The organism is Bradyrhizobium jicamae (genome assembly GCF_018130215.1).
In the GTDB taxonomy this organism is placed as follows: domain Bacteria; phylum Pseudomonadota; class Alphaproteobacteria; order Rhizobiales; family Xanthobacteraceae; genus Bradyrhizobium; species Bradyrhizobium jicamae_A.
Window position 1 is genome coordinate 56,209 of sequence record NZ_JAFCKQ010000002.1, and the last position, 57,671, is coordinate 113,879.

52 protein-coding genes (2 of these 52 only partly in view) are annotated in these 57,671 nt (G+C 66.2%); 27 read left to right on the forward strand and 25 right to left on the reverse strand.

All coding sequences use genetic code 11. The features are described from left to right. The 26 genes from JQ586_RS03320 to JQ586_RS03445 all read left to right on the forward strand — a co-directional run. Nucleotides 1–785: the 3' portion of an extracellular solute-binding protein gene (locus JQ586_RS03320; RefSeq protein ID WP_212393070.1), read on the forward strand. 655 nt of this gene lie to the left of the window's left edge; the window shows 785 of its 1,440 coding nt (coding positions 656–1,440); its start codon lies off the left edge, out of view; it ends in the stop codon at nucleotides 783–785. A gap of 114 nt (nucleotides 786–899) precedes the next feature. After that, the gene (locus tag JQ586_RS03325; RefSeq protein WP_212393565.1) at nucleotides 900–1,829 is read left to right on the forward strand and encodes a carbohydrate ABC transporter permease; all 930 of its coding nucleotides are present in this window, start codon (nucleotides 900–902) and stop codon (nucleotides 1,827–1,829) included. A 16-nt stretch (nucleotides 1,830–1,845) separates the two neighbouring features. After that, nucleotides 1,846–2,703, forward strand: coding sequence for a carbohydrate ABC transporter permease (locus tag JQ586_RS03330; RefSeq protein WP_212393071.1), 858 nt, complete (start codon nucleotides 1,846–1,848; stop codon nucleotides 2,701–2,703). A gap of 4 nt (nucleotides 2,704–2,707) precedes the next feature. Then, nucleotides 2,708–3,808: an ABC transporter ATP-binding protein gene (locus JQ586_RS03335; protein ID WP_212393072.1), complete on the forward strand. Its 1,101-nt coding sequence runs from the start codon at nucleotides 2,708–2,710 to the stop codon at nucleotides 3,806–3,808. A gap of 13 nt (nucleotides 3,809–3,821) precedes the next feature. Further along, entirely contained in the window at nucleotides 3,822–4,925 is a 1,104-nt protein-coding gene (locus JQ586_RS03340; protein ID WP_409410953.1) for an ABC transporter ATP-binding protein, read from the forward strand. 2 nt (nucleotides 4,926–4,927) lie between these two features. After that, complete coding sequence (locus tag JQ586_RS03345; RefSeq protein ID WP_212393073.1) at nucleotides 4,928–6,508, forward strand: FGGY-family carbohydrate kinase; 1,581 nt, start codon at nucleotides 4,928–4,930, stop codon at nucleotides 6,506–6,508. Then, entirely contained in the window at nucleotides 6,501–7,541 is a 1,041-nt protein-coding gene (locus tag JQ586_RS03350) for a 2-hydroxyacid dehydrogenase (protein WP_212393074.1), read from the forward strand. Before JQ586_RS03345 ends, JQ586_RS03350 begins: the two co-directional genes overlap by 8 nt. An 18-nt stretch (nucleotides 7,542–7,559) precedes the next feature. Continuing rightward, complete coding sequence (locus JQ586_RS03355; RefSeq protein ID WP_212393075.1) at nucleotides 7,560–8,291, forward strand: class II aldolase/adducin family protein; 732 nt, start codon at nucleotides 7,560–7,562, stop codon at nucleotides 8,289–8,291. Continuing rightward, nucleotides 8,288–9,802 (forward strand): glycerol-3-phosphate dehydrogenase, encoded by a 1,515-nt coding sequence (locus JQ586_RS03360; RefSeq protein ID WP_212393076.1) that lies wholly within the window; start codon nucleotides 8,288–8,290, stop codon nucleotides 9,800–9,802. Before JQ586_RS03355 ends, JQ586_RS03360 begins: the two co-directional genes overlap by 4 nt. 82 nt (nucleotides 9,803–9,884) lie before the next feature. Next, nucleotides 9,885–10,550, forward strand: a complete 666-nt coding sequence (locus tag JQ586_RS03365; protein ID WP_212393077.1) for an HAD family hydrolase — start codon at nucleotides 9,885–9,887, stop codon at nucleotides 10,548–10,550. A gap of 9 nt (nucleotides 10,551–10,559) precedes the next feature. Beyond that, complete coding sequence (locus tag JQ586_RS03370; RefSeq protein ID WP_212393078.1) at nucleotides 10,560–11,513, forward strand: sugar-binding transcriptional regulator; 954 nt, start codon at nucleotides 10,560–10,562, stop codon at nucleotides 11,511–11,513. Between the two features lie 159 nt (nucleotides 11,514–11,672). Then, complete coding sequence (locus JQ586_RS03375) at nucleotides 11,673–12,986, forward strand: sugar ABC transporter substrate-binding protein (RefSeq protein WP_212393079.1); 1,314 nt, start codon at nucleotides 11,673–11,675, stop codon at nucleotides 12,984–12,986. A gap of 133 nt (nucleotides 12,987–13,119) precedes the next feature. Beyond that, a complete protein-coding gene (locus JQ586_RS03380) occupies nucleotides 13,120–13,992 on the forward strand; it encodes a carbohydrate ABC transporter permease (RefSeq protein ID WP_212393080.1) in 873 nt (290 codons plus the stop codon). A 4-nt stretch (nucleotides 13,993–13,996) separates the two neighbouring features. After that, nucleotides 13,997–14,827: a carbohydrate ABC transporter permease gene (locus JQ586_RS03385; RefSeq protein ID WP_212393081.1), complete on the forward strand. Its 831-nt coding sequence runs from the start codon at nucleotides 13,997–13,999 to the stop codon at nucleotides 14,825–14,827. A 15-nt stretch (nucleotides 14,828–14,842) separates the two neighbouring features. Continuing rightward, a complete protein-coding gene (locus tag JQ586_RS03390) occupies nucleotides 14,843–15,850 on the forward strand; it encodes an ABC transporter ATP-binding protein (RefSeq protein ID WP_212393082.1) in 1,008 nt (335 codons plus the stop codon). A gap of 84 nt (nucleotides 15,851–15,934) precedes the next feature. Then, entirely contained in the window at nucleotides 15,935–16,708 is a 774-nt protein-coding gene (locus JQ586_RS03395) for an SDR family NAD(P)-dependent oxidoreductase (RefSeq protein WP_212393083.1), read from the forward strand. Between the two features lie 87 nt (nucleotides 16,709–16,795). Beyond that, nucleotides 16,796–18,451, forward strand: coding sequence for an FGGY-family carbohydrate kinase (locus tag JQ586_RS03400; RefSeq protein WP_212393084.1), 1,656 nt, complete (start codon nucleotides 16,796–16,798; stop codon nucleotides 18,449–18,451). Between the two features lie 12 nt (nucleotides 18,452–18,463). Further along, nucleotides 18,464–19,402, forward strand: a complete 939-nt coding sequence (locus tag JQ586_RS03405) for a carbohydrate kinase (RefSeq protein WP_212393085.1) — start codon at nucleotides 18,464–18,466, stop codon at nucleotides 19,400–19,402. Nucleotides 19,403–19,520: 118 nt separating this feature from the next. Then, on the forward strand, nucleotides 19,521–20,942 hold the full coding sequence (locus tag JQ586_RS03410) for an amidase (protein WP_212393086.1): 1,422 nt from the start codon (nucleotides 19,521–19,523) through the stop codon (nucleotides 20,940–20,942). Between the two features lie 140 nt (nucleotides 20,943–21,082). Beyond that, nucleotides 21,083–22,033, forward strand: a complete 951-nt coding sequence (locus JQ586_RS03415) for an ABC transporter permease (protein WP_212393087.1) — start codon at nucleotides 21,083–21,085, stop codon at nucleotides 22,031–22,033. Continuing rightward, nucleotides 22,030–22,920, forward strand: coding sequence for an ABC transporter permease (locus JQ586_RS03420; protein WP_409410954.1), 891 nt, complete (start codon nucleotides 22,030–22,032; stop codon nucleotides 22,918–22,920). Before JQ586_RS03415 ends, JQ586_RS03420 begins: the two co-directional genes overlap by 4 nt. Nucleotides 22,921–22,922: 2 nt before the next feature. Further along, entirely contained in the window at nucleotides 22,923–23,933 is a 1,011-nt protein-coding gene (locus JQ586_RS03425) for an ABC transporter ATP-binding protein (RefSeq protein WP_212393088.1), read from the forward strand. Further along, nucleotides 23,930–24,964 carry an ABC transporter ATP-binding protein gene (locus tag JQ586_RS03430; RefSeq protein WP_212393089.1) on the forward strand — a complete coding sequence of 345 codons (1,035 nt, stop codon included), beginning with the start codon at nucleotides 23,930–23,932 and terminating at the stop codon, nucleotides 24,962–24,964. Before JQ586_RS03425 ends, JQ586_RS03430 begins: the two co-directional genes overlap by 4 nt. Before the next feature lie 56 nt (nucleotides 24,965–25,020). Then, nucleotides 25,021–26,517, forward strand: coding sequence for an ABC transporter substrate-binding protein (locus JQ586_RS03435; protein ID WP_212393090.1), 1,497 nt, complete (start codon nucleotides 25,021–25,023; stop codon nucleotides 26,515–26,517). Nucleotides 26,518–26,925: 408 nt separating this feature from the next. Continuing rightward, nucleotides 26,926–28,635 carry a PQQ-binding-like beta-propeller repeat protein gene (locus tag JQ586_RS03440; RefSeq protein ID WP_212393091.1) on the forward strand — a complete coding sequence of 570 codons (1,710 nt, stop codon included), beginning with the start codon at nucleotides 26,926–26,928 and terminating at the stop codon, nucleotides 28,633–28,635. A gap of 170 nt (nucleotides 28,636–28,805) precedes the next feature. After that, entirely contained in the window at nucleotides 28,806–29,372 is a 567-nt protein-coding gene (locus tag JQ586_RS03445) for a c-type cytochrome (RefSeq protein ID WP_212393092.1), read from the forward strand. A 6-nt stretch (nucleotides 29,373–29,378) separates the two neighbouring features. Here JQ586_RS03445 and JQ586_RS03450 read toward each other — a convergent pair whose 3' ends face one another. Together JQ586_RS03450 and bla are read right to left on the reverse strand one after the other, a co-directional pair. Continuing rightward, on the reverse strand, nucleotides 29,379–30,293 hold the full coding sequence (locus JQ586_RS03450; protein ID WP_212393093.1) for an ankyrin repeat domain-containing protein: 915 nt from the start codon (nucleotides 30,291–30,293) through the stop codon (nucleotides 29,379–29,381). 88 nt (nucleotides 30,294–30,381) lie between these two features. After that, nucleotides 30,382–31,281, reverse strand: a complete 900-nt coding sequence (gene bla, locus JQ586_RS03455) for a class A beta-lactamase (protein WP_212393094.1) — start codon at nucleotides 31,279–31,281, stop codon at nucleotides 30,382–30,384. 99 nt (nucleotides 31,282–31,380) lie between these two features. On the opposite strand from bla, the gene JQ586_RS03460 reads away from it, so the two are divergent. After that, nucleotides 31,381–32,361 (forward strand): LysR family transcriptional regulator, encoded by a 981-nt coding sequence (locus JQ586_RS03460; RefSeq protein ID WP_212393095.1) that lies wholly within the window; start codon nucleotides 31,381–31,383, stop codon nucleotides 32,359–32,361. A 57-nt stretch (nucleotides 32,362–32,418) separates the two neighbouring features. On the opposite strand, the gene JQ586_RS03465 is transcribed toward JQ586_RS03460, so the two are convergent. The 23 genes from JQ586_RS03465 to JQ586_RS03575 all read right to left on the reverse strand — a co-directional run. Continuing rightward, a complete protein-coding gene (locus JQ586_RS03465) occupies nucleotides 32,419–33,387 on the reverse strand; it encodes an ABC transporter ATP-binding protein (RefSeq protein ID WP_212393096.1) in 969 nt (322 codons plus the stop codon). Continuing rightward, nucleotides 33,384–34,364 (reverse strand): ABC transporter ATP-binding protein, encoded by a 981-nt coding sequence (locus JQ586_RS03470; RefSeq protein ID WP_212393568.1) that lies wholly within the window; start codon nucleotides 34,362–34,364, stop codon nucleotides 33,384–33,386. Before JQ586_RS03470 ends, JQ586_RS03465 begins: the two co-directional genes overlap by 4 nt. Further along, nucleotides 34,361–35,278 (reverse strand): ABC transporter permease, encoded by a 918-nt coding sequence (locus JQ586_RS03475; protein WP_212393097.1) that lies wholly within the window; start codon nucleotides 35,276–35,278, stop codon nucleotides 34,361–34,363. Before JQ586_RS03475 ends, JQ586_RS03470 begins: the two co-directional genes overlap by 4 nt. Continuing rightward, nucleotides 35,244–36,200, reverse strand: coding sequence for an ABC transporter permease (locus JQ586_RS03480; protein WP_212393098.1), 957 nt, complete (start codon nucleotides 36,198–36,200; stop codon nucleotides 35,244–35,246). Before JQ586_RS03480 ends, JQ586_RS03475 begins: the two co-directional genes overlap by 35 nt. A gap of 197 nt (nucleotides 36,201–36,397) precedes the next feature. Continuing rightward, the gene (locus tag JQ586_RS03485; protein WP_212393099.1) at nucleotides 36,398–38,188 is read right to left on the reverse strand and encodes a peptide ABC transporter substrate-binding protein; all 1,791 of its coding nucleotides are present in this window, start codon (nucleotides 38,186–38,188) and stop codon (nucleotides 36,398–36,400) included. Between the two features lie 315 nt (nucleotides 38,189–38,503). Continuing rightward, the gene (locus JQ586_RS03490; protein ID WP_212393100.1) at nucleotides 38,504–39,922 is read right to left on the reverse strand and encodes a M20 family metallopeptidase; all 1,419 of its coding nucleotides are present in this window, start codon (nucleotides 39,920–39,922) and stop codon (nucleotides 38,504–38,506) included. A 137-nt stretch (nucleotides 39,923–40,059) separates the two neighbouring features. Next, nucleotides 40,060–41,151: a mandelate racemase/muconate lactonizing enzyme family protein gene (locus JQ586_RS03495; RefSeq protein ID WP_212393101.1), complete on the reverse strand. Its 1,092-nt coding sequence runs from the start codon at nucleotides 41,149–41,151 to the stop codon at nucleotides 40,060–40,062. A gap of 156 nt (nucleotides 41,152–41,307) precedes the next feature. Beyond that, nucleotides 41,308–41,502, reverse strand: a complete 195-nt coding sequence (locus JQ586_RS03500) for a hypothetical protein (RefSeq protein ID WP_212393102.1) — start codon at nucleotides 41,500–41,502, stop codon at nucleotides 41,308–41,310. Nucleotides 41,503–42,324: 822 nt separating this feature from the next. Continuing rightward, nucleotides 42,325–42,951, reverse strand: a complete 627-nt coding sequence (locus JQ586_RS03505) for an NAD(P)H-dependent oxidoreductase (RefSeq protein ID WP_212393103.1) — start codon at nucleotides 42,949–42,951, stop codon at nucleotides 42,325–42,327. Nucleotides 42,952–42,964: 13 nt separating this feature from the next. Then, complete coding sequence (locus JQ586_RS03510; protein ID WP_212393104.1) at nucleotides 42,965–44,536, reverse strand: isochorismatase family protein; 1,572 nt, start codon at nucleotides 44,534–44,536, stop codon at nucleotides 42,965–42,967. 18 nt (nucleotides 44,537–44,554) lie between these two features. After that, on the reverse strand, nucleotides 44,555–45,403 hold the full coding sequence (locus JQ586_RS03515) for an MBL fold metallo-hydrolase (protein WP_212393105.1): 849 nt from the start codon (nucleotides 45,401–45,403) through the stop codon (nucleotides 44,555–44,557). Between the two features lie 51 nt (nucleotides 45,404–45,454). Next, nucleotides 45,455–46,345: an amidohydrolase gene (locus JQ586_RS03520; RefSeq protein ID WP_212393106.1), complete on the reverse strand. Its 891-nt coding sequence runs from the start codon at nucleotides 46,343–46,345 to the stop codon at nucleotides 45,455–45,457. After that, on the reverse strand, nucleotides 46,342–47,460 hold the full coding sequence (locus JQ586_RS03525) for a VWA domain-containing protein (protein ID WP_212393107.1): 1,119 nt from the start codon (nucleotides 47,458–47,460) through the stop codon (nucleotides 46,342–46,344). Before JQ586_RS03525 ends, JQ586_RS03520 begins: the two co-directional genes overlap by 4 nt. Continuing rightward, entirely contained in the window at nucleotides 47,457–48,338 is an 882-nt protein-coding gene (locus JQ586_RS03530; protein WP_212393108.1) for a MoxR family ATPase, read from the reverse strand. The genes JQ586_RS03525 and JQ586_RS03530 overlap by 4 nt, the downstream gene beginning before the upstream one ends. A gap of 9 nt (nucleotides 48,339–48,347) precedes the next feature. Next, the gene (locus tag JQ586_RS03535) at nucleotides 48,348–49,370 is read right to left on the reverse strand and encodes a xanthine dehydrogenase family protein molybdopterin-binding subunit (protein WP_212393109.1); all 1,023 of its coding nucleotides are present in this window, start codon (nucleotides 49,368–49,370) and stop codon (nucleotides 48,348–48,350) included. 2 nt (nucleotides 49,371–49,372) lie between these two features. Beyond that, nucleotides 49,373–50,959, reverse strand: a complete 1,587-nt coding sequence (locus tag JQ586_RS03540; RefSeq protein ID WP_212393110.1) for a xanthine dehydrogenase family protein molybdopterin-binding subunit — start codon at nucleotides 50,957–50,959, stop codon at nucleotides 49,373–49,375. 12 nt (nucleotides 50,960–50,971) lie between these two features. Beyond that, a complete protein-coding gene (locus tag JQ586_RS03545; RefSeq protein WP_212393111.1) occupies nucleotides 50,972–51,451 on the reverse strand; it encodes a (2Fe-2S)-binding protein in 480 nt (159 codons plus the stop codon). A gap of 6 nt (nucleotides 51,452–51,457) precedes the next feature. Next, nucleotides 51,458–52,276 (reverse strand): xanthine dehydrogenase family protein subunit M, encoded by an 819-nt coding sequence (locus tag JQ586_RS03550; protein WP_212393112.1) that lies wholly within the window; start codon nucleotides 52,274–52,276, stop codon nucleotides 51,458–51,460. A 15-nt stretch (nucleotides 52,277–52,291) separates the two neighbouring features. Further along, on the reverse strand, nucleotides 52,292–52,735 hold the full coding sequence (locus JQ586_RS03555) for an SRPBCC family protein (RefSeq protein ID WP_212393113.1): 444 nt from the start codon (nucleotides 52,733–52,735) through the stop codon (nucleotides 52,292–52,294). A gap of 3 nt (nucleotides 52,736–52,738) precedes the next feature. Further along, entirely contained in the window at nucleotides 52,739–53,176 is a 438-nt protein-coding gene (locus JQ586_RS03560) for an SRPBCC family protein (RefSeq protein ID WP_212393114.1), read from the reverse strand. 9 nt (nucleotides 53,177–53,185) lie between these two features. Beyond that, nucleotides 53,186–56,086: a flotillin domain-containing protein gene (locus tag JQ586_RS03565; protein ID WP_212393115.1), complete on the reverse strand. Its 2,901-nt coding sequence runs from the start codon at nucleotides 56,084–56,086 to the stop codon at nucleotides 53,186–53,188. 24 nt (nucleotides 56,087–56,110) lie between these two features. Beyond that, the gene (locus JQ586_RS03570) at nucleotides 56,111–56,944 is read right to left on the reverse strand and encodes a phosphoenolpyruvate hydrolase family protein (protein ID WP_212393116.1); all 834 of its coding nucleotides are present in this window, start codon (nucleotides 56,942–56,944) and stop codon (nucleotides 56,111–56,113) included. A gap of 3 nt (nucleotides 56,945–56,947) precedes the next feature. After that, nucleotides 56,948–57,671, reverse strand: partial view of an ABC transporter permease gene (locus tag JQ586_RS03575; RefSeq protein ID WP_212393117.1) — the 3' portion only. The gene runs 1,487 nt beyond the window's last position; only the last 724 of its 2,211 coding nucleotides appear in the window; the start codon falls outside the window, past its right edge; its stop codon occupies nucleotides 56,948–56,950.

The following is a 57,671-nucleotide window of genomic DNA, read 5'->3' on the forward strand; positions in this document are numbered from 1 at the left end:
CCAAGATCACCAAGGACGCCGGCGGTCCCTATGGCATCGGCGTGCGCGGCTCGCGCTCCTGGGCGACCATCCATCCCGGCTTCCTCTCGGCCTATTCGAACTTCGGCCAGAAGGATTTCGTGATGGAGGGCGGCAAGCTGAAGGCCGCGATGAACACCAAGGCCTCGAAGGACTTCCACGAGAAGTGGGTCAAGATGATCCAGACCTCCGGACCGAAGAACTGGTCGACCTACACCTGGTACCAGGTCGGCACCGATCTCGGCGCCGGCGCCTCCGGCATGATCTTCGATGCCGACATCCTCGGCTACTTCATGAATGGCGGCGACAACAAGGAGAAGGGGCATCTCGGCTACGCGCCGTTCGCCGCCAATCCGGCCGCCAAGGCGCCGACCCCGAACGTCTGGATCTGGTCGCTCGCGATGTCGAGCTTCTCCAAGCAGAAGGACGCGGCCTGGCTGTTCATGCAATGGGCGGCCTCGACCGAGCACGACCTGTTCGGCGCCCGCAAGATGGACTTCGTCAACCCGGTGCGCGCGTCGGTCTGGAAGGACAGCGAGTTCCGCGACCGGATCGCGAAATCCTATCCCGGCTATCTCGAGCAGCATGACGTCTCGGCGCCCGGCGCCAAGATCTACTTCACGGCGCAGCCTCTGTTCTTCGACCTGACGACCGAATGGGCCGCCTCGTTGCAGAAGATGGTGGCGAAGGAAGTCAGCGTCGACGAAGGGCTCGACAAGCTCGCCGACAGCATCAACCGCCAGCTTAAGCAGGCCGGTCTCGGCTAATCCGACGGCGTGGTGCTGATTCCTCCGCACCACGCCAAACCGCCGACTCGGGACCCCGGCCGGTTCCGGGTCGGCGGCGTTGCCAGCCGAAAGCGATCCCTTATCATCATGAGCATGGTCCAACTCCTCCAGACGAAAGCGCCGACGGCGCCGGCCAAGCCCAGGCCGCGTGTCCGCCTCCTGCCTTATCTGCTGAGCCTGCCCGCGCTGCTGATCTGCATCGCGATCCTGGTTCCGTTCGTGACCGCGGCAGTCTATTCGCTGCAACGCTACCGCCTGAACCTGCCGTATCTGCGCGGCTTCATCGGCGCCGGCAACTATATCGACTTCCTGTCCGATCCGGCGTTCTGGAATACGCTTCGCATCTCGATCACCTACACCGTGCTGACCGTGGTGCTCGAACTGCTGCTCGGGCTGGCGATCGCGCTGCTGCTGCGCCGTCCGACCCGCTTCCACAACGCGGTGTCGATCATGCTGCTGCTGCCGCTGATGACGGCCCCCGCAATCGCGGCGCTGATGTGGAAGCTGATGACCAATCCGAGCTTCGGCATCCTGTCCTATTTCGTCAGCCTGCTCGGCGTCAGCGATTTCAAATGGGCGTCCGACCCGTCGACCGCGCTGTTCACGGTCGTGCTGGTCGATGTCTGGGTCTACACGCCCTTCATCATGATCCTGCTGCTGGCGGGCCTGCGCTCGCTGCCGCGCCAGCCGTTCGAGGCGGCTGCGCTCGACGGCGTGCCGGCGAGCTTCGTGTTCTTCCGCATCACCCTGCCGATGCTGGCGCCCTACATCATCACCGCGTCGCTGTTCCGCCTGCTCGATTCGATCCAGCAGTTCGACATCATCTACGCGATGACGCAGGGCGGGCCGGGCGACCGGCTGATGGTGTTCCAGGTGCAGGCCTATCTGGAATTCTTCCAGTACACCAATGTCGGCCGGTCGGCCGCGCTGTTGATGATCCTCTGGCTCATCACCAACATCCTGTCGAACATCTTCATCAAGAACTGGCTCCGCTTGCGCGAACGTGCGCACGGCCACGCGTGACGCCGGGAGGATCGTGATGGAACATTCCAGCCTTGCCGGCCGCATCTTCAGGGGCGTGGCGCTCACGCTGATCCTGATCTTCTTCATGTTCCCGATCGTCTGGATCTTCCTGATGTCGTTCCAGACCAATGAGCAGATCCTGCGAATTCCGCCGCGCATCCTGTTCGAGCCGACGCTGGCGAATTACACGGCGCTGATCTCCGGCCAGTTGCACACCGCGGCCGGCAATCTCGAGATCTCCTTCATGCGCAACCTCTTCAACAGCGTCGTGCTGTCGAGTGCGGCGGTGATGCTGGCGCTGGTGCTCGGCGTGCCGGCGGCCTATGCCTTCGCCCGTTTCAAGTTCAGGCTCGGCGAAACCATCGCATTCACGCTGCTGTCGTTCCGCTTCGCGCCGCCGCTGCTGGTGCTGCTGCCGCTGTCGCTCTATTATCAGGAGCTCGGCCTCAACGACACCTACTTCGGCATCGTCTGGGTCTATCAGCTGATCGCATTGCCGTTGATCCTGTGGATCGTGCGCGGTTACTTCGAGGACATCAGCCCCGACATCGAGCATGCCTACCGGCTGGCCGGGCATTCCTGGCGCGAGGCATTCACCCGCATCGCAGTGCCGCTGGCAGGCCCGGGCATCGCCGCGGCAGGGCTGTTGTCCTTCATCTTCTGCTGGAACAATTTCGTCTTCGCCCTGATCCTGGCGTCGGCCGACAAGCAGCCGGTGACGGTCGGCGCGCTCGCCTTCGTCACCGCCTCGGGCATCCAGTATGGTCAGATCGCGGCCGCAATCGTGCTGTCGGTGACGCCGACGCTGTTGCTGGCGCTCTATGCCCAGCGCTACCTGGTCGAGGGTCTGTCGCTCGGTGCGGTGAAAGGCTGATCCGATGGCGCGTCTCGACATCAATTCGGTCAGCAAGTCGTTCGGCGCGGCGCGGCCGGCCGACGCCCTGTCGCTGACGGTCGAGCCCGGCGAGATCGTCGCCGTGTTCGGGCCTTCGGGCAGCGGCAAGACGGTGCTGCTGCGCATGATCGCCGGCATGTTCGAGCCCGATGACGGGGACATCCAGGTTGGCGGCCGCTCGATCGTCGGAGCCGCACCGGAGCGGCGCGGCATCGGCATGGCGTTCCAGAATTTTGCGCTGTTCCCGCACATGTCCGCCCGCGACAATATCGCAAGCGGCCTGCGGGCGAAGGCCGCCGGCGACGTCGCGACCCGGGTCGCGGCCATCAGCAAGCTGCTCAAGATCGAGCACGTGCTCGGCCACACGCCACGCGAACTCTCGAACGGACAGAAGCAGCGTACCGCGCTGGCGCGTGCACTGATCGGAAACCCCGAGGTGCTGTTGCTGGATGATCCCCTGCGCAATGTCGACGCCAAGCTGCGTTACGAGATGCGGCTCGAGCTGCCGAGCCTGCTGCGCCGCGGCACGGCCGCCGTGCTCTATGTGACGCAGGATTACCGCGAGGCGATGGCGATCGCCGACCGCATCGCCGTGCTGATCGGCGGCCGCCTCGTGCAGGTCGCAACGCCGGACGAGATCTATGCCCAGCCGGCCTCCGTCGCGGTGGCGCGGCTGTTCGGCGATCCCACGATCAACCTCGCCGAGGTCGTGCCCTTCGCGGAGCACGGCGCGCTGTGTGCCAGGGTGTCCGGCGCGATGGTCGGCCTCGGTTCGGCTGACGTCGATGCGCTGGAGCGGGAGTGCTGGCTCGGGGTGCGGCCGGAGGATCTGGTGGTGTCGTCGTCGCCGGGCGAGGGCGCCATCCCGGCGAAGATTCTCGCGATCACGCCGATGCACGAGAAGGCGGTGCTGCTGCTGCGCCTGGCGGACGGGACGGAATGGCTGGCGGCGTTGCCGCCGGAGGCGCCGCGCGGGGCCGCCGACGATGCCGTGTTCATTGGCTTCGCGGCCGATGCCGCGATGCTGTTCGATCGCGCGACCGGCCAGAAGATCGGCCTGTCGCATCGCCGGCAGGCGGCATAGGGAGCGGATGGCCATGGACATGCTCGAGCTCAAGGGCATCGACAAAGTCTACCGCAGCCGCGGCAAGGAGCCGGTCCAGGCCGTGCGTGCGCTCGACATGGTGGTCGAGAAAGGCGAAATTGTCGCGCTATTGGGATCGTCGGGCTGTGGCAAGACCTCGACGTTGCGCATGATCGCGGGTTTCGAGGATGTCTCGGCCGGATCGATCGCGCTGCGCGGGCGGCCGATCCACGAGCTGCCGCCGGCGCGCCGCAAGGTGGCAATGGCGTTCGAAGGCTATTCGCTCTATCCGCCGCTCACCGTGCGCGAGAACATCGCCTTCGCGCTGAAGTCCGCCCAATTGTCGCGGGCCGAGGTGGATCGGCGGGTCAATGAGATCGCCCGCCTGATCGAGATCGACGACATCCTCGACCGCTACCCGCGTGCGATTTCGGGCGGGCAGCAGCAGCGCGTCTCGCTGGCGCGGGCGCTGGTGCGCGATGCGGATCTCTATCTGCTCGACGAACCGATGGGGCAGCTCGAACCGCAGCTCCGCGCGGTGCTGCGCGGACGGATCAAGAGCCTGCTCGCCGAGCGCGGCATGACGGCGATCTTCGTCACCCACGACCAGACCGAGGCGAGCGCGCTTGCCGACCGGATCGCTGTCATGGAGGGCGGCGTGCTGCAGCAATTCGCCAGCGAGAAGGAGTTGAAGAGCCGGCCCGCCAATTTGTTCGTCGCGAGCTTCATCGGCGAGCCGCCGATGAATCTGCTCGACGCCGACGTGAGCCGTTCGGATGGCGGTTTGCGCCTGTCGGCCGGATCGGGCATGAGCTTCGATATCGCAGACAATGGACTCGAGGCTGCGCTCGACAAGGCTCGCCAGGTCAGGATCGGCATCCGGCCGCAGAAGATCGCGGTCGGAACCGGGACCGTCAGGGTCAAGGTCGTCTCCAACCAATGGCTCGGTGATCAGTCGCATGTCGCCGGCGATTGCGACGGCCGGATGCTGATCGCGGTGACGCAGGGCCGGGTCGCCGCGCGGCCCGGCGACATCGTCCCGTTCGCGCTGGAGCCGCGTCACTTTCATATCTTTGCGACCGACGGCTCCTGCATTCGCCACGCGGAGGCGTCCTGACCATGGCCGCGTCCTCCAGCCGCGACGTGATCATCGGCATCGACGCCGGCACCTCCGTGATCAAGGCCGTGGCGTTCACGCTGGCCGGACAACAGCTCGGCGATGTCGCGCTGCCGAATGCCTACAGCACCGCGGCGGGCGGCCATGTCGAGCAGGACATGGCGCGGACCTGGACCGACACGGTGGCAGCCCTGCGCGGGCTTGCCAATGCCGTTCCCGATCTGGCCGCGCGCGTCGCGGCGATCGCGGTCACCGGGCAGGGCGACGGCACCTGGCTGATCGACGACGACGGCCGACCGGTCGCGCCGGCACTGCTCTGGCTCGATTCCCGCTCCGGCCGCCTGGTCGAGGAGATCCGTGCCGGCGAGCGCAATGCGCCGCTCTACCGCCGCACCGGCTCCGGGCTCAGTGCCTGCCAGCAGGGGCCGCAGCTGGCATGGCTGCAGGCGCATGTGCCTGACACCATCGCCCGCGCCTCGACCGCGTTCCATTGCAAGGACTGGCTCTATTTCCTGCTCACCGGCGAGCGCGCGACCGATCCGTCGGAAGCGACATTCTCCTGCGGGGATTTCCGCAAGCGAGGCTTCGACGCGGAGAGCGCGCGGCTGATCGGCATCGCCGACCTGACGCGGCTGTTCCCGCAGGTCGTTGACGGGGCGGCCACAACCCATCCGCTCAGTGCAGCGGCGGCCATCGAGACCGGACTGACGGAAGGCGTTCCGGTCTGCCTCGGCTACGTGGACGTGATCTGCAACGCGCTCGGGGCCGGCCTCTATGATCCGGCCCCCGATGTCGGCTGCACCATCATCGGTTCGACCGGCATGCATATGCGCCTCGTCCCCGGCGCTGACGCGGTGACGCTGAACGGAGAGGCGACCGGCTACACCATGCCGTTCCCGGTGCCGGGTCATTACGCCCAGATGCAGTCCAACATGGCGGCGACGCTGAACATCGACTGGATGCTCGATCTGGCGCGCGACGTGCTCGCGGCGGAGGGCGTCACGCGCTCCCGTGCCGATCTGATCCGCCGGCTCGACGATCAGGTGCTGCAGGCCAGGCCCGGCGAGGTGTTGTTCCACCCGTTCATCTCGGATGCCGGCGAACGCGGTCCGTTCGTCTCGCATGAGGCCAGCGCACAATTCTTCGGCCTGCGCTCGCGCCATCGCTTTGGCGACTTGCTGCGCGGCGTGATGGAAGGGCTCGCCTTCGCCGCGCGCGACTGCTACGCCGCGATGGGTTCGCTGCCGCGCGATGTCAGGATCACGGGCGGCGCATCGCGCAGCCGCGCGCTTGGCACCATCCTCGGGGCTGCCCTGGATTGCAACGTCCGCATCTGCAGCCGCGGCGAGGCGGGCGCCGCGGGTGTCGCGATGATCGCGGCGGTGACGATCGATGCGTATCCCGACATGACCGCCTGCGCCGAGCATTGGGTTTCACCTCATCTCAGCGCGCCGCAGCCGCCCGACGCCGCGCTGGCGAAGCGCTACGCCGCAATGTTCCCCGCCTATCTCGATGCAAGGCTGGCGTCGCGGCCGGTCTGGACACAACTTGCCGCGCTGCGCGCCGGAGGCGATCATGTCTAGGTCCATCGCCATCGTCGGCGACCGTTTCATGCTGCCGTCGGTGTTCGCCGACCACATCACGGCCGCGTGCGGCAACGGCGTCGATATCCGCATCCTCGAGCAGCCCTGGCCGGACGAGCCGATGGAGCACGGCTATGCCGGCTCGAAGCTCGACGGCTTGAAGGAGTTCATGGGCCAGCCGGACGACATCGTCGCCTTCATCGGCGAGGCCGAGCTTCTGGTCACCCATCTGGCACCGATCTCGCGGTCGATGCTGGAGCGGCTGCCGAAACTGAAATTCGTCGCGGTGTCGCGCGGCGGGCCGGTCAATATCGACATGCAGGCGGCTCGGGATCACAACGTGCTGGTCGTCAATACACCGGGGCGCAATGCCAGCGCGGTAGCGGAATTCACCATCGGCGCGATCCTCGCCGAGACGCGCCTGATCCGCAGCGGCCACGAGGCGCTGCGCGGCGGCGAGTGGCGCGGCGATCTCTACCGGGCCGACCGCACCGGGCGGGAGCTCGGCGAGATGACCGTCGGCATCATAGGCTATGGCGCGATCGGCAGCCGCGTCGTGAAGCTGCTCAAGGCGTTCGGCTGCAAGATCCTGGTCGCCGATCCCTATGTCCAGCTCAGCGCGGCGGACCGCAATGACGGCGTCGAGCACGTTGCGCTCGGCGAGTTGCTGGCAAGGGCCGATATCGTCACGCTGCACGCGCGGGTCACGGCGGAGACCACCGGCTTCATCGGGCGTGAAGCACTGGCGCGGATCAGGCAGGGCGCGTTCCTGATCAACACCGCGCGCGGTCCGCTGGTCGACTATGCGGCGCTCCATGATGCGCTGGCCTCCGGGCATCTCGGCGGCGCCATGCTCGACACTTTCGCGGTCGAGCCGGTGCCGGCGGATTGGCCGCTGCTGCAACTCCCCAACGTCACGCTGACGCCGCACATTGCGGGCGCCTCGGTGCGTACCGTCACCGTCGCCGCCGAACAGGCGGCTGAAGAGGTTCGCCGCTTCCTGGCCGGCGAACCGCCACTCAATCCGTGCTGAAGAGGAAAGGCTGTCCGAATGACCCGTGAGGAACGACAATTGCGCGAGGCTGTCATCGCCAAGTGCCGATGGATGAACGCATCGGGTCTGAACCAGGGGACATCGGGCAATATCTCCGCCCGCTACAAGGACCGGATGCTGATCACGCCGTCGGCGACGCCCTATGATTCGATGAAGCCGGACATGATCGCCTCGATGCCGCTCGAAGGCGCCTATGGCGAATGGGATGGGCCGCTGCAGCCTTCTACCGAATGGCGCTTCCATCTCGATATCATGCGCGCCCGTCCCGACGTTGGCGGTATCGTGCACACCCATTCCACCTATGCGACCGTGCTCGCGATTGCGCGCAAGTCGATCCCGGCCTGCCACTACATGATGGCGGCATTCGGCGGCACCGACATCCGTTGTGCGGGCTATGCGCGCTACGGCACCAAGGAGCTGTCGGAGCATGCGATCAGCGCGCTCGAGGGGCGCAACGGCTGCCTGCTTGCCAATCACGGCATGATCGCGCTCGGAGCCAATCTCGACAAGGCGATGTGGCTCGCCGTCGAGCTCGAGACCATCGCGCGCCAGTATTACCTCTCGCTGGCGCTGGACACGCGGATCATCCTCTCCGATGAGGAGATCGCCGAGACCGCGCAGGGCTTCTCCACCTACGGCCTGCAGGCGCCGAAGCCGAAGCCGAAGGCGCGCGTGACGGCGAAGGCGGCGCCGCGCCGCGCCGAGAAACGGCGCAGCGGCAAGCGATGACGGGTACTGCGCCGGCTGCCGGCAGGGATCACGGACTGGTCGATCTCGCCGTCATCGGCGGCGGCATCAACGGCGCCGGCATCGCGCGCGATGCGGCGGGTCGCGGGCTGACAGTCCTGCTCTGCGAGAAGGACGATTTCGCCGAAGGTACCTCGTCGCGTTCGGGCAAACTGATCCATGGCGGCCTGCGCTATCTCGAATATTACGAATTCCGCCTGGTGCGCGAGGCGCTGATCGAGCGCGAGGTGCTGCTGGCCTCCGCGCCTCATATCATCTGGCCGATGCGCTTCGTGCTGCCGCATTCGCCGGAGCAGCGGCCGGCCTGGCTGGTCCGCACCGGGCTGTTCCTCTACGACCATCTCGGCGGCCGCAAGCGCCTGGCCGGCAGCCGCAGCCTTGATCTGTCGCGCGCGCCGGAAGGCGTGCCGCTGCTGGCAGAGTTTCGCCGCGCCTTCGAATATTCCGACTGCTGGGTCGATGATGCGCGGCTGGTCATCCTCAATCTGATCGATGCCGCGGACAAGGGCGCGGTGATTCTGCCGCGCACCCGCGCCGCCAGCGCGAGCCGCGAGGGCGACGTATGGCGGCTCGAGATGCTGCGCGCGGATGGCACGTCCGAAGTCGTGCGCTCGCGGGCGCTGGTCAATGCCGCCGGACCCTGGGTGCAGGACGTCGTACAGGGCGTCGCCGGACTGAACGCCGGCCACAATGTGAGGCTCGTCAAGGGCAGCCATCTGGTGGTCCCGAAATTCTGGGATGGGCCCCATGCCTACCTGCTGCAGAACGATGATCGCCGCGTCATCTTCGTCAATCCCTACGAGGATGATCTCGCCCTGATCGGCACGACCGACATTCCCTATGAAGGGCGCGCCGAAGAGGTCGCGATCGATGAAGCAGAGACTGCCTACCTGCTCCAGGTGCTGAAGCGCTATTTCAGGAACGCGCCGCAGCGGGCCGACATCGTGCACGCCTTCTCGGGCGTGCGGCCGCTCTACGACGACAACGCCGAAAATCCGTCCGCGGTGACGCGGGACTACGTGTTCGAGGTCGACGGCACAGCCGGCGTCGCGCCCGTGCTGTCGATCTTCGGCGGCAAGATCACCACCTATCGGCGGCTCGCCGAACATGCCTTGCAGCGCCTCGAGCCGTGGTTTCCCAAGATGTCGCCGGCATGGACATCGGGCGCAACGCTGCCGGGCGGCGACATGGCTGAGTTCGACGATTTCGCCGCTGGCCTGGCCGGCGCCTATCCCGGTCTGCCGCGCGAACTGGTGCAGCATCACGCCCGGCTATACGGTACGCGGGCGCGCGCCCTGCTGGGATCGGCCCGCAACTGTGCCGATCTCGGACGCCATTTCGGCGGCCATCTGTACGCAAGCGAGGTCGACTTCCTTCGCCAAACCGAATGGGCGACGACATCAGCCGACGTTCTGGACCGCCGCACCAAGCATGGCCTGCACCTCTCAGCCGTGCAGCGCGCCGCCGTCGAATGCTATCTTGCAGCCAAGTGAGCGCAGGTCGGGAGATGACGGGACGACTTGTCGCAAATTGTGATCTATTGCTCAGACCATGAGCATATGATCTCATGGCGGGATGGAATTCCGTCTTCCCGGGACCGATCTCATCATCTTCGACTGCGACGGCGTGCTCGTCGACAGCGAGGAGCTGAGCTGCCGCTGCCTGTCCGACGCGCTTGGGCGGGTCGGCGTTGCGATGAGCACGGAGCAGGTGCATGAGCGCTTCCTCGGGCGCAGCGTGGCGGCCGTGGTGGCGTACTGCCTCGACGAGGGCAGGCCGGTTCCGGACACCTTCCTGACCGATCTGGCAGTGCAGGTGCGCGAGACCTTTCGCGCGCAGCTCAAGCCGATTCCGGGCGTGGCAGCCGTGCTGACGGAATTGCACCTGCCGCACTGCGTCGCGTCTTCGAGCGACCTCGAGCGCGTGAAGTTTTCACTGCAATTTACAGGCCTTGCGTCCCATTTCGGGCCGCGGCTGTACAGCTCCCAGATGGTCGCGCGCGGCAAGCCGGCGCCGGATCTGTTCCTGCATGCGGCCGGCGCGATGGGATGCGAGCCGCAGCGCACGCTTGTGATCGAGGACAGCGTCAGCGGCGTGATGGCAGCGAAGGCGGCGGGCATGAAAGCCTGGGGATTCGTCGGCGGGGGCCACTACCGCGGGCGGCAGGCTGATGGTTTGCTCCGGGACGCCGGCGCGGATCGCATCTTCGCGTCGATGGCGGATTTCTGGACCGAAGGCTGACGGACGACAATGGCAGCGCCTGACAACGAAAAATCCCGTCTCGACGACGCGGCGCGCGCCGGCTGGCTCTATTTCATTGCGGGTCACACCCAGGACGAGATCGCGAAAATGTTGCAGGTGTCGCGCGCCTCGGCGCAGCGCCTGGTGTCGCTGTGCCTGGCGGAGCGGTTGATCACATTTCGCCTCGAACATCCCATTGCGGCCTGCATGGAATTGGCTTCCAGGCTGAAGAGCCGGTTCGGTCTGGTGCATTGCGACGTCGTCCCGACCGATCCGGCGGCGCCGCTGTCGACCGCCGGCATTGCCGAGCGCAGCGCGAACATCCTGGAGACCACACTGCGCTCGGAGACGCCGGTCATCGTGGCGCTGGGTACCGGCCGTGCGGTGCGCGCCGCGGTCGAGCGCGTTTCGCCGATCGAGCGGCCGGATCACCAGATCGTCTCGCTGGTCGGCAACATCTCCGCCGACGGCTCGGCCAGCTTCTACGACACTGTGGGGCGGCTCGCCGACCGCACCGGCGCGCGGCATTACCCCATGCCGCTGCCGTTTCTGATGTCGAGCGAGGACGAGCGCAACCGCATGATCCGGATCGAGCCGATCGCGCGGGTCAGGGCGGTCGCCGCCAAGGCCGATCTCCGGCTGATCGGCATCGGGCAGATGGACCAGAAGGCGCAGGTCCATGTCGACGGCTTCGTTACCCGCGAGGAGCTGCTGGAGATGATGCGGCTGGGTGCCATCGGCGAGGTGACGGGCTGGGCCTATGACGCCAAGGGAAAGCTGATCAAGGGCGGCACCAACAAGCGATTGACCAGCATTCCGCCGCAAATTCCGGTGCAATCCACCACCATCGGCGCCGCCGTCGGCGCCGCCAAGGTGCCGGCGATCAAGGCCGCGCTTGCGGGCCACGTGGTCAACGGCCTGATCACCGACGAGGCGACCGCGCGCGCGATCCTCGAGCGCTAGATCCCGTACCCTTCGCAACTGCGAAACTTCCTTCCAGGCTGTGACGATCGCAAAGATCGCGCGCGGCTGCGCATTCGCATGCTTGACAAAAATCGGAGACAGGGTGAACATACGCTCAACACGTGGGCATATGCTCAACGTGGCTTATGGGAGGTTGCCTTGAAAAACGTCCTTTGCGCCGTCACGGGCGCCGTTGCCCTTCTGATTTCCGCCCCCTCGCTCGCCGAGACCGCGTTGACGATCGCGACCGTCAACAACAGCGACATGATCCGCATGCAGGGGCTCACCAGCGAATTCACCGCCAAGAACCCCGACATTTCAGTGAAATGGGTGACGCTCGAGGAGAACGTGCTGCGCCAGCGCGTCACGACCGACATCGCCACCAAGGGCGGTCAGTTCGATATTCTGACCATCGGCACCTATGAAGTGCCGATCTGGGCGAAGAAGGGCTGGCTCGTGCCGCTCGACAAGCTCGGCGCCGACTACGACGTCAACGATCTGCTGCCGAAGATCCGCGATGCCGTCTCGGTCGACGGCAAGCTCTATGCCGCGCCGTTCTACGGCGAGAGCTCGATGGTGATGTATCGCACCGACCTGTTCGAAAAGGCCGGCCTGAAGATGCCGGAAAGCCCGACCTGGGACTTCGTGGTCGATGCCGCCAAGAAGCTGAACGACAAGGCGGGCGGCGTCTACGGCATCTGCCTGCGCGGCAAGGCCGGCTGGGGCGAGAACATGGCGTTCCTGACCGCCATGTCCAATTCGTTCGGCGCGCGCTGGTTCGACGAGAAGTGGGAGCCGCAGTTCAATTCGCCGGAATGGAAGAAGACGCTGACGACCTATGTCGACCTGATGAAGCAGGCCGGCCCTCCCGGCGCCTCTTCGAATGGCTTCAACGAGAACCTCGCTTTGTTCAGCGCCGGCAAGTGCGCGATGTGGATCGATGCCACGGTGGCGGCGTCCATGGTGACCAATCCGAAGGATTCCAAGGTCGCCGACAAGGTCGGCTTCGCGCTGGCCCCGAACACCGGGCTCGGCAAGAACGCCAACTGGCTGTGGGCGTGGAGCCTCGCGGTCCCCGCCGGCTCGAAGAAGGTCGATGCGGCCGAGAAGTTCATCGCCTGGGCGACCAGCAAGGAATACGCCAAGCTCGTCGCGTCCAAGGAAGGCTGGGCCGCCGCACCTCCCGGCACGCGCACCTCGCTGTACCAGAACCCCGACTATCTGAAGACGGCACCGTTCGCCAAGATGACGCTGGCCTCGATCGATGCGGCTGATCCGAACCATCCGACCGTGAAGCCGGTGCCTTATGTCGGCGTGCAGTATGCGGCGATCCCCGAATTCCAGGGCCTCGGCACCGCCGTGGGACAGCAATTCTCCGCTGCGCTCTCCGGCTCGACCACGGTCGACGCCGCCCTGGCGGCCGCCCAGTCCGCGACCGAGCGTGAAATGAAGCGTGCGGGCTACATCAAGTAGCGCAGTCGAGTAGCCAGGGCGCGATCATCGCGCCCCGGCCGTCGGCCAGCTCAATCCTCCCGAGCTGGACCACTGCGACCATCCTGTCCCGCGCCGGCCGGGATGGTCGCCCTTTCCCAAAAAGGAGGCGGCGATGGCGACCCAGCAGACCCAACTGCTCGCGCGAACACTGCTCACTCCCGCCGTGGCGCTGTTGTTCATCTGGATGATCGTGCCGCTCGCGCTCACGATCTATTTCGCGACGCTGCATTACAATCTGCTCGATCCCGGCTCGGAAACATTCGTCGGGCTGGAGAATTTCCGCTACTTCCTGACCGATCCGGCTTTCCTCGCCTCGCTGCAGAACACGCTGGTGCTGGTCGGTTCGGTGCTTGCGATCACGATCCTGCTCGGCGTGCCGCTGGCGCTGCTGCTCGACCAGCAGGTGGTCGGGCTCTCGATCGTCCGCCTGATGGTGATCGCGCCGTTCTTCGTGATGCCCACGGTCAGTGCGCTGGTCTGGAAGAACCTGCTGATGCATCCGGTGTCCGGCCTGTTCGCCTGGATCGCGCATCTGTTCGGGCTGCCGGCGATCGACTGGTTCAACGATGCGCCGCTGTTCTCGGTGATCCTGATCGTCGCCTGGCAATGGCTGCCGTTCGCCACCCTGATCCTCCTGACCGCGCTGCAATCGCTCGACGAAGAGCAGAAGGAGGCAGCCGAGATGGATGGGGCGAGCGCGGTCTCGACCTTCATCTACATCACGCTGCCGCATCTGGCGCGCCCGATCACGGTGGTGATCCTGATCGAGACCATCTTCCTGCTCACGGTATTCGCCGAGATCTTCGTCACCACCGGCGGCGGCCCTGGCCTGCAGACCACCAACATCGCCTTCCTGATCTATTCCCAGGCGCTGATCCAGTACGACGTCGGAAGCGCATCGGCAGGCGGCCTGGTCGCGGTGGTGCTCGCCAACATCGTCGCCTTCTTCCTCGTTCGTATCGTCGGCCGGAATCTGGAGGCGTAACGTCATGGCGCGGATGGTCACAACCCAACGCAAGGTGATCTCGACGGTTGCAGCCTGGCTGGTCGGCTTCCTGATCTTCTTCCCGATCCTCTGGATGGTATTGGCGAGCTTCAAGACCGAGCTGGAGGCCTTCGCGATTCCGCCGTCGTTCCTGTTCTTCCACTGGACCACCGAGAACTACGTCACGGTTCAGGAACGCAGCGACTATTTCCACCACGCGCTCAACTCGATCATCATCGCCGGCGGATCGACGCTGATCGCGATGCTGATCGCGATCCCCGCGGCATGGTCGATGGCGTTCTCGCCGACCAAGCGGACCAAGGACATCCTGCTCTGGATGCTGTCGACCAAGATGATGCCGCCGGTCGGCGTGATGGTGCCGATCTATCTGATCTACCGGAATTTCGGCCTGCTCGACACCCGCACCGGGCTGGTCTTGATCCTGTGCCTCGGCAATCTGCCGATCGTGGTATGGATGCTGTTCACCTATTTCAAGGAAATACCAAAGGACATCCTCGAGGCGGCGCGGATGGATGGTGCCACGATCGGGCGCGAGCTGGTTTATGTGCTGACGCCGATGGCGGTGCCGGGGCTCGCCTCGACCATGCTCCTCAACCTGATCCTGGCGTGGAACGAGGCGTTCTGGACGCTCAATCTGTCGACGCTCGAGGCCGCGCCGCTCACCGTGTTCATCGCGTCCTATTCCAGCCCGGAGGGATTGTTCTGGGCGAAATTGTCGGCGGCGTCGACGCTCGCGATCGCGCCCATTCTCGTGCTCGGCTGGTTCAGTCAGCGGCAGCTTGTCCGCGGCCTGACCTTCGGCGCGGTCAAGTAGCAGAAAGGCTTTTCCATGGGTCAGATTACGCTGCAGGGTGTGCAAAAATCGTTCGGGCCGGTCCACATCATCAAGGGCGCCGACCTCGACATCGCCGACGGCTCGTTCGTCGTGTTCGTCGGTCCCTCCGGCTGCGGCAAGACCACGCTGCTCCGGCTGATCGCGGGGCTCGAGGACGTGACCGGCGGCGCCATCCTGATCGACGGGCGCAACGTGGTCGACGTCCCGCCGGCCAAGCGCGGGCTGTCGATGGTGTTCCAGTCCTACGCGCTCTATCCGCATATGAGCGTGCGCGGCAACATCGCCTTCGGCCTGAAGATGGCCGGCATCGCCAAGGACGAGATCAACCGCAAGGTCGAGGCCGCCGCGGCGACCCTCAACCTCACGCCCTATCTCGACCGCAAGCCGCGCGAGCTCTCCGGCGGCCAACGGCAGCGCGTCGCGATCGGCCGCGCCATCGTGCGCGAGCCGAAGGCCTTCCTGTTCGACGAGCCGCTGTCGAACCTCGACGCCGCGCTGCGCGTGCAGATGCGGCTCGAGGTGACGCGGCTGCAGAAGCAGCTTGCCACCACGGCGATCTACGTCACCCACGACCAGGTCGAGGCCATGACCATGGCCGACAAGATCGTGGTGCTGAACGCCGGCAAGATCGAGCAGTACGGTTCGCCGCTCGAGCTCTACGAGAAGCCGGCCAATCTGTTCGTCGCCGGCTTCATCGGCTCGCCGAAGATGAACTTCGTCACCGGCGAGCCGGCCAAGCAGCAGGGCGCCGCGACCGTCGGCGTGCGGCCGGAGCATCTGAAGGTCGAGCGCAATGGGCAAGGGGGCTGGCCGGGGACGGTCTCGGTCGCCGAGCATCTCGGCAGCGACACCTTCCTCTATGTCGACGCCGGGCCGCTCGGGATGCTGACCGCGCGCTATGTCGGCGAACTCGGCCTGAGCCCGGGCGACAAGGTGTCGCTGATCCCGGATCCGGCACGCATCCACCGTTTCGACGACAGCGGAAAGTCGATCCACGCGTAAGACGCGGACGCCTTCAGGGGGTTCAAGCGCTCAGGCCGGGGCGAGACGCCCGCGCATCGCGGGCACAGGCAAAGGAAGAAGAAAATGTATCTCGAAAAATTCAAGCTCGGCGGCAAGACCGCCATCATCACCGGCGGCGGCCAGGGTATCGGGCTCGCCTGCGCCGAGGCGCTGGCGGAGGCCGGCGCCAGGGTCGTCATCGGCGACCGCGATGCCAAGGTCGCCAACGACGCCAAGGCGGAGCTGAAGGCCAAGGGCTTTGACGCCGACGTTGCGGTGATGGACGTCACGGATTCGAAGCGAGTGTCCGAGGTCGCCGACGAGCTGGTGGCGAAGTACGGCAAGGTCGACATCCTCGTCAACAATGCCGGCATCGCGCGCAGCGAAACGCCGGCCGAGACGGTTGCCGACGAGCACTGGCTCAACGTCATCGACGTCAATCTGAACGGAACCTTCTGGTGCTGCCGCGCCTTCGGGAACCACATGCTGAAGGCGAAGTCCGGCACCATCGTCAACGTCGGCTCGATGTCCGGTTTCATCGTCAACAAGCCGCAGGAACAGTGTTTCTACAACGCCTCCAAGGCCGCCGTGCATCATCTGACCAAGTCGCTGGCTGCCGAATGGGGAACGCGCGGCGTCCGCGTCAACGCGGTGGCGCCGACCTATATCGAGACGCCGCTGAATGCCTTCGTGAAGAACAGTCCGAAAATGTACGACGCCTGGATCGGTGGAACCCCGATGGCCCGGATGGGCCAGGTCGACGAGATCGCCTCCGTGGTCCTGTTCCTGGCCTCCGAGGCGGCCAGCCTGATGACCGGAAGCATCGTTTTGGTCGATGGCGGCTACACTTGCTGGTAAGCTCGCGCCAAGCCAGGGCATGATCCCTCGCGACAAGCGCGCAGCGTTTGCGCGGCGATCATGCCGAAACGAGAATAGAGCGCGACGATGCGGCAAGCCTATATCGGGGTGGACGTCGGGAGCACCAGCGCCCGGGCAGGTGTATTCGACGAAGCCGGAAAGCTGCTGGGTGCAGCCAAGCATCCGATCCGGGTCTGGCACGAGGCCGGCGATATCGTCGAGCAGTCCTCGGAGGACATCTGGGCAGCCTGCACGGCTTCAGTCCGCAACGCGATGCGCGAGGCCGCGGTCGCGGCCGAGCACGTCAAGGGCATCGGGTTCGATGCGACCTGCTCGCTGGTGGTGCTCGACAGGGCCGGACAGCCGCTGACCGTCAGCCCGTCGGGCGATCACGCGCGCAACGTCGTGGTCTGGATGGACCATCGCGCGATGGACGAAACCCGGTTCGTCAATGCGACCGGCGATCGCGTGCTGCGCTATGTCGGCGGCGTCATCTCGCCGGAAATGGAGATCCCGAAGATCCTCTGGCTGAAGCGGCATCTGCCCGCGACCTTCGAGGGCGCCGGACACTTCTTCGATCTTGCCGACTTTCTCTCGTTCCGTGCCACCGGATCGCTGGCGCGATCGACCTGCACGGTCACCTGCAAGTGGACCTATGTCGCAGGCGAGGGCGGCTGGAGCGAGGCTTTCTTCAAGCGGGTCGGGCTTGATTCGCTGGCCGCCGACCGCTTCGCTCGGATCGGCACCGAGATCGTCCCGCCCGGCTCGCCGCTCGGCCGCGGGCTGTCGGAGGCTGCCTCGCGCGATCTCGGTTTGATGCCGGGGACGGCGGTCGGCGCCTCGCTGATCGATGCCCATGCCGGTGGCGTCGGCGCGATCGGCGGCCGTGACGGAACCGGCGCCGAGGTCGATGTCTGCAAGCGCCTCGCCTACATCATGGGAACGTCGGCCTGCATCATGGCGACGACGGTCGAACCCTGCTTCGTGCCGGGTGTCTGGGGGCCGTATTTCGAGGGCATGGTGCCGGGCTTCTGGCTGAACGAGGGTGGCCAATCCGCAGCCGGGGCTGCGATCGATCATCTGCTGCGTTCACACCCGGCGCATGCCGAAGCCCAGGCCGCGGCGAAGGTCGACGGCGTCGATATCATCGAGTTCCTGGAGAAGCGCATTCTGGCGCGGGCGGGCAACGCAGGCGCCACGGCACTGCTCGGGCGCAATGTTCATGTCCTGCCCGAATTCCTCGGCAACCGCTCGCCCTATGCCGATCCCGGCTCGCACGCCGTGATTGCCGGGCTCGACCTCGACACCGACATATCGGCGCTGGAGCGGCTGTTCATCGCCGGCCTGTGCGGGCTCGCCTACGGACTTGCCGACGTCATCGACGCGTTGCAGGCCCATGGTGCCAGTGGCAAGACCATCGTGATCGGCGGCGGCGCGAGCCGGAGCCCGCTGGTGCGGCAGATCATGGCCGACACGACGGGCTATGTGGTGGCGCTGCCGCAGACACAGGAGCCTGTGCTGCTGGGCGCCGCGATGCTGGGCGCGGTCGCCAGCGGTGCGCACAATTCAATCAACGCGGCGATGGCCGGCATGTCGGCGCTTGGTCGCCTCAGCGAGCCGACCAGACCAGACTTGGCCGAGTTCCACCAACGCAAGCGCGTGGTGCACAAGATGCTCCGCGATCTCGACCGCGGGGCGCGCGAAGCCATGAAGCGGGCTCCCGGCGAATTGCCGTCGACATGAGGTGTTTGCGACATGCTGCTCAGTTGCGGAGATGCGCTGATCGATTTCCTGCCGTCGAGGACGGCGGATGGACGCGAGGCCCTGACGCCGGCAGTCGGCGGCTCCTGTCTCAACATCGCGATCGGAGCCGCGCGGCTCGATGTGCCCACCGGCTTCGTCGGCGGCATCGCCAACGACACGTTCGGCACAATGATCGCCGATCATGCCATGAACTCGGCAGTCGATCTCCGCTATGCGACGCGCAGCGATGACCAGGCGACACTGGCGTTCGCCCGCGTCACCGGAACCGAGACCCAATACGCGTTCTATGATGCCGACACGGCGTCGCGAAACTGGGTCTATCGGCGCAATGCGATTGCGTTCAGGGACATTTCCTGCCTGCACACCGGCTCGACCACGCTGGTCCATGACAAGGGCGCGGCGGAGACGCTGGCCTTCATCGAGGACGCGCGACGGGGCGTGACGATCTCGCTCGACCCGAACTGCCGGCCGAACCTCGTCAAGGACAAGGACCTCTATCGCGGGCGGATTTCGACGTTCTGCCGCACGGCCGACATCGTCAAGATGTCGGACGTCGACTTCGCCTATCTGTTCGGCGATGAGCCGTATGCCGAGCGGGCTGCAGCGCTGCTCGCGGACGGTACATCGCTCGTCGTCATCACCCGCGGCAACAACGGCGCCTGCGCCTGGCATCAGCAGGCAGGGATGATCGAGGCTGACGCCCCCGTGGTGAAGGTGGTCGATACGATCGGCGCCGGCGACAGTTTCCAGTCGGCCCTGCTGGCGGCGCTGCACCGGCTCGACCGGATCGCGCGACAGAAGCTGGCCGAGGTCTCCGCGGCCGAGCTCAGGCGCGTGCTGTCCTTTGCCTGCAAATGCGCCGCGTTCACCTGCACCCGCGCCGGCGCCGATCCGCCGCGCAGCCGCGAATTGCCGACCGACTATTGGTAGGCCATGCGGGATCGCTGCCGCGTGGCCTGTCGCCATGCGTCAGGTGCGATGGACTTGGCGCGAGCGGCGCGGCACCATGCCGCCGGCCGACCAAATCCGACGTGAGCGCCTTTCCGATATGAGCGACGATCCCTGTCTTCTGCCCGCCGTTGAGCTTCGCGCCCGCATTGGCCGCAAGGAGTTGTCGCCCGTCGAGATCGTGCGTGCCGTGCTGGCTCGTGCCGAGCGGTTGCAGCCCGAACTGAACTGCTTCATCACCCTGTGCGGTGACGAGGCGATGGCGCAGGCCAGGACCGCCGAGCGGAAAATCATGGCCGGCGAGCCGCTCGGCCTGCTGGATGGCATCCCCTTCACGGTCAAGGACATCGTCAACACCAGGGGCGTGCGGACCACGTTCGGCGCGGTGCCGTTCAAGGACAATGTGCCCGATACCGACGCCGTCGCGGTGGCGCGGCTTCGTGCGCAGGGCGGAATATTGATCGGCAAGACCACGACGCCCGAGTTCGGCAGCAAGTGCCTGACCGACTCGCCGCTGTTCGGCCGCACCCGCAATGCGTGGAGCGCCGAACGTTCCAGCGGCGGCTCCAGCGGCGGTGCGGCGGTCGCGGTTGCAAGCGGCATCGCGCCGCTGGCGGTTGCGACTGACGGTGGCGGCTCGACCCGGATTCCTGCCGCCTGCAACGGCGTGGTCGGGATCAAGCAGAGCAATGGCGTGATTCCGCACAGCCAGGTGCAGGACGCCTTCGGCAACCAGACCTACGTCACGCCGACCACGCGCACCGTGGCCGACACCGCGCTGATGATGCAGGCGATGGCCGGCGAGGATGCCTCCGACCCCTGGTCGATCGGCGTTCCGGTGCCCGACTATCTCGACACGGCCGCGCCGCGCGGAGATCTCCGCGGCAAGCGGGTGCTTTACTGCCTGTCGCCGCCGGGACGCCCGGTCACCGCCGACGTCGCTGCCACCTTCAAGGCAAGCCTCGACCGGCTCGCCGGTCTCGGTGCCGAGCTCGAGGAGTTCTCCGGCGATGGCTTCGATATCGAGCCGATCTGGCGTGCCATCAACCACACCGCCTGGCGCACGCGATTCGAGAAGCTCGCCGCCGATCATCCCGATGATCTCAGCCCGACCTTCCTCAAGCAGCTCGCGCTCGCCTCGAAGGTCTCGGGCGTCGATTTCCAGCAGGCGATGTTCGATCGCACCGCGCTGTTCCGGCGCATCCAGGCGCTGCTCGCGCGCGGCGACTTCCTGGCGATGCCGACCCTGACCCGCACGGCGCTGCCGATCGACCAGGACCTGTTCGGCACCATCGACATCGACGGGCAGAGCTTTGACAGCGTGCGGCCCCACTGGTTTCCCTGGACCATGCTGTTCAACATGACCGGGCACCCCGCGGTCAGCGTTCCCTCGGGCTTCGGCCGCGACGGCCTGCCGATCGGCCTGCACCTGGTCGGCCGTTTCCGCGCCGACGCCGAACTGCTGCGGATTGCGGCGCTGTTCGAGGCCTCGAGCGACCTGCTTGGCCGCTGGCCGGCCTGACGCACGCGGCCTGATCGAATAGGGGGCTTGCATTCGCGGGCGAACATGTTGAAACGTTCAATGGCGTTTTCAAGCGAAGCGGACCCCGGTTCGCGTGAAGAAGACGCGCCAAAGCGAAACGTCCCTGAATCCCGGCGCGCATGAGCGTTTTTGTCCTACGGCGGATCCTGACCCTGGTGGCGACACTGTTCGCCGCCTCGTTGATCATTTTCCTCGTGCTGGATGCGCTGCCCGGCAATGCCGCGCAGATGCTGATGGGCGCCGATGCCTCACCCGACGCGGTGCGCGCGCTCACCGTCAAGCTCGGGCTCGACCAGCCCCTGGCCTATCGCTATCTGCTGTGGATCAAGGGCATGGCGGTCGGCGACCTCGGCAACAGCTATGTCTATGGCACGCCGGTCGCGGGCCTGATCGCGGAGCGACTGGTACTGACCATTCCGCTTGCGATCATGTCGATGCTGATCACGGTGGTGCTGGCGCTCTCCGCCGGCATCTACACTGCCGCCAACCACAACAGGATCGGCGACGTCGGTGTGATGTCGTTGACCCAGATCGGCATCGCGCTGCCGAATTTCTGGTTCGCGATCCTGCTGATCCTGCTGTTCGCGGTGAAGCTGCAATGGCTGTCCGCCGGCGGTTTTGCCGGCTGGGACGACGGCATCTGGCCGGGAGTCAAGTCGCTGCTGCTGCCGGCGATCTCGCTCGCGGTGGTGCAGGCCGCGATCCTCGCCCGCGTCACCCGCTCGGCCGTGCTCGAGGTGCTGCGCGAGGATTTCGTGCGCACCGCGCGCGCGAAGGGGCTCGGCAAGCGCGAGGTGCTGTGGCGCCACGTGCTGCGCAACGCCATGATCCCGGTGATGACCGTCATGGGCCTGCAATTCGCCAATCTGCTGGCCGGCACCATCGTGATCGAGAACGTGTTCTATCTGCCGGGCCTCGGCCGCCTGATCTTCCAGTCGATCGCCAACCGCGACCTGATCGTGGTGCGCAACTGCGTGATGCTGCTGGCGGCGATGGTCGTCATCGTCAATTTCGTGGTCGACGTGCTCTACGCCTTCATCGATCCGCGCATCAAGGTCGCCAACCTGTGAGCGCGCCGCTGACCGCGACAGCATCCGCGATCCCGCCGGGCACGAGGCCGGCAACGGGCTTCTGGCGCCGCGCGCTGCGCCACCGCAGTTTCGTACTGGGCGCCGCGCTGAGCCTGCTGGTGCTCGGTGCCGCCCTGCTGTCGCTGATCTGGACGCCGTGGTCGGCCTACGACATCGACGTCGCCGCGAAACTGCATCCACCGTCGGCGGCGCATTGGCTCGGCACCGACGTGCTCGGCCGCGACATCGCCTCGCTGCTGCTGGTCGGCGCGCGCTCCACCATCATGGTCGGCGTCATCGCGGTAGGCATCGGGCTGACCTTCGGCGTCTGTCTCGGCCTGATCGCGGCCGCCCGCAAGGGCCGGACCGAGGAACTGATCATGCGGATGAGCGACTTCACCTTTGCCTTTCCCGCCGTGCTGTCGGCGATCATGCTCGCCGCCGTGGTCGGGCCCGGCATGGTGACCTCGATCACCGCGATTGGCATTTTCCAGATCCCGATCTTCGTCCGCGTCACCCGCGGATCGGCCAATGCGGTCTGGGCACGCGAATTCGTGCTTGCCGCGCGCGCCGCCGGCAAGGGCAAGCTCCGCATCACCATCGAGCATGTGCTGCCGAACATCCTGTCGATCCTGATCGTGCAGGCGACGATCCAGTTCGCGCTTGCGATCCTCGCCGAAGCCGCGCTGTCCTACCTCGGCCTCGGGACGCAGCCGCCGCAGCCGTCCTGGGGACGCATGCTCAATGATGCGCAGACGCTGCTGTTCCAGTCGCCGATGCTGGCGGTCTATCCGGGAGCTGCGATCGCCATCGCCGTGCTCGGCCTCAATCTGCTTGGCGACGGGCTGCGCGATTTGCTCGATCCGCGGCTGGCGCGAGAGCGTTGACCGTGAACAGTTCAACCGGCACACCCGTGATCGAGGTCAGGGATCTCGGCATCCGCCTCAACACCAGCCGCGGCCCGGCACAGGCCGTGCGCGGCGTCAGCTTTGCGCTGAAGCGCGGCGAGACGCTCGGGCTGGTCGGCGAATCCGGCTGCGGCAAGTCGATCACTGCGCTGGCGCTGATGGGCCTGCTGCCGGACAGCGCCGTCGTCAGCGGCAGCATCCGGCTCGACGGCTCGGAACTGATAGGCCTGTCCGATACGAGCTACTGCAAGCTGCGCGGCAACCGCATCAGCATGATCTTCCAGGAGCCGATGACCGCGCTCAACCCGATGCACACGATCGGGCGGCAGGTCGCCGAGCCGTTGCGGCGGCACACCGGCTGCTCGACGGCGGAGGCACGCAAGCAGGCGATCAGCCTGCTCGATCGGGTCGGCTTGCCCGATGCGGCGAAGCGCGTCGATGCCTATCCGCACCAGTTCTCCGGCGGCCAGCGCCAGCGCATCACCATTGCGATGGCGCTGGCGTGCCAGCCGGATGTGTTGATCGCCGACGAGCCGACCACTGCGCTCGACGTCACGATCCAGGGACAGATCCTCGACCTGATCGCCGACCTGGTCGAGGAGCGTGGCATGTCGATGATCCTGATCTCGCACGATCTCGGCGTCATCGCCGAGAACGTCCAGCGCATGATGGTGATGTATGGCGGCACCGTGGTCGAAAGCGGCGAGACCAACGCGGTGTTCACGCGGATGGGGCATCCCTATACGCAGGGCCTGTTCCGCGCCCGCCCGCGGCTCGGCGCGCCAAAGGGCACGCGGCTGACGACCATTGCCGGCACCGTGCCCGAGCTTGCCGATCTGCCCGCGGGCTGCACCTTCGCCGACCGCTGCGGCATCGTCGAGCCACGTTGCCGCGCGGCGCTGCCGGCCGTGGTGGAGGTGGGGCGCTCCCATGGCGTGCGCTGCCTCAGGACCGATGTCTCGATGACCGCTCCGATCGGTGCCGGCACATGACGATATCAGATCAGCCACCCGCCACCCCGGCGACACCGCTGCTCGAGGTCAGGGACCTCGTGCAGCGCTACACGCTGCCGCGCGAAAACCTGTTCAAGCCGGCTGCGCAGGTACATGCCCTCAATGGCGTAACCGCGCAGGTCAGCGCGGGCAAGAGCCTCGGCGTGGTCGGCGAGTCCGGCTCGGGCAAGTCGACCTTCGCGCGGCTGGTGATGGCGCTGGAGCGGCCGTCGTCCGGCTCGGTGTCCTTGATGGGCCGCGACCTCAATCAAATGCGCTCCGACGAGCTCCGCCGCGCCCGGCGCGACTTCCAGATGGTGTTCCAGGATCCCTACGGTTCACTCGACCCGCGGCAGACCATAGCGCGCATCGTCGCCGAGCCGCTGACCGCGCTGGGCCGGATCGACCGCGCCGCCTTGCGCGAGCGCGTTGCCGCGGTGCTGCGGCAGGTCGGGTTGCGCGACGCCGACATGGACAAGTTTCCGCACGAATTCTCCGGCGGCCAACGCCAGCGCATCGCGATCGCGCGGGCGCTGATCACCCAGCCGAAGCTGATCGTCGCCGACGAGCCGGTTTCCGCGCTCGACGTCTCGGTGCAGGCCCAGGTGCTCAATCTGATGCAGGACCTGCAGGACCAGTTCGGCCTGAGCTACATCCTGATCAGCCACGATCTCGCGGTCGTGGACCTGCTCTGTGACGAGATCGCGGTGATGTATCTCGGCCGGATCGTCGAGCAGGGGCGTCCGGAGGACCTTTTCGCGCGTGGCGCGCATCCCTACACGCGGGCGCTGCTCGACGCGGTGCCGCGCGCCCGGGCCGGTGGCGGCCGCCGGCGCCGTGGAGTTCAGGCGATCGCCTCGCAGTCGTCGGGTGCGACGGGGTGTCCCTATGCGTCGCGCTGCGCCATGGCCGACCAGCATTGTCGCGAGACCGCGCCTGCGCTACGGAGCGTCGGACCAGCGCATCTGGCCGCCTGCCACTTTGCCGAGGCGGTCATGGCGTTGCCGCCGGCCGCGGCGGAAGGCGGTTAGCCTTTTGTGCGGGACTGGCCTAGGCTGGAAACAAATATAAGTCCGGGGAGTCAAATATGCTGAAGAAGGTATTCATCGTCGCGGCGGCTGCCGCTCTGGCCGCGGTGCCGCTGCCGAGCCTGGCGCAGAGCAAGAAGGACAGCGTCGTCATGGGCATGACGCTGGAGCCGCCGGGGCTCGATCCCACCAATGCGGCTGCGGCGGCGATCGCCGAGGTCACGCTCTACAACATCTACGAGACGCTGACCAAGATCAACGAGGACGGCTCGGTGTCGCCGCTGCTGGCGGAAAGCTGGCAGGCCTCGCCGGATCTGAAGACCTACACGTTCAAGCTGCACAAGGGTGTCAAATTCCACAACGGCGAGCCGTTCGATTCCGCCGCGGTGAAATTCTCATTCGAGCGCGCAGCGGCGCCGACCTCGACCAACAAGGACAAGAGCCTGTTCCAGGCGTTCGAGTCCGTTGCGACCCCCGATCCCGACACCGTCGTGATCACGCTGAAATATTCCGAGCCGAACCTGCCGTTCCTGCTCGCCCAGGCGTCGGGCTCGATCGTCGAGCCGAAGAGCGCGCCGACCGACGTGACGCAGCCGGTCGGCACCGGGCCATATACGCTCGGCAGCTGGGCCAAGGGCTCGTCGATCACCCTGGTGAAATGGCCGCAGTATCGCAACGCGGCCGCGATCAAGCTGTCCAAGGTGACGATCCGCTTCATCGGCGATCCCGCGGCGCAGGTTGCGGCGCTGTTGTCGGGCGACGTCGACGCGTTCCCGCGGGTCGCGGCCGCGCGCAGCCTCGCGCAGTTCAAGGCCGATCCGCGCTTCAATGTGCTGGTCGGTGGCTCCAAGGCCAAGACCATCGTCGCCATCAATGAGAAGAAGAAGCCGCTCGACGACGTTCGGGTCCGTCGCGCCATCCTCGCCGCGATCGACCGCAAGGCGATGATCGACGGCGCCGTCGACGGCTTTGGCACGCCGATCGGCAGCTTCTACACGCCGGGCTCGCTCGGCTATGTCGATACCACCGGCATCAATCCGTACGATCCGGAGAAGGCCAAGAAGCTGCTCGCCGAGGCCGGCGTCACCACGCCGCTCGAGCTCTCGCTCAAGCTGCCGCCACCGCCCTATGCGCGGCAGGGCGGCGAGATCCTCGCGGCCCAGCTCGCCAAGGTCGGCATAACAGCCAAGATCGAGAACGTCGAATGGGCGCAGTGGCTGTCGCAGGTGTTTGCCCCCAACGGCCCGCACAATTACGATCTGACCATCGTCTCGCATGTCGAGCCGTTCGATCTCGTGAAGCTGACCGAACCCGATTACTATCTCGGCTACAACAACGCGGCGTTCAACGCGCTCTACAAGCAGATCGTGACAACGCCCGATGAAGCCGGCCGGGCCAAGCTGCTCGGCGACGCCCAGCGCATGCTGGCGACCGACGCGGTCGCCGGCTTCCTGTTCCAGCCGCAATGGATCACCGTGGCCAGCAAGAAGCTGAAGGGCGTGTGGAAGGAAGTCCCGCAGTTCGAGAACGACTTTTCGACCTGGTCCTGGGAATAGCGCAGCTACTGTCCGGCGGGAGGTGAAACTGCCTTCCGCCGGTGCGCGGCGCTTGCGATCGCCATGCCCCGCGTTTGACCCGCAGTCTCATTTTTCATGTTGCGCCGCGAAGGTGATCACGGCGTTGTTGCCGTGTGATCAGGCGGATATTGCCTGAAACTGCGGCGGCTTCTGCTGGTCGCGAGTGGCGAACCAGAGCCTCGCGCGGTCTACTCTCATCGCGCGCATGAGTTGTCTTTGCGAAAGGCGGGCGTAACATCGAAGTCGCTCGTCGAGTCCTGTCCGCCGATTTTCAATTATCTATTGCAGCGCAACCAATCGACCCGTTGGCGCCGGACGTTCAGGCCTCGAAGGGGCAGTAGCAAACACCATCCGTAAGATTGCAACCAAGACAAAGCGGGGGGAAACATGAGTGTTAAAGGGCTTGCGGCGCTCGCCGCAGCGGTTGGCGTTGGGCTCCTGTCCGGCGCCGCCATCGGACAGGAAGTCAAGCAGGATCAGAAATCCCAGGTCGGCAATGCCAATGTTCCGCCGGTCACCCAGGACCAGCTCAACGCGGCCGACAAGAGCACGCGGGATTTCCTGCTCACCAACGGCAATTACGCCCAGACGCGCTTTTATCCGGGCAAACAGATCAGCCGCAACAATGTGAAGAACCTGCACGTCGCCTGGATATTCCAGACCGACGTCAAGGAATCGATGGAGACATCCCCGATCGTGGTCGACGGCGTGATGTATGTCACGACGTCGTTCAGCCATGTCTACGCGCTCGATGCCAAGACCGGGCAGCAGCTCTGGCACTACGCGCACAAGATGGGACCGATCACAACCTATTGCTGCGGCCCCAACAATCGCGGCGTCCAGGTGCTCGGCGACCGGGTCTATCTGGCCACGCTGGATTCCAAGCTGATTGCGCTGAACGCCAAGACCGGCGAGGTGGTATGGACCACCAACATCGCCGATCCCGAACTCGGCTACAGCGAGACGATGGCGCCGACCGTGGTCAAGGACAAGGTCTTGATCGGCACCAACGGCGGCGAATATGGCATCCGCGGCTTCGTGCGTGCCTATGACGCCAAGACCGGCAAGCAGGTCTGGAATTTCAATACCATTCCGGACAGCACCGTCGGTGTCTGGGCGACCAAGGACGCGACAGGCCGCGACATGCATCGCAATATCCAGGCCGAGAAGGATGCGCTCGCCAAGGTCGGCGATCCCTTTGCCAAGCTCGGCGGTGGCGTCTGGCAGAACCCCGCGGTCGATCTCGCGACCAACAGGATCTATTTCGTGGTCGGCAATCCATCGCCCGACCTCGACGGATCGAACCGGCCGGGCGACAACCTCTACACGGACTCGCTGGTCGCGCTCGACCTCGACACCGGCAAGTATGTCTGCCACTTCCAGTACATCGCCCACGACGTGTGGGATCTCGATGCGGTCAGCCCGCCGGTGCTGGTCAACGTCAGGAACAAGGCGGGCAAGACGATCCCGGGCGTGATCCACGCCGGCAAGACCGGGCACATCTATGTGCACGATCGCAATGACTGCAGCCTGATTCGCTTCTCGGACGCGATGGTGCCGCAGGAGAACATGTGGGTGCTGCCGACCAAGGAAGGGGCGCGCATGCTGCCCGGCGCCAATGGCGGCGTCGAATGGTCGCCGATCGCGACCGACCCGGGACAGGAGCTGGCCTACGCCATCAACCTGCACCAGCCCATGCACTACCGTGTCGAGAGCTCACCCTATCCGAACGGGAAGTTGTGGCTTGGTGGCGCCTTCACCGCAATCGCCGGTGAAAAGCAATCGGGCAACATCACGGCCGTGAACTACAACACCGGCAAGATCAAATGGCAGGTCAAGACACCGGAGCCGATGATCGGCGGCATCCTCGCCACCGCCGGCGGTCTTGTTTTCACCGGTGAAGGCAACGGCAAGTTCGCGGCCTACAATTCCTCGGACGGCAAGGAATTGTGGAGCTTCCACGCCGGTGCCGGCGTCAACGCGCCGCCGTCGAGCTATATGGTCGGCGGCAAGCAGTACGTCGTGGTCGGCGCGGGTGGCAACACCCAGGTCGACTTCAAGCGCGGCAACAACATCATCGCCTTCACGCTCGACTAGAGCATGATCCGGAAAAGTGCGTAGCGGTTTTCCGAAAAGATCATGCTCAAGCAAGGAGCTAAAGCGCGATGACGATTCAGCCTTGTCTCATCGCGCTTTAGGCGAAGAGCCATCAATGACGACGAAGCGGGACCCGGTCGGTCCCGCTTCTTTTTCCACCGGATCAACTGATGTTTGAGAAACTTGCAATCTGCGTTGTGGTGCTCTTGCTGGCGGCAACGCAAGCGCGTGCCGAAACGATCGAGGACAAGGTCCAGGTCTGCGCCGGGTGCCACGGCGCCGACGGCAAGCCGGTCGACAAGACCATTCCGACCATCTGGGGCCAGCAGGCCGGATATCTCTATATCCAGCTCCGCGATTTCAAGCGCGGCGATCGCAAGAGCGACATCATGCAGCCGGTCGCCTCGCAGTTCGAGCGCGACGACATGCTGGCGATCGCCGAATATTTCGCGCAGAAGCCATGGCCCGATCTCGGCCAGCCGCGCGCGCCAAAGGACGTCGCGGGGAAGGCGCTCGGCGCCAGCGCCTCGGTGGGCTGCCCGGCCTGCCATCTCGACCACTTCCAGGGGGATGGCACGGTGCCGCGGCTTGCCGGCATGGGGCGCGATTATCTTGCCAAGACCATCGCCGATTTCCGCACCCGCGCGCGCGGCAACAATCCCGGCATGTCCGACCTGATGCTGGCGACGCCGCTCGACGATCTTGCCGCGCTGGTGGACTATCTGGCGGGGCTTTAGCTTCGTTCAGTGCGGCGTCAGCTCCTCGCGCAGCGCCGTCAGCACCGTGAGATCGGCGGCGTGCTTGCCGGCCTTGTCGGCCAGCGCGGGGTCGGCGCCATGCGCGAGCAGCGCCCTGACGATCGCCGGATGATTGCCTTCGGCGGCGATCATCAGCGCGGTGCGGCCGCGCGCGTCGCGATTGTCGACCTTGGCGCCGCTGTCCAGCAGATATGAGACGACCTCCAACGCCTGCGGCTCTGGCACCGCCTCGTCCGGGCCCGATGCCCACATCAACAGTGTGAGATCATTGGCGTAACGCGCATTGACGTCGATATCGAGCGCCAGCAATTGCTTGACGATGCCGAGCTGGCCGCCGGCCGCCGCATAGACCGCCGGCGGCTTGCCGGTGTCGTCGGCCTTGCGGCCGTCGGCGCCATGCGCCAGCAGCACCCGCACCACCATGTCGCGGCCGGCATAGGCCGCAGCCGCAACCGCCGAGGCGCCGCTGCGACCGGCGAGATTGACGTCGGCACCGCGATCGATCAGCCGCTGCACGATCGCGACCTGGCCGCGCTCCGCCGCGAAATACAGCGCGGTCGATCCCGCAAGATTGCGCGCATCGACCGGCGCGCCGCGTGCCAGCAACAGATCGACCATGTCGAGATGGCCGGCGCGCGCAGCGTGGCTCAGCGGCCGGGCGCCGAGCCGGTCCTGCGCATCGACCGAGGCACCCTTGTCGAGCAGCTCGGTGGCGAGGTTGATGCAATCGGCGTCGGCGGCGGCAAACAGCGTCAGCGACACCTCGATCGCGCTGAGCTGCGCCTTGTCCGTCTCGTATTTGCGGTCCAGCACGCGGCATCGCGCCGGATCCTGTGCGGCGAGACCCGGCTGCGTCAGGCCCGCGACGAGCAGCGCGGCCAGGGCCATGCGACGGTACAAATTGTGTTCCCTCCGGCACGGCGCTGTGATGTCATCGCCGTTTCGGTCAGCGTCGCACGATCTCCCGAGACTGCCAAGCCGTGCGTCGCTAGCCCGTCGATCCCGCGGTCGCGTCCGCGACCGCACGGGCGACCCTGGCGATCGCAGCGTTGCACTGGTCACCGGAGGCCTGCGCGCCCGTCAGATAGACCGTCACCACGATGGGCTTGCGGCCGGGTGGCCAGAACACGCCGATGTCGTTTGCGGTCCCGCGCTCGCCGGTCCCGGTCTTGTCTGCAACCCGCCAATCGCCGGGGACCCCGGCGCGCAGCCGCGTGCCACCGGTCTTGTTGGCGACCATCCAGTCCGTCAGCGTCTGGCGCGAGGTCGCCGACAGCGTGTCGCCGAGCAGCACGCGCTGCAGGTCCTTCAGCATCGCCACAGGGCTCGTGGTGTCGCGCGGATCGCCGGGAATGCCTTCGTTCAACGCGACCTCCCAGCGGTCGAGCCGGCTCACATTGTCGCCGATCGAGCGGAAGAACCCGGTCAAGCCGGCGGGGCCGCCGATCTCACGCAGCAGCATGTTTCCGGCGGTGTTGTCGCTCCGGGTGATGGCGGCCTCGCAGATCTCGGCCAGCGTCATGCCCGACGCGACGTGCTCCTTGGTCACCGGGGAGTAGGGCTGGAGATCCGCGGCCTCGAACCGGACACGCTGTTGCAGTGTCGATTCGCCGCGGTCGACCCGGTGCAGCACCGCCGCTGATGCCATCGACTTGAAGGTGCTGCACATCGGGAAGCGCTCGTCGCCGCGAAGCTCCGCGCGCAGTCCGCTGCCGGTGTCGAGCACGGCGACGCCGAGCCGGCCGCCCGTCTCCTGCTCGATGTGCGCGAGATCCGCCTGCAGCCGCTGCGCGCGCTCGTCGATCGTCTTCGCAGCGCCCGATCTCGCCAGGGCAAGCGACGCGGCAAGGCCCAAAGTGCGCAATCCAAAAGTCCGTCTCGTCAGCATGTCCAGTCTCCGTTGGCGGCCGCAACCTGCCGAACGGCGTGACGATGGACAAACAATCATTTATACGACGAGCCATGAGAAAAACTTGGTCATGACGCCGTGCGCCGGCATCTCCCGCTGAACGCGTTGCGGGCCTTCGAGGCCTCGGCGCGGCTCCTGAGTTTCACCCGCGCCGGCCTCGAGCTGCGCGTGACGCAGACCGCGATCAGCCATCAGGTCAAGCAGCTCGAGGACACGCTGGGCGCGCCGCTGTTCCGCCGCCTGCCGCGCGGGCTTCTGCTGACCGATGAGGGATTGGCGCTGCTGCCGGTGCTCACGGACGCACTCGATCGCATCGGCGCCGCGATCGACCGGATCGAGGCCAAGGGCACGCGCGAGGTCGTCACCGTCGGCTGCGTGGCGACGTTTGCGACCGGATGGCTGCTGCAACGCATCGACCGCTTCAAGCGCGCGCATCCCTATATCGACCTGCGCCTGCTCACCAACAACAACCGCGTCGACATCGCAGGCGACGGGCTCGATCTCGCGCTCCGCTTCGGCGACGGCTCCTGGCACGGCACCGAAGCGGTCCATCTGCTCTCCGCGCCGCTGTCGCCGGTGTGCCGTCCCGATGTCGCGGACCGCCTGCGCAAGCCGTCGGATCTCGCGCGAGAATTCCTGCTGCGCTCCTACCGCGCCGAGGAATGGCCGCTCTGGTTTGCCGTCGCAGGTTCCCCGTGCCCCAAGATCCAGGGGCCGGTGTTCGACAGCTCGGTCGCGATGGCCGAAGCGTCGGCGCGCGGCGTCGGCGTTGGCCTCGTGCCGGTCGCGATGTTCCAGAGCGAACTGACCTCGGGCCGGCTCGTTCGGCCTTTTGCCGCCGAGGTGCCGGCAGGATCGTATTGGCTGACCTGGCTGAAGTCGAAGGACATCACGCCCGGCATGCGCGCGTTTCGCGACTGGATGCTCGAGACGCTACGGACGGATGCGAGCGGGGCGGAGGAGGCGGCGGTCGCGGAGAAAGCGCCGGCACGGCGGCCGCTGAAGACGAAGGTCATGGGTCAAGCAAAAGCGAAGGTTGCCAGCAAGCGCCGACGCTAGGGCGTTTTCGAGCGAAGTGGACACCGAACTCGAGGGAACAGCGTTTGTTACCCAGCCCTACGCCAGATGGCACGCCACGAAATGGCCGTCGGTGCCCTCCAGCAACTCCGGCGCGCTCTGCTTGCAGCGCTCTTCGGCGATCGGGCATCTCGTGTGGAAGTGGCAGCCCTTCGGCGGATTCATCGGGCTCGGCACGTCACCCTTGAGGCGGATACGCTCGCGCTTCGCCCTGGGGTTCGGCACCGGCACGGCCGAGAGCAGCGCGCGCGTGTATGGATGCTGCGGGTTGCGGTAGAGGTCGTTCGCCTTGGCGAGTTCGACGATGCGGCCGAGATACATCACCGCGACGCGGTCCGAGATGTGCTCGACCACGGAGAGGTCGTGGGCGACGAACAGATAGGTCAGGTTCAGCTCGGCCTGCAGATCCTCCAGCAGGTTGATGACCTGCGCCTGGATCGAGACGTCGAGCGCCGACACCGGCTCGTCGCAGACGATCAGCTTCGGCTCCAGCGTCAGCGCGCGCGCGATCGCGATGCGCTGGCGCTGGCCGCCGGAGAATTCATGCGGATAGCGGCGCATGTGCTCCGCCTTCAGCCCGACCTTGACCAGGAGGTTCGCGACCCGGTCGTCGCGCTCGCTGGCCGATTTGACGAGATCATGGATGATGAAGGGCTCGCCGAGGATCGCGCCCACGGTCATGCGCGGATTGAGCGAGGCGAACGGATCCTGGAATACGAGCTGCATGTTGCGCCGCATGGCGCGCAGATCGCCGCTGCCGAGGCCGGTCACGCTCTTGCCGTCGAACACCACCTCGCCCGAGGTCGGCTCGATCAGGCGCAACACGCAGCGCCCGGTGGTGGATTTGCCGCAGCCGGATTCGCCGACCAGCCCCAGCGTCTCGCCGCGACTGACCGAGAACGATACGCCGTCGACCGCATAGACCTGTCCGACTTCGCGCGACAACAGCCCGCCCAGCACCGGAAAATGCTTCTTCAGATCGCTGACGCGCAGCAGCGGTTCGCTCATGACGCGTCTCCGAGATGGCAGGCCATGCGATGGCCCGGTCTGACCTCGCGCAGGCGCGGCTCCCGCTCGGTGCAGACGCTCATGGCGTATTTGCATCGGGGAGCAAAACGGCAGCCAGGTTTGGGATTGATCAGGATCGGCACCGAGCCGCCGATCGCCTCCAGCCGCGTCTTGTGCCGGGCGTCGAGATCGATGCGCGGGATCGAGCGGATCAGGCCCTGCGTGTAGGGATGGCGCGGGTCGCCGAAGAGATCGTCGACCGGCGCCTCCTCGACCACCTTGCCGGCATACATCACGACGACGCGCTGCGCCGTCTCCGCCACGACGCCCATCGCATGGGTGATCAGCATCACCGCCATGCCGAAGCGCTCCTTCATGTCCTGCAACAGGTCGAGGATCTGCGCCTGGATGGTGACGTCGAGCGCGGTGGTCGGCTCGTCCGCGATCACGAGCTTGGGCCGGCAGGCCAGCGCCATCGCGATCATGACGCGCTGGCGCATGCCGCCGGAGAACTGGTGTGGATAATGATGCACGCGTCCCTCGGCGTTCGGGATCTGCACCAGCTTGAGCATCTCGATGGTGCGCTCCAGCGCCTGCTTCCGGGTGATCGCCTCATGGCGGCGCAGGCTCTCGCTGATCTGCTCGCCGATCGTCAGCACCGGATTGAGCGAGGTCATCGGCTCCTGGAAGATGAAGCCGATCTCCTTGGCCCTGATGTCGTCGAGCTGATGGCTCGTCAGCGGCACCAGGTCGCGGCCCTCGAAGATGATCTCGCCCTGGACGATGCGGCCCGGCGGCATCGCGATCAGCTTCAGGATCGACATCGCGGTCACGGTCTTGCCGCAGCCGGATTCGCCGACCACGCACAGCGTCTCGCCGCGGTTGATCGAGATGTCGACGCCGTCGACCGCCTGCAGGATGCCGTCGTCGGTCGTGAAATGGGTTTTCAGGCCCTTGATCTCGAGCAGCGCCATCAGATCACCTTGCGCGCATCGAGCGCGTCGCGCAGCCCGTCGCCGATGAAGTTGATGGCGACGACGGCGATGAAGATCGCACCGCCCGGAAACAGCGCCCAATGCGGGCCGATGTCGAGGAAATCCTTGGCGTCGTAGAGGATGCGGCCCCAGGTCGGCGTGTCGGGCGGGAAGCCGAGGCCGAGGAATGACAGCGTCGATTCCGCGATGATGGCGGCGGCGACGTCGATCGTGCCGGCGATGATGACGGGCCCGAGCGCGTTGGGCAGGATGTGCCGCACCACCTGCCGCGTCGGGCTGGCGCCAAGCGCCCGCGCGGCCTCGACGAACTCCTTCTCGCGCAGCGAGAGGAACTGGGCGCGCACCAGCCGCGCCACCGGCATCCAGCGCAAGCCCCCGATCACGAGCACGATCAGGATGAAGATGCCGCCCTCCGGGCCGAACACCGCCTTCAACCCGTCGCGGAACAGGTAGATCAGCAGCAGCAGCAGCGGCAGTTGCGGCAGCGACAGGAACAGGTCGGTGAGCCACATCAGCGCATAGCCGAGCGCGCCGCGCGACATGCCCGCGAGCGCGCCGATCAGCGTGCCGACGAACACCGAGACCAGCATCGCGGCGAGGCCAACCGCGAGCGAGATCCGCCCGCCATAGATCATGCGGGCGAGCAGGTCCTGGCCGAGATCGTCGGTGCCGAACGGATGGGCGAGCGAGGGCCCCTGCAGGCCGGCGACGACGTCGATGTCGTTGATCGAGACCCGCCAGACGAAGGGCCCGACCACGACGGCCGCGATCAGGAGCAGCAGCAGCACCGCGCTGATCACCGCCGGCCGGTGCCGGCGATAGCGCCGCCAGGTCTCCCGCCAGGGCGAGTAGCCGCGCCGTTCAGCGGAAGGAGATGCGAGGGTCAAGCCAGCCATAGAGGACATCTGCGATCAGGTTGAACAGCACCACGAGACACGCGAAGACGAAGGTCACGGCCATCACGACCGGCGTGTCATTGGCGAGGATGGAGGAAATCAGGAGCGAGCCGATCCCGGGAATGCGGAAGATCTGCTCGGTGACGATGGCGCCGCCGAACACCGCCGGCATCTGCAGGGCGATCAGGGTGACCACCGGGATCATCGCATTGCGCATCACGTGCTTGACGATCACCTTGGCCTGCCCAAGCCCCTTGGCGCGCGCGGTGGTGACATAGTCGAGGCGGATGACGTCGAGCATCGCCGAGCGCACGAAGCGGGTCATCGACGCCGCCTGGAACAGGCCGAGCACCATCACGGGCATGATGGCCTGCCGGATCATTTCCAGCATCCAGGGGATGCCGCTCCCCGGCACATCGGTATAGACGAACGGCAGCCAGTCCAGCTTCACCGAGAAGATCAGGATGAACAGGATGCCGGTGAAGAAGGTCGGCAGCGAGAAGCCGATGAAGGCGAAGGTGTTGGCGAGCTGGTCGAAGATCGAGTAGGGGCGGGTGGCGGCGTAGACGCCGACCGGGATCGCGATCAGCAGCGCCAGCAGCTGCGCCGAGCCGATGATGTAGAGCGTTGCCGGCAGGCGTTGCAGGATCAGGGTGTCGACGTCGACGCGGCTGACGAAGGAAAAGCCCCAGTCGCCCTTCGCCATCGCGGCGAGCCAGTGCAGGTAACGGATGTAGATCGGATCGTCGAGCCCGAACTGGGCCCGCAGCGCAGCCTGCACTTCGGGCGGCACGTTCGGATTGGTCGCGAGCTCCGAGAACGGATCGCCCGGCGCGAGCGCCAGCACGACGAACAGCACGAGCGATATCCCGAGCAGGCTCGGGATCGCGATCATCAGGCGACGCAGGACGTACTGACTCATGGGCGAACAATCGGATTAGGCCGAACCGCGACCGCGAAAAAGCTGCGCTCCCTCACCCGCTCGCGGGGGAGGGTTGGAATGGAGGTAGCGCCGCGCGTCCCATCGTGGAGAGAGCCTCCACCCGCTGCGCGCTTCGAGCGCAGCGACCTCCCCCGCGAGCGGGAGAGGTGAAGTGGCCGCGCGAGGCTCATGTCGCGTCAAGCCTCCCGGTACCAGTCCTGCAGATTGTCGGTCTGGTTGGCCCAGCCCGAGAGCGCCGGCCGCAGCGTGTTGGAGCAGGCTTCCACCGCGAGGCGGTGCATCACGGGGATCACCACCGTGTCCTGCCACATCAGGTCGTTGCACTTGATGTAGAGGTCGGCGCGCTTGAGCGGATCGGTCTCGGTGTCGGCCGCATCGATCGCGGCGTCGAAATCCTTGTTGACCCAGCGCGGGAAGTTCTGGCCCTGCCACTTGTTCTCCTTGGTGGCGACGTTGCGCGAGAGATAACGGCGCATGTGCAGGGCCGGATCGGGCTGGGTCATCGGGATCTGGAACATCTCGATGTCGGCGTAGAACTTGGAATAGGTGTCGGGGTTGGCGACATCGGAGGAGAAGAACACCGAGGCGACGACCGATTTCAGCTCGACGTCGATGCCGGCCTTCTGGCAGGCCTGCTTGACGATCGCCTGGGTCTTCTGGCGCGGCCCGTTGATCGAGGTCTGGTACAGCAGCTTCAGCTTCTTGCCGTCCTTCTCGCGGATGCCGTCCGAGCCCGCCTTCCAGCCGGCTTCCTCGAGCAGCGCGGCCGCCTTCTCGATGTTGAACTCCCATCGGGTGTTCTTGGAGACGAACTCCTCGGGGCCGTTGAGGTAGTTCGCCGTGACGCGGCCGGCGCGGCCGTAGATCACCTTCTTGACGGACTCGCGATCGACCAGCATGGCCAGTGCCTGGCGTACCTTCGGGTCCGAGAGGATCGGATGCTTGGTCTTGATCGACGAGCGCTCGCCGTCGACCTCGGTATTGGGATCGGTGAAGTTGATCGCGATGAACTCGATGTCGCCGCCCACCGCGTAGAGGGTCTTGCCCTTGCCGCCCTTTTCGAGGCGGAGCAGCACCTCGTCCTCGACCTGGATGTTCCAGGCGAAATCATATTCGCCGGTCTGGATCACCGCGCGCGCCGCCGAGACGGCGTCGCCGCCGCCCTTCATCTCGATGGTGTCGAACGAGGGCCGGTTGGCCATGTGGTAGTCCTGATTGATCTCGCCGCGGATCAGGTCGCCCGGCTTGAATTCGACGAACTTGTAGGGGCCGGTGCCGACCGGCTTCAGGTTGGTCGGCGCCTCGCGCGACTTGCTGCCCTTGTACTCCGCGAACAGATGCTTCGGGATGATGCAGCCATAGCCGCCGACGAAGGCATTGGCCCAGAACGGCGTCGGCTTCTTGAAGACGATGCGGATGGTGAGATCGTCGACCTTCTCCACGGTCATGTCGGCGTAGGTGGCGCTCGAGACCGCCGCCGTCGCCGGATCGGTGGCATATTCCCAGTTGAACACGACGTCATCGGCCGTGAAGGGCTTGCCGTCGTGCCATTTGACGCCGGGCTTGAGTTTCCAGGTCACCGATTTGGCGTCGGCGGCGAGGCCGCCGTTCTGGATCGAGGGGATCTCGGCGGCGAGGATCGGGTTGAGATGGCCGTCGACGTCCCAGCTCGCGAGCGGCTCGTAGAAGATGCGCGAGCCGTCCTGGTCCTTGGTGCCGGTGGCGAAGTGCGGATTGAGCAGGGTCGGGCCCTGCCACCACAACACCTTCAGCGGGCCGCCGCCACCGCGCTTGGTCGGCTTGTAGGGATTGGGACTCTGCGCCATCGCGACCCCGCCGATGGCGAGGAGCTGGTTGGCCATCGGCGCGGTGAGTCCGACCGCGATCATGCGCTTGACGAAGGCGCGGCGATCCATCCGTCCGCCCTTAACGTCGTCGATCATCGTTCGCAGATTGTTGTCCAGCATTAATCCCCTCGTCCGGTTCCGGTTATTGTGGCTGGCTGCGATAACGCGCCGCCGTCGTTGGCGGCAGATCGCACACCGAATGACCTCTCAGGTCAACGTCTCCCGGAGCCCGGCGCATAGGTCTTTTGGCTATCACTTGTGCAGACCGCTTCGGATGCGCACATGGCTTCGGCATTTCGCCGCCAAAGCCCACCCATCCGCGTCCGACCTTGCGGAAAATTTGATCGTTATCCTTTGTTCTGATTGCTTTTCCGGCGCAAATCGACCTTCGCCCGGAGCCGGTCCGAGGCGAAGGTCTCTGCAAGCAAGCAGAAGTTATGCCACCGACATGTCTAACGGCGGTGCAACATTCTCCGGCAGCGGGCTGACATAGGGCGTCCGTGCGGTCCGCTTCTTGAGGTCGGCCTTGGCGGCCGCGATCAGCTCCGGCTCCATCAGCGCCTTGACGCCGAGACCGGCCATTGCCTTGGCCGCCTGCACCATCGCCTTGTGCGCAGCCGGGGTCTTGCCCTGCGCCACGACCTGCCAGGTGTGGAAGGGGGTGCCGATGGCGACCGTCGGGGCGTGGACCTGCACGGTCGGCACCACCCAGGAGACGTCGCCGACATCGGTCGAGCCGACCAGCGGGTTGCGCTTGGCATCGATCGGCACCAGGAAATCGGCCAGCGGACGGTCGGTCGGATCCATGCCGATGGCGTAATAGACCGAGGCGATGTCCTTGTCGGTCAGGGTTGCGCGGATCTTGCCCGCAAAGTCCTTGTCGGCGTCGTCGAAATGCGGCGGACCGAGGTCCTCCATGATCCGGTGCAGCGTCTGCTCCAGCGGCGTGTTGGGCAGGATGTTTGAGACCGCCGAGATGATCTTCATCTCGACCCTGGTCTCGGTCATCAGCGCGGCTCCTTGCGCGATCTTGTGCACCCGCTCGACCAGCTCGTTCATGCCGGGCAGGTCGCGGGCGCGGATCGAATAGCGCACCCGGGCATGCGCCTGCACCACGTTGGGCGCAATGCCGCCGGTGTCGAGCAGCGCGTAATGCACGCGGGCGTCGCTCGGCATGTGCTCGCGCATGTAGTTGACGCCGACATTCATCAACTCGACCGCGTCGAGCGCGCTGCGCCCGAGATGCGGCGAGGCGGCTGCGTGCGAGGTGCGGCCGGTGAAGATGAAATCGGCCCTCGTATTGGCAAGCGACGGCGTCACCGCCACTTCCCAGAAGCTGTGCGGATGCCAGGTGATGGCAATGTCGGCATCCTCGAACGCGCCGCAGCGGACCATGAAGGCCTTCGCCGCGCCGCCTTCCTCGGCCGGGCAGCCGTAATAGCGCACGCGCCCCGGTACCTTGTTGGCCGCGAGCCAGTCCTTCACCGCGGTTGCCGCGAGCAGTGCGGACGAGCCGAGCAGATTGTGGCCGCAGCCATGGCCGTGACCGCCGGTCTGCACCGGGCGGTGTTCGGCGACGCCGGCCTCCTGGCTGAGGCCGGGCAGCGCGTCATATTCACCCATGAAGGCAATCACCGGGCCGCCTTCACCCCATTCGCCTATCATCGCGGTCGGAATCCCCGCCACGTTCTCGGTGATGCGAAAGCCCTGATGGCGCAGCTCGGCCAGATGCTCGGCGGATGAGCGCGCCTCGGTGTAGCAGACCTCCGGCATCGCCCACACTTTGTCGCTCAATTCGATGAAACGCGGCTTGATCGCGTCGACGCCGCGCCAAACATCACTACGGTTGTCCATTTGCTTCGGTCCCTGAGGTAAGGCAATCAGAAGCGCAAAAGGCTAGCAGCTTGCCGCGAGCCCGCCTAGCGCCTGCCGGCAGGGCAGGTTTTCCGCCATGTCACGTCTTGGTGCGGGTCCGCCCTTCGCGCGGCCCGTCATCGCGCGCTGAGCCGGTCCAAACCCTTCCAGTCGAATGCGATGCCATGGCCGGGGCGATCCGGCGCAATTGCCAATCCCTGCTCCAGAACCAGCGGATGTTCAATGTAGCGGTCAAGGCCGAAGCCGTGGGCTTCCAGATACGAGCGATTCGGGCAAGCCGCCAGCAGATGAACGGTGATGTCATGGGCGCCGTGGCTGGTGACGGGAATGTTGAACGCCTCGGCCAGCCGCGCGATCTTCATGAAGCTGGTCACGCCGCCGCAGTTGGTGACATCGGGTTCCGCATAGGACAGCGCGTTGCCGGTGATGTACGGCTTGAACTCCCACAGGCTGCGCAGGTTTTCCCCCGCCGCGATCGGCACGCCGCCGGCTTGCAGGATGCGGGCGTGACCGGCGACGTCTTCGGGAATGGTCGGCTCCTCGAGCCAGGTCAGGTCGAAGGGTTGCAGGGCGCGCGCGGCGCGGATCGCCTCCTCGACGGTCCATTTCATATTGGCATCGGCCATCAGCGGAAATTCGTGGCCGAGATGGCCGCGCATCGCCTTCACGCGCGCGACGTCGTCCGCGAGGCTGGGGCGGCCGACCTTCATCTTGATGGCGCGAAAACCCCTGGCGAGATTGTCGTCGGTCTGCTTCAGTAAACCATCCAGCGGCAGATCGAGATCGATGCCGCCGGCATAGCAGGGAACACGCCGGTCGAAGCCGCCGAGCAGGCGCCAGAGCGGCAGCGAGGCCCGGCGCGCTTTCAGATCCCACAAAGCGATGTCGAGGGCGGAGAGCGCCAGCACCGCCGGTCCGCCACGACCGCCATAGTGAAGCGCCCACCACACCTTGTGCCAGAGCTGCTCGGTGTCCTCGGCCTCCATCTCGCGCGCGACCTCGCAGACCTCGCGGGTCAGGATATCTGCAATCGCCCCGCCGTTGCGGCCGACCGTGTAGGTGTAGCCAATTCCCTCCGCGCCGTCGGTGTCGCGGGCGCGGATCGTGATCAACTCGAACGCCGTGATCTCACCATGCGTGCTGTCGCTGAGCACCACGGGTAGCGGGATCTTGTAGAATCCCACTGCAAAATCCTTGAGGATTGCCACGTCGGGAACTCCTTCTGCCGGGACGGTTTCACGCTGACGCGCGGCGCAGAATTCCAAATGACGCGGCCGGCCGCAACATCCGTCGCTGAAAGCGCTCGGTTCGGAGGCGCAGGCGCTCGCCGGGCTGGTGCCGGCAGGCGAAGCGTGATCACGCTCTCACGTCTCCGAACTCTCGGCTCTCCTGATTTCCCGATCGATAATCGAGCGGACGCGGCGTTCCGCGAGCAGGCCGAGCCGTACCCGCGTGGTGCCCTGCCTGACCTTGCCGTTGATTTCGAACGACCAGCTCCAGAGGTCCGGTTCGATGTTGGTGAGCGTGTATTGGATGTCCCGATGGATCAGCTTCTTCATGCCGTTTCTTTTTGTGGGCTGAAAGTTCCATAGCCAGATCGGGAAGCCTTTCGGTATCCGGGCGACTACTTACGCATTTGGTCTAACGCCTGCGCCGTGCGGCGGAATTTCGCGAAGCACTGATTTGGGTTCGTTGTCCAGCCCTCGTTGCAAAAATATTTCGGTTTATCGTAACGGCAAATCAGTGTACAGGTTTATCCGTCTCACCCGCTCGAGGGGCGCTTCGCGATCGTCACGAACGTGGTGGTGGGATGCGGTGGACGCCGCTGTCACGGCTGACGAGCGTGGCAGATGGCGGACGGCGAAATCGTGCAGGCCTGACGCCCTAGTGGCAGGTGTCTCATCAGCAATCTCTCGCTGATGACGGTGACAATAAAGCCCAGTCTCGCCGGGGAGAGCACGTATAAGCCGTAAACCATCGCGCAGGGAAAGCCGGAGTGTTTCCGGTTACACCTGTGGTCCTACCCCCGAGCTACCTTTGTTGCTCGGGGCCCACGGGTGCGATCGGCACCCGGCTTTCCCTGCGCCCTCTGCTTGCAGAGCGGCGAAAACGAAGAGCAAAGCTCGGGCAGATCATGTCGCGAGACCGCGAGACCGCGTCCTCTTCCTCAGTGTCGTCGCCGGCCAGGCTGTTTGAAACGTGAAACGTGATGAAACGTGAATCGGGACCGGTCAGCCCCCGGTCATTGCGAGCGAAGCGACTGTCAGCCGAAGCCTTGGCGAAGGCGGAAGCGATCCATCCCTCCCAAGATGCGGAACGATGGATTGGTTCGTCGCTTCGCTCCTCGCAATGACGGCGTCGTCGCAAGGACGACGCCGCAATCAGAACCTTCCCGCCATCTCCAGCAGCCGGCGGTGCGCAGAGTCGCGCGCAACGCGGATCGGCTCGGTGGGGCCGGTGGTCGGACCGATCGGCACGAAGCTGACGTCACTGATGCCGATGAAGCGCAGCACCTCGCGCAGATAGGGCGTTGCCATGTCGATGCGGCCGCGGTTCATGCCGGTGACGAAGTCGCTGCCGCTGGCGAGGATCACGACAGTCGGACGGTCCTTCAGCAACGGCAGATAGCCGATCGCCGGATCGAAGCGGAAGGTCAGCCCGGGCTGGATGATGACGTCGAACCACTGCTTCAGCCGGTAAGGAATGGAAAAATTCCACATTGGCGTCGAGATCAGCACCCGGTCGGCGAGCGACAGGCGCAGCGCGAGGCGCTCGGCGACCGCAAACGCATCGCGCTGCGAGTTGGTGAACGGCTTGCCGTTGATCCGGGCGTATTTGGCCTCCAGCACATAGCCCTCGAATTCGGGCAGCGGATCGCGCCAAAGGTTCATCGCATCGATCTCCCAGTCCGGCCGCGACGTCCGGAACTGGTCGAGAAAGACCCGGGCGCCGGCCGCCGATTCCGAATCGGCGCGGGGAGAGCAGGCGATGTGCAGCAGCTTCGGCACCGCGTCTACCCCTTCAGCCGAGCGCCTTGATGACCGTGTCGGCATTGGTCACGACGGAGACATTCTGCAGCGCGAAGTTGATGGCGGCGTTGTGCCAGTCGGCATTCATGGTCGAGCAGCAATCCTCCGGCACGATCATGAAATAGCCCTTGTCGGCGCCGGTGCGCGCGGTGTGCTCGACCGACATGTTGGTCCAGGCGCCGGTGTTGATGATCATGTCGCGGCCGGTCGCCTTCAGGATGGTCTCGAGCCTTGTGCCCTCCCAGGCGCTCATCCGCATCTTCTCGACCACGAAATCGCCGGGGCGCGGCTCGAGGCCCGAGGCGGGCGCCGCGCCCCAGCTGCCGCGCACCAGCGCCTTGCTGTCGACGAGGCCCTCGAACAGCGGCGCATTCAAGGTGACGCCGGGCGCGCCGGGCTCGACGATGAACCAGACATGGATGATTGCGACACCGCGGGCGCGGGCGGCCTCGGCGACGCGGCGGACATTCTCGACCACATGCTGCGCGCGCGCATGCGCGGGCGCCCCGGACTCCGCGAACGCTCCGCCATCCATGATGACGTCGTTCTGCATGTCCTGGATGATCATCGCGCAGCGCTGCGGATCAATCCGCATCTCGGCGGCGTTGAGGTTCGGCGCCGAGGTGGACGACGCGGGGCTCGCGTTGCCGCGCCTGCCGCTCATATAGGGCTCGTGCCGCGGGCCTACTTTGGTCGGGATCGCGTAGACCGAATGGGTCGCGGTCAGGTAGAGCGTGCGAAAATCGGCTCCGCCCCAGGCGAGGTTGGCGACGAGTTCAGGCAGGCGCACCTTGCCGAGCAGGCCGCCATCGGGCGAATAGACCCAGACGCCGCCGGGCGCGGTGACCCAGACATTGCCGCGCTGGTCGCACTTCATGCCGTCGGGCACGCCGGGCTCGAGCTCGGAGCGGATGCCGGAGGCGAACACGCGCGGATTGGCGAGCGACCCGTCGGGCGTCACGTCGAAGGCGCGGATCGAGGCCTGCACGGTGTCGTTGACATAGAGGATGCGCTCGTCGGGCGAGAAGCACAGCCCGTTCGGCTGCTCGAACAGATAGCGGTCGACCAGGAGCTTCGGCGCACCGCCGCCAGGCGGCACGCGGTAGACGCCCTGGAAGCCGAGCTGGCGCGGCCGCTCCACGCCATAGACCGGCATGCGACCGTACCAGGGATCGGAGAAATAGATCGCGCCGCTCGAATGCACGCAGACGTCGTTCGGGCTGTTGAGCTCCTGGTTGTCGAAATGCGAGGCCAGCACCTCGCGCCGCCCGTCGGGTCGCTCGCGGATCAGCGACGACGTCGCGTGCTCGCAGACGATCAGGTTGAGATCGGCATCATAGGTCATGCCGTTGCATTTGTTCGACGGACGCTTGACCTCGACCACGCCGCGCCGCGCGTCCCAACGCCTGCGCACGTCGCCGGGCATGTCGGAGAACAGGAGGAAGTGATCGAGCGGATGCCAGATCGGGCCCTCCGTGAAATCGAAACCGGTCCCCACCTGGCCGACCGGCGCGTAGGGATCGATCAGGTCTTCGAACTCCGTTCGCAGGGTGACGTGGGTCATCGCATCGATCCTCCGCGGTTACGCCGGGAACCAGTTGCGCTGCGGCAGGCTCTGCACGATCGGCCCCGGCACCTGGTCGTGCAGGCGGCCGACCACCGTGCCGCCCTCGATCCTGGCCGGGCGATCATGGACGGGAAGCAGGAAGCGCGAGCTCGAGAGCAGCTTCTTGATCGCCGCCTTCTCCGCCCGCTTGCTGGTGCCGTGGTTGCCGGTCGTGCGCGGCTCGGCGTCGTGGATTTCGTTGAAGGGGTTCACGATCTGGTCATTGAAGTCATAGATCACATCGCCGCAGATCGTCGCAATGCCGTCGGCGGTGTGGACGTGGATGTTCATCGAGCCTTCGGTGTGGGCGTTGGCCGCCTCGCAATAGACGCCGGGCATCAGCTCGACCGGACCGGTGACCTCGAGGTCGAGGAAGCGCAGCGCGCTCTTGGTGTGCAGGCGATCGATCAGGTGCTTGATGTCGGGCGCCGGGTATTGCGGATGCATCAGGCCGGAGACCGAGTATTCCAGCTCCTTGCGGTTGAGCACGACGGTCGTGTTCATCGGGAACAGGTCGTCCTTGCCGGCGTGGTCGATATGCAGATGGGTGTGGCAGACGAAGCGCACGTCGCCCATCCGCACGCCGTGACGTGCGAGCTGGTTCTCGATCATGTTCTCATGAAACTGGAGGCCGCGCATGCCGAGCGTCTCCATGATCTGGTTGGAGCGATAGCCGGTGTCGACCAGCACGGGATAGGGACCGCCGAGGATCAGGAAGCCGAGCGTCAGGACGCGACGGGTGCGGCCGCAATTGTGTCCGAGCACGAGGAAGCTCGATTCCAGCTCGATATCGCCATAGTCCAGGATCTTGATCTCCAATGCCATCTCGTCCCTCCCAGTTCGCGTTCGTTGCTCGTCTCCTCGCGCGCAGCGTGCCTACCGCTCCAGCCGGTAGACCCGCGCAGCCGTTTTGTTGAAGATCGCCTCTCGCTGCTCGGGCCGCAGCTGCTCCGCGGCGGCGCGGAAGGCACCCACCAGGTCGCGATAGCTGGTCCACAGCTTCTCGATCGGAAAGTTCGAGCCGAACAGGCAGCGATCGGCGCCGAAGATCGCGACCGTGTCGGTGACGATTTCGGCGATGTGCGCGGGATCGTTGCGGTGGATGAAGGTGCCGAGCCCGGACAGCTTCGACACCACGTTCGGACACTGCCCCAGCCGCGCCATGCCGGTGCGCCACGCGGCACGCCCCTGCGGCGACAAATCCTCCAGCATGCCGGCGTGCTGCAGGATGAACATCACGTCGGGACACGCCTCGGCGAGGCCTGCCGCGTCAACCATCTGCGGCGCGAACACCTGCAAATCAAAGCTCCAGCCGTAGCCGGCGAGATGTCCGACATTGCGCCGGATCACGGGATCGGCGCAGAGGTCGGGACGTGCAGCGAACCGATACAGCTCCTTCTCGTGCCAGTGCAGCTGCATGCGCACTCCGCGGACGAGCGGATAGCGGGCCAGCCGATCGAGCTGCCGGCGGACATCATCGACGGAGAAGTCGGCATAGGCGACGAGCGCGTGCGGCCAGCCGTGCTGGTCGGCGGTCTGCTGCACCCAGGCCGCCTCGTCCTCGAACCTGCCGTTCGGCCAGTTGGTCTGGACGTAGACCGAGCCGACGACGCCGGTGCCCTTGACGTCGTCGAGATATTCCTCGATCGGATAGTCGCGGCGGATCGGCTCGTAGGGACCGAAGATGCGCGGCTGCATCGGGCCGGACAGCCAGGCGAGATCGGACTTTCGCCAGATGTGGTGGTGTCCGTCGACGATGTCGGTCACGCAGCTCTCCTTCGTCCAAGCGACAGCAGATGCGCGACGACAGCCGCGCTCGATCCGCCGTCCACGAGATCATCGACGAAGCGCTGGATCGCGACCAGCGCCTCGGTTTGCGGCCGGAAGCCAGGCGATGTCGCGAGCGGCGTCAGCCAGCTGACCCGCCAGGCCCGCCGCGACAGTTTTGCGACGGCATCGCGCAGCGCGGCCGGATCGCCGCGCTCGAGGCCGTCAGAGACGATCACGACCGCAGCTCCGCGGGCATATCCGCCGAACCGCGGCACGGCGAGGAACGCCTGCAGCGCATCGCCGATGCGAGTACCGCCGTCCCAGTCGCTGACCAGGAACGCGGCGGCGTTCAGCGCCTGCTCCCGGCGCTTGAGCCGCAAGGCACCGGTCACGCGCGTGAGCCGCGTGCCGAAGGTGAAGACCTCGACATTGCCCGCCGACTGCACCAGCGCGTGCGCGAGCTTCATGTTCTCCTCGGTGCGCGCCTTCATCGAGCCGGAGACGTCGATCAAGAGCAGGATCTTGCGCGGGCGCTCGCGCCGGCGCAGGCGGCCGAGCCGCAGCACCTCGCCGTCGTTGCGCACGCTGTCGCGCAGGGTGCGGCGGAGGTCGGCGAACGGGCCGGAGCGGGCGCGCCGCCGCCTGTGGCCGCGCCGTCGCGGCAATCGTCTTGCAGCCTCGCGCGACAACTGCCGCAGCGGATCGCTGGTCGCGGTCTGGGCGAAACGGCGCTCGACCAGCGCCTCGGCCCGCGCCGCGGCGAGACCGGACTCGTTGGCCTCGTCCGCGAGCGGCGGTTCGTCGCCGCCGCGGCCCTCCTCCTGCAGGCGAACAGTCTCCTCGTCCTCGCCCTCGGCCTGCTCGATCGCCTCCGCGCCGCGAAAATGGATATCGAACAGACGGTCATATGTCGGCCGCCGCTCCGGCGGCGGTGCCAGCGTCGCAAGCCCGGCCCGGCGGATGTGCTCGAGGCTGCGCGGTCCGAGCAGTTCGATTGCCGCCAGGAAACTGGTCGTCTGCTCCGGCGCGACGGAGAATCCGTTGGCGCGCAACAATGCGACGAAGGAGATGAAGACTCGCGCGGCCCGTGGAAGTTGGAGGTCGTCGCTCACGCAGCCGCCTCCGCGATCAGTGCATCGAGACGCGGAGAGATGAAATGCAGATCCTCTTCGTCCTTCAGCGCCACGCCAATCGACCGCTTGAACGCGTCGGGCCAGCGCGCGCCGCCCCTGTGCAGCAGGGTCGCGGCTTCCGCCCAGTCGACGGCCTCGGCGATGCCGGGCGCCTTGCTCAACGGCTCGCGGCGGAGCCTGCCGACGGCCGCGACAACGGCCCGCGCCGTGGCCTCGGCGACGCTCGAGGCTCGCATCATCACGATGCGCGCCTCGCGCTCGGCATTCGGATAGTCGATCCAGTGATAGACGCAGCGCCGCCGCAATGCCTCGTGCAGGTCTCGCGTGCGGTTGGACGTCAGCACGACGACCGGATGTTCTGCCGCGCGTACGGTGCCGCGCTCGGGGATCGAGATCTGGAAGTCGGAGAGGAATTCGAGCAGGAAGGCCTCGAACTCCTGGTCGGCGCGGTCGATTTCGTCGATCAGCAGCACCGTGGCATCGGGCGCGCGCAATGCGGCGAGCATCGGACGTTCGATCAGGAAGGACTCGCCATAGATGTCGATGCTCTCCTCGCCCGCCTGGCGGATCGCCAGCATCTGACGCGGATAGTTCCACTCGTAGAGCGCGGCGGCGGCGTCGATGCCCTCATAGCATTGCAGGCGGATCAGCCTGCGGCCGAGCACGGCGGCGATCGCCTTGGCGGCCTCGGTCTTGCCGACGCCCGGCGCGCCCTCCAGCAGCAGCGGCTTGCCGAGCGCGAGCGAGAGATAGGAGGCGGTCGCGACGCCGTCGTCGGCGAGGTAATAGGCCGCGCGCAGCGCCTTCTCCAGTGCCTCGGGGCTGTCGATGCCGACGATGTTGCTGCGGACCGGCATGTCGTGACCTCAGCGCCGCGCCTGCGGTCGCGCGCCGCCCTGCGCCTTGATCGCGCGCAACACCTTCTCCGGCGTGATCGGCAAATCGTCGATCCTGACCCCGACGGCATTGAAGATCGCGTTGGCGACCGCGGGCAGCACCGGATTGGCGCACATCTCGCCCGGTCCCTTGGCGCCGAACGGGCCGTCGGGCGCGGGACGCTCCAGCACGGCGATATCGTGCGGGCAGATATCGCCGGGACCCGGCATCAGATATTCGACGAAGTCGCGCGGTCCGTGCACCGGATCGGGATAATACGGCTCCGGCGTCTCATAGAGCGCGTGGCTCACGCCCATCCAGGCGCCGCCGACGAGCTGCTGCTCGACCAGCCGCGGATTCAGCGCGCGGCCGAGCTCGTAGGCCGAGTCCATCCTGACCATGTCGACCTCGCCGGTCTCGTCGTCGACCTCGACCTCGGCGACGAGGCAGGCATGCGCATAGCATGTCGCCGGCGACATCTCGCCGGTTTCGGGGTCGACGTCGGACAGCGGCACCAGGAAGATGCCGCGGCCGGAGATCGTCTTGCCCTGCTTGAACTGCGCGGCGATCGCGACGTCCTTGGTCGAGATCGAACGGTGCGGCGCGCCCTTGACATGGATGTTGCCGCGGCCGTCGGTCTCGAGGTCGGCGGCGTTCACCTCCAGCTCCTCGGCGGCCGCCTCCATCATCACGCCGCGCGCCTCCCGCGCTGCCGCCATGACCGCGTTGCCGACGCGGTGCGTGCCGCGCGAGGCGAACGAGCCCATGCAGTGCGGCCCGGTGTCGGAATCCGCGGTGTCGACATAGACGTCCTCGACCGGAACGCCGAGCGTCTCGGCGCAGATCTGCCGCGTCACCGACTTCATGCCCTGGCCGAGATCGATCGAGGACAGCGCCACAGTGAACTTGCCGCTGGGGTTGGAATGCACCAGCGCCTGGCTCGGATCGCCGCCGAGATTCATGCCGATGGGATAGTTGACCGATGCGATGCCGCGTCCGCGATGCCTTGTCATGATCAGCGCCTCCTGGTGCCGAAGACGGATGAGAAGCGGGTGGCGCCATGCGATGGCGCCGTGGGTCGCGGCGGCGGAGGCGAGGACGGCGGAGGCTGCGGGGGCGGCGGCTCGCGCGTCGCGGCCGGTGCACGGTCATACGTCGTGCGCTGCTGGGCGGGCGCGACCGGCGGCGCATGCGGCTCGCGTGGCGTCAACGGAACAGCGGCGCGGATTCCGCCGCCATCCTTGCGCGACGACATCCGCCTGAACTCCTCGCGGAGCGGCCATTTGGCCTTCTCGGCGGCAACCTGGACACACTCGATCAGTGCCGTGTTCTTGGCCTCGCGGCGGTGCGCCTTCATGTCGCCGTCGCGATACGCGTTGAGAATCCGGAACTCCATGGGGTCCATGCCGACGAGATGAGCGAGCTTGTCCATCTGGCACTCGATGGCGAAGTCCATCGCCGTGACGCCGAAGCCACGCATTGCAGTCGCGGGCGTGCGGTTGGTGAAGACGCAATAGACGTCGCCATGGACGTTGGGGATCGTGTAGGGGCCGGGCAGGTGCGCGGCGCACTTCACCGCCGCGTAGCTCGACAGGCGCGTATAGGCGCCGCTGTCGAAATAGGCCCGGATCTTGCGCGCGACGACGCGGCCGTCACGCATCACGCCATCCTTGATATAGATGCGTTCGGCGCCGCGCGGCGGACCATATTGCATCTCCTCCTCGCGCCCGAACACGTAGCGGACCGGCTTCCCCGTCAGCATCGCGCCGAGGATGCAAAGCGGCTCGGTGAGTGTATCGACCTTGCCGCCGAACCCGCCGCCCACCGTGCCGCCGATAAAGTGGAAGGTGTTGGAGGGCACATCGAGGATTTTCGCGCAGGTGTCGACCGAGAAGAACAGCGCCTGGGTCGAGGTATAGACGATGTAGCGGCCGTTGGTATCGGGCGCCGCGATCGAGCCGTTGGTCTCGGTCGGCGCATGCTCGATTGGCGACATCTGGTAGCGTTGCTCCAGAACATGGTCGGCGGAAGCCAGCGCGCGGTCGGCGTCACCGAAGCGCAGCTGCTGGCGATCATAGGTCTCGTAGTAGGTGAAGGTGTTCCTGGGGTACACCTCGTTGACCACGGGCGCGCCCGGCTTCAGCGCGTCCTCGACGTCGAACACCGCCGGCAGCGGTTCATAGTCGATCTTGACCTTGGCGATTGCCTCATACGCCTCGCGCGGGCTGTCGGCGACGATGGCTACGATCGGCTCACCCTTGTAGCGCACCTTGTCGACCGCAAGCGACGGTTCGTCATCCTTGCCGAAGTTGATCAGGCTGAGCAGCGTGTTCAGATTGCGCGGCACGTCGGAGCCGCGGATGATCCGCCGCACACCCTGCGAGCGCTCGGCCTCGCTGGTGTCGATGCGGCGCAGGCGCGCGTGCGAATGGGCGCTGCGGACGACCTTCAGATGCAGCATGCCCTGCAGCTTGTGGTCGTCGAAATAGGGCGAGGTGCCGGTGACATGGCCGAGCATGTCCTGCCGCTGCGTGCCCTTGCCGATCTCCTTCAGATTGTCATCCCGCTCGTCGGCGAAGATGTCCTTGCGCAGTTCCAGCATGGTTCGGTTCCCTTACGCCCGTGCCCGGCCGCCGGAAGCGGCCGCGAGCACGGCGTTGATGATCGGCTCGTAGCCGGTGCAGCGGCAGATGTTGCCCGAGATCGCCTCGATGACCTCGGCGCGACTGGGCTGCGGATTGCGGTCGAGCAGCGCCTTCGCAGCCATCAGCATGCCCGGTGTGCAGTAGCCGCACTGGGCGGCGAAATTGTCGGCGAAAGCGCGTTGCAGCGGATGCAGGTTCGGACCGTCCTTGATGCCGTCGAGAGTCTCGATGGAGCGGCCGGCGACCGTCTCGGCAAGCGTCAGGCAGGACAGGTGCAGTTCGCCGTCGATCAGCACGCTGCAAGTGCCGCAGCCGCCCTGGCCGCAGCCGAACTTCGGCGTCATGTCGCCGATCAGCTCGCGCAGCGCGACCAGGAGGTTGGTGCCGCCGTCGACAAAGATCGCGACGTCACGGCCGTTGTGTCGGAACTGGAGCGGAGTCTTCGCCATGATGCTCTATTCCTGACCGGACAACAGGCGCTTCAGGTGCACGCCGACGATCTCGCGGCGATACCAGGCGCTGGCGAGCGCGTTGTCGCCGGGCGTGGTGCCCTCGACGGCTACTGCTGCGGCGGCGTTGATCGTGGACGCGTCGAGCGACCGTCCTTCCAGCGCGCGTTCTGCAGCGCGGGCACGGATCGGGGTCGGCGCCATCGAGCCGAGCGCGACGCGCGCGCCGACGATGCGGCTGCCGTTCATGGGCAGATGAGCAGCGAGCGTGATCACGGCGCCGCCCTTGGGCTTGATCCGCGCGATCTTGCGGTAGTGGAAGGCGTCGGGGCTGCCCGGCTTGGCAAAGGAGATCGCCAGCACCAGCGTGCCGGTCTGGCGATCGCGCGACTGCAGGAATTCCTCGATCGGCACCTCACGGCTGCCGAGACCGCCCTGCACCGAGACGACAGCGTCGAGCGCGAGCATCGCGACCGTGAAGTCGCCATACGGGTTCGGCGCGAACAGATTGCCCCCGACCGTGCCCATGTTGCGCACCGCCGGACCGCCGATCGAGCGCGCCGGGGAGTGCAGGAAGGCGAGGTCGCGTTCGGCGAGGATGCGCGCGTAAGTGACGCCGGCGCCGAGCGTGATCCGTGCGCCTGTCGCCTCGATCCGCGTCATCGCATGGTCGCTGGCGCGCACGATGGTCGAGATCGAGATGTCGCCCTCGTTCAGCGCTCGCATCACCAGCGTGCCGCCGCCGAGATAGCGCGCATTGCGGTCCGCCGACAGCGCCGCCGCCGCCTCGCCGGAGGAGCCAAATGTCTTCACCGTCACAGGCATGATGTTATTCCGCGGCTAGGCCGCCTCCCTCAGATGCCGGCGGATCGCCTCGAATCCGGCCTGGTAGATGTCTTCCGAGACCATGTGCGTGATGCGGCTGGTGTCTTCCGGCCGCGTCGTGAAGCGCGATTCCCAGTGCCAGAAGGTGCGGTCACCGTCGGTGACCGGCAACAGCCGGACATGGGCCACATAGTTGAACATCGGGACCGGCGTATCGAGCAGGCAGTAGCTGAACGACTGCTCGAGATCGGACAGCGCCAGCAATTGCTCGCGCAGCTCGGCGCCGTCCTTCAGCTTGAACCGCCTGACACAGCCGATCTTGTCGGAAGGCTGCGCGCGCTCGATGCCGCTGGTCGCGACCGCCGGATGCCAGCGGTCGTGGCCGTTGAAATCGCGCAACACGGCCCACACCGCGTCGGTCGGCGCGTCCAGGATCGTGCTCTTGACGATGTGCGGCACGGCCTATCCTCCGAACGCACGCTTCAGCGCGTCGAATCCGCCCTGGAACACGTTGCCGCCGATGTTGTTGACCAGTTCCGTTTCGCGCTCCGGCGCGCAGTCGAACTCGGCGGTCCATTCCAGGAAGGTCTGGTCGCCATCGGTGACCGGCGTCAATCGCAGCGTCGCGACATAGTTCTCGACCCCCATCGGCGATTCCAGGATCGAGTAGGTGCAGAACATGTCGTAGTCGGACAGGCCAAGCAGCTTCTCGCGGATGCGATCGCCGTTGCGCAGGCGGAAATCCCTGACGCAGCCGATCTTGTCGGAAGGCTCGCCGCCTTCGATGCGGCTTTCGGCGATCGCGGGATGCCAGTTCGGCATGCCGTTGAAGTCGCGCACGCGGGCCCAGACGCGATCGTTGCGGGCGTTGACGACGGTAGAGACGTAGACCCTTGCCATGGCGTCAGCTCAGTCCTTCTTGCGCGGCGTGCGCTCGGGGCGAGGCGGCTCGCCGGAGCCTTCGGACGATGCTGCCGGCTTGGCGTCACCGCCGCTCTTGCGCGTGGAGTCCTTGATGCCCTGCATGTCGCGGGCCTCGCGGATCAGTCCCGGCATTTTTGCCAGGCTGCCGCCCTCGACGCCGATATCCGACAGTATCGAGTCGATCAGCGGTGCCTGCACGCGGTAGCGCAGCGCCGAATCGATCACTTCGTCGGTTGCGCTGCGGCCGCTGCCGCCACCACCATGGCCGTTGCCGTTGAGGCCATCGACCTGGAGGATGCGGATGCCCTCGATCTTCTCCATCGGCTTGACGCTCTCGCGCACGATCCCCTCGATCCGGTCGAGCAGCTTGCGGCGGAACAGCGAGTAGCGCGCCTGGTCGGTGAGCACGTTCTCGGCCTCGTTGAGCATGCGTTGCGCCTCGGCTTCGACGGCCGCGCGAACCCGCTCGGCCTCGGCCGCGATCCGGGTCTCCTCGGCTTGCTTCTCCGCCAGCAGCACCTCGACGGTCTTGCGCCGCTTTGCGATCTCGCTTTCGCGGGCGGTGACGACGCGTTCGGCGGCCTCGGTCGCGCGCATCCGCGCCTCCTCGGCTGCGGCGCGCGCCGCGGACTCCTCGAGCGACTTCTGATGGATCGCGATCGCCTTCTCCATCAGTGTGGTCTCGACGTCCTTTTCGCGGTTGACCTCGAGCTTGCGCAGCTCGCGTTCGCGGCCAATCCTGGCCTCGTCGAGGCCGCGGTCGGAGGCGATGCGGGCACGCTCGACCTCCTCGCGTGCGGCGATCTCGGCCTCCTGCAGCGATTGATTGCGGGCAACCTCGAGCTGCTCGATGGCGCGCCGCCGCCCGATCCGCGCCGTCTCGAGCGCCTGCTCGCGGGAGACGTCGGTGGTCTCGACTTCCTTGCGGGCGACGATCTCGGCCTGCCTGACCTGCCGGTCGGCATCGATGCGCTCCGAGCGCTTGGCCGCGAGCGCAATGACGCGGTCCTCGTCGGCCAATTCGACCGCCTTCTTCTGGTCGATATTGAGCACCTCCCGGGTCCGGGAAGAGGCAATCCGTTCGCTCTCCAGCGCCAGCTCGACGTCGATGCGCTGCCGCTCGATCGCATCCCGGCGCTTCAACTCGGCGGCCTCGATCGCCTCGGTACGCTCGATCTCGAGCCCACGGGTGTCGCGCTCGGCACGGATGCGCTGGGCGGCGACCGCCTTCTCCTGAGCAATCCGCGCGGCCTCGATCGCCTCGCGGGACGCGATATCAGCTTCCTCGACTGCACGGGTGCGGGCAATCTCGAGCGCCCGGACGCGCTCTTCCTGACCGATCCGCGACGCCTCGGTGGCCTCGCGCGCGGTGATCCCGGCGATCTCGATCGCCTGATTGCGCTCGATCTCCAGCTTGCGCGTCGTGTGGTCGGCCGTGATCCGCTCGGCGGCCAGCGTCTTCTCTCTGACGATACGGGCGGCTTCGACCGCCTTCTGCGCCTCGATCTCGGCCTCCTGGATGGTACGCACCTGCTGGATCTCCAGCGCGCGGGTCCGTTCGTCGGACGAGATGCGCTCGACATTGACCGTCATGGTCTGGGCGATGCGTGCCTTCTCGGTCGCCTCGCGGGCGGCGATCTCGGCCTCCTCGACGGCGCGTGTGCGCTCGATCTCGCGGCGGCGGGTTTCCTCCTCATTGGCGATCCGCGCGTCCGTCACGACCCGATCCTGCTGAATGCGGGCCTTCTCGATCGCCTCTCGCGCCGCGATCTCGGCTTCCTCGACCGTGCGCATCCGCTCGATCTCGCGCTGGCGGACCTCGCGTTCCGATGCAATACGCGTGGTGTCGACCGAGCGCTGGTTGGCGATCCTGGCCTTCTCGATCTCCTCGCGGGCCAGCAGTTCCTTCTCTTCGACGGCGCGCGTCCGTTCGATCTCCCGCTGCCTGGTCTCGCGCTCCGAGGCGATGCGCGCCTCTGTGATGGCAAGCTCGTTGGCGATGCGAGCCTTTTCGATGGCTTCGCGCGCGGTGATCTGGGCCTGCTCGGCCTCGGTCTCGCGCAGCGCGCGTTCGCGCGCGACCTCGGTGCGTTGCAGGGCGCGGCGCATCTCGATGTCGCGTTCCTGTTCCAGCCGCGCGGTCTCGCTCTCGCGCTCGATGTCGAGCGCCTGCCGTTCGGCCTCGAGGTTGCGGGTGCGGATCTTGATCATCGAGTCCTGCTCGATGTCGTTGCGCAGCTTGCGCCTGGCCTCGATGTCCTCCATCAGGCGGGTCAGGCCCTCGGCGTCGAAGCGGTTCGAGGGATTGAAATATTCGAGATCGGTCTGGTCGAGATCGGTGATGGCAACCGATTCCAGTTCGAGACCGTTCTGCGCCAGCGCCTCGGCGGCATTTGCCTTGACGCGGGCGACATAATCGCCGCGTTGCTCGTGCATCTGCTCCATCGTCATTTCGGAGGCGACGGAACGGATCGCGGAGATGAACTTGCCGGAGAGCAGGGTATGGAGTTGCTCGGGCTCCATGGTGCGTCGGCCCAGCGTGGCTGCCGCGATCGAGACGGCCTCGCGGGTCGGCTGAACGCGGACGTAGAAATCGGCCTCGATGTCGACGCGCATCCGGTCGCGGGTGATCACGGCGTCCTGCCTCGAGCGCACGATCCCCATCGGCAGCACGTTCATGTTGACAGGCGTGTAGTCGTGGATGAACGGCAGCACGAAGGCGCCGCCATTGATCACCACGCGCTCGCCCAGGAAGCCGGTGCGGACGAAGGAGACCTCCTTCGACGAGCGGTGATACAGCCAGTTCACGACATAGACGACGATGATGATCGCGACGATCGCGACGATGAGCCAGAGGATCAATTCACCAATCAGCATCCCCGACATCTTGTCCTCCCTTGGTCACGGCGCTCATCGCGCGCCGATCGCCTTGAATTTGCGTACCTGATCCGTCAGCGCCCGCTCGACCGGCAGGCGCTCCATCGAGGATGCACCATAGAAGCCGTGGCAGTTGCGGGTCTTCTTCATGATGAAATCGGCGTCCGCAGGGTCCGCGATCGGACCGCCATGCGCGAGCACGATGATGTCGGAATTGACGCTGAGCGCGGCCTCGGCCCAGGCCTCGATGCGCGCCGGGCAGTCGGCAAGCTTCAGCGCGGTCTGCGCGCCGATCGTACCGCCGGTGGTCAGGCCCATGTGGCAGACGATGATGTCGGCGCCGGCGATCGCCATCGCCGCGGCCTCCTGTTCGCTGAACACGTAGGGCGTCGTCAGCATGTCCTTGTCATGCGCCTTCGCGATCATGTCGATCTCGAGCGCATAGGACATCCCCGTCTCCTCGAGATTGGCGCGGAAGATGCCGTCGATCAGGCCGACGGTCGGAAAGTTCTGCACGCCTGCGAATCCCAATGCCTTGAGCTGGTCGAGGAATACGTCCATGTCGCGGAAGGGGTCGGTGCCGTTGACGCCGGCGAGCACCGGCGTCCTGGTCACCACCGGCAGTACCTCGCCGGCCATCTCGACGACGATCGCATTGGCATCGCCGTAGGGCATCAAGCCGGCCAGCGAGCCGCGGCCGGCCATGCGATAGCGGCCCGAATTGTAGATCACGATCAGGTCGACGCCGCCGGCCTCCTCGCATTTGGCCGACAGGCCGGTGCCGGCGCCGCCGCCGACGATCGGCTCGCCGCGCGCGACCATGTCGCGAAACCTCTTGAGCAGCGCCGCGCGTTCAAACCTGGCCATGGGTCACCTCGCCACTCTCCGCCGCCCGCGCGCGCGTCCGAGCAGAGGGCGGAACGCGCTGACGATGGCGGCGGTGAACTCGGGATCGTTGATGTTGCGCTTGACGCGGATGATCTGCCGGTTGCTGGTCTGGCGCACGGTGCGCTCCAGCGCACCGAACAGCGCCGTGTCGGCGTCGGGATCCCAGAACGGCTGACCGGGTGCGTCGAGCGCGGAGACGCCGCCTTCGGGCAGGACAAATCGCACCACGCCGTCCATCTGGTTCAGCTTGTCGCCGATCCAGCGGCCCATCCGGTCGTTTTCTTCGGGCGTGGTCCGCATCAACGTGACCTGCGGATTATGGACGTGGAACTTGCGCTGCCTGTAGCGCTCGGGAATTGTGTCGGGTGCGCCGAAATTGACCATGTCGAGCGCGCCGACCGACCCGACATAGGGCACGCGGCTGCGGATGATCGCGCCGAAGCGGTCATCGGTCGCCGGGAACACGCCGCCCATCAGAAGATCGCAAACCTCGGTCGTGGTGAGGTCGATGACGCCGGCGAGTTGCCCGGAATCGACCAGCTTCTCCATCGAGCGGCCGCCGACGCCTGTGGCGTGGAACACGAGGCATTCGAAATCCTCGCGGAGGTCGGCCGCGATCTTCTGCACGGCCGGCGTCGTCACGCCGAACATCGTGATGCCGACAGCGGGAAGCGCGGCTGCTTCCTCGCGCGGCTTGCCGGCCTGC

Excerpts from the sequence above, each read along its gene's own strand:
- JQ586_RS03325 (WP_212393565.1), top strand. The coding sequence starts at position 900 with ATGGTCCAACTCCTCCAGACGAAAGCGCCGACGGCGCCGGCCAAGCCC.
- JQ586_RS03540 (WP_212393110.1), bottom strand. The coding sequence starts at position 50,959 with ATGCTGGAACTGCGCAAGGACATCTTCGCCGACGAGCGGGATGACAAT.
- JQ586_RS03340 (WP_409410953.1), top strand. The coding sequence starts at position 3,822 with ATGGACATGCTCGAGCTCAAGGGCATCGACAAAGTCTACCGCAGCCGC.
- JQ586_RS03500 (WP_212393102.1), bottom strand. The coding sequence starts at position 41,502 with ATGAAGAAGCTGATCCATCGGGACATCCAATACACGCTCACCAACATC.
- JQ586_RS03355 (WP_212393075.1), top strand. The coding sequence starts at position 7,560 with ATGACCCGTGAGGAACGACAATTGCGCGAGGCTGTCATCGCCAAGTGC.
- JQ586_RS03395 (WP_212393083.1), top strand. The coding sequence starts at position 15,935 with ATGTATCTCGAAAAATTCAAGCTCGGCGGCAAGACCGCCATCATCACC.
- JQ586_RS03345 (WP_212393073.1), top strand. The coding sequence starts at position 4,928 with ATGGCCGCGTCCTCCAGCCGCGACGTGATCATCGGCATCGACGCCGGC.
- JQ586_RS03515 (WP_212393105.1), bottom strand. The coding sequence starts at position 45,403 with ATGGCATTGGAGATCAAGATCCTGGACTATGGCGATATCGAGCTGGAA.
- JQ586_RS03435 (WP_212393090.1), top strand. The coding sequence starts at position 25,021 with ATGCTGAAGAAGGTATTCATCGTCGCGGCGGCTGCCGCTCTGGCCGCG.
- JQ586_RS03415 (WP_212393087.1), top strand. The coding sequence starts at position 21,083 with ATGAGCGTTTTTGTCCTACGGCGGATCCTGACCCTGGTGGCGACACTG.
- JQ586_RS03445 (WP_212393092.1), top strand. The coding sequence starts at position 28,806 with ATGTTTGAGAAACTTGCAATCTGCGTTGTGGTGCTCTTGCTGGCGGCA.
- bla (WP_212393094.1), bottom strand. The coding sequence starts at position 31,281 with ATGCTGACGAGACGGACTTTTGGATTGCGCACTTTGGGCCTTGCCGCG.
- JQ586_RS03390 (WP_212393082.1), top strand. The coding sequence starts at position 14,843 with ATGGGTCAGATTACGCTGCAGGGTGTGCAAAAATCGTTCGGGCCGGTC.
- JQ586_RS03400 (WP_212393084.1), top strand. The coding sequence starts at position 16,796 with ATGCGGCAAGCCTATATCGGGGTGGACGTCGGGAGCACCAGCGCCCGG.
- JQ586_RS03485 (WP_212393099.1), bottom strand. The coding sequence starts at position 38,188 with ATGCTGGACAACAATCTGCGAACGATGATCGACGACGTTAAGGGCGGA.
- JQ586_RS03475 (WP_212393097.1), bottom strand. The coding sequence starts at position 35,278 with ATGGCTGGCTTGACCCTCGCATCTCCTTCCGCTGAACGGCGCGGCTAC.
- JQ586_RS03370 (WP_212393078.1), top strand. The coding sequence starts at position 10,560 with ATGGCAGCGCCTGACAACGAAAAATCCCGTCTCGACGACGCGGCGCGC.
- JQ586_RS03335 (WP_212393072.1), top strand. The coding sequence starts at position 2,708 with ATGGCGCGTCTCGACATCAATTCGGTCAGCAAGTCGTTCGGCGCGGCG.
- JQ586_RS03510 (WP_212393104.1), bottom strand. The coding sequence starts at position 44,536 with ATGACCCACGTCACCCTGCGAACGGAGTTCGAAGACCTGATCGATCCC.
- JQ586_RS03550 (WP_212393112.1), bottom strand. The coding sequence starts at position 52,276 with ATGCCTGTGACGGTGAAGACATTTGGCTCCTCCGGCGAGGCGGCGGCG.
- JQ586_RS03360 (WP_212393076.1), top strand. The coding sequence starts at position 8,288 with ATGACGGGTACTGCGCCGGCTGCCGGCAGGGATCACGGACTGGTCGAT.
- JQ586_RS03565 (WP_212393115.1), bottom strand. The coding sequence starts at position 56,086 with ATGTCGGGGATGCTGATTGGTGAATTGATCCTCTGGCTCATCGTCGCG.
- JQ586_RS03560 (WP_212393114.1), bottom strand. The coding sequence starts at position 53,176 with ATGGCAAGGGTCTACGTCTCTACCGTCGTCAACGCCCGCAACGATCGC.
- JQ586_RS03380 (WP_212393080.1), top strand. The coding sequence starts at position 13,120 with ATGGCGACCCAGCAGACCCAACTGCTCGCGCGAACACTGCTCACTCCC.
- JQ586_RS03545 (WP_212393111.1), bottom strand. The coding sequence starts at position 51,451 with ATGGCGAAGACTCCGCTCCAGTTCCGACACAACGGCCGTGACGTCGCG.
- JQ586_RS03350 (WP_212393074.1), top strand. The coding sequence starts at position 6,501 with ATGTCTAGGTCCATCGCCATCGTCGGCGACCGTTTCATGCTGCCGTCG.
- JQ586_RS03570 (WP_212393116.1), bottom strand. The coding sequence starts at position 56,944 with ATGGCCAGGTTTGAACGCGCGGCGCTGCTCAAGAGGTTTCGCGACATG.
- JQ586_RS03465 (WP_212393096.1), bottom strand. The coding sequence starts at position 33,387 with ATGAGCGAACCGCTGCTGCGCGTCAGCGATCTGAAGAAGCATTTTCCG.
- JQ586_RS03330 (WP_212393071.1), top strand. The coding sequence starts at position 1,846 with ATGGAACATTCCAGCCTTGCCGGCCGCATCTTCAGGGGCGTGGCGCTC.
- JQ586_RS03410 (WP_212393086.1), top strand. The coding sequence starts at position 19,521 with ATGAGCGACGATCCCTGTCTTCTGCCCGCCGTTGAGCTTCGCGCCCGC.
- JQ586_RS03440 (WP_212393091.1), top strand. The coding sequence starts at position 26,926 with ATGAGTGTTAAAGGGCTTGCGGCGCTCGCCGCAGCGGTTGGCGTTGGG.
- JQ586_RS03490 (WP_212393100.1), bottom strand. The coding sequence starts at position 39,922 with ATGGACAACCGTAGTGATGTTTGGCGCGGCGTCGACGCGATCAAGCCG.
- JQ586_RS03405 (WP_212393085.1), top strand. The coding sequence starts at position 18,464 with ATGCTGCTCAGTTGCGGAGATGCGCTGATCGATTTCCTGCCGTCGAGG.
- JQ586_RS03530 (WP_212393108.1), bottom strand. The coding sequence starts at position 48,338 with ATGCCGGTCCGCAGCAACATCGTCGGCATCGACAGCCCCGAGGCACTG.
- JQ586_RS03480 (WP_212393098.1), bottom strand. The coding sequence starts at position 36,200 with ATGAGTCAGTACGTCCTGCGTCGCCTGATGATCGCGATCCCGAGCCTG.
- JQ586_RS03430 (WP_212393089.1), top strand. The coding sequence starts at position 23,930 with ATGACGATATCAGATCAGCCACCCGCCACCCCGGCGACACCGCTGCTC.
- JQ586_RS03385 (WP_212393081.1), top strand. The coding sequence starts at position 13,997 with ATGGCGCGGATGGTCACAACCCAACGCAAGGTGATCTCGACGGTTGCA.
- JQ586_RS03365 (WP_212393077.1), top strand. The coding sequence starts at position 9,885 with ATGGAATTCCGTCTTCCCGGGACCGATCTCATCATCTTCGACTGCGAC.
- JQ586_RS03535 (WP_212393109.1), bottom strand. The coding sequence starts at position 49,370 with ATGACAAGGCATCGCGGACGCGGCATCGCATCGGTCAACTATCCCATC.